This window comes from Sphingomonas sp. P2_B6, from assembly GCF_056404755.1.
This window is the reverse complement of record NZ_JBFUDK010000003.1, coordinates 318,916-375,459: the sequence shown is the minus strand read 5'-3', so window position 1 is coordinate 375,459 and position 56,544 is coordinate 318,916. Positions and strand designations below refer to the sequence as shown.

Here is a 56,544-nt window from a genome sequence, read left to right as displayed (position 1 = left end):
GGCTGGCCGAGGCGATCGGCCCGGCGGCCGGGCGGCTGCACACCGCCCGATCGCGCAACGATCAGGTCGCGACGGATTTCCGGCTCTGGGTTCGCGACGCGATCGACTCGGTCGATGCAGGCCTCGCGCATTTCCAGCAGGCACTGCTGACCCGTGCCGAGGAACATGCCGACAGTGTGATGCCCGGCTTCACCCATCTGCAAAGCGCCCAGCCGGTGACGCTCGGCCATCATCTGATGGCGTATCACGAGATGGTCGCGCGCGACCGCGGCCGCTTCGCCGATGCACGCGCGCGGATGAACCGGTCGCCGCTCGGCTCGGCGGCGCTCGCCGGCACCGGTTTCCCGATCGACCGGGAAATGACGGCGGCGGCGCTCGGTTTCGACGGGCCGATGCGCAACTCGCTCGACGGCGTGTCCGACCGCGACTTCGCGATCGAATATCTGACTGCGGCGGCTCAGTGCGCGCTGCACCTGTCGCGCCTGGCCGAGGAGTTCATCCTCTGGGCATCGCAGCCCTTCGGCTTCGTCTCGCTGTCGGACCAATGGTCGACCGGATCGTCGATCATGCCGCAGAAGCGCAACCCCGACGCGGCCGAGCTGGTGCGCGGCCATTCGGGGCGGATCATCGGCTGCCTGACCGCGCTGATGATCACGATGAAGGGCCTGCCGCTCGCTTATTCGAAGGACATGCAGGACGATAAGCCGCCCGTGTTCGAGGCGCACGACCTGCTCGGCCTGTCCGTCGCCGCGATGACCGGCATGGTGGAAAGCGCGACCTTCCGCACCGGGCGGATGCGCGGCCTGGCCGAAGCCGGCTTCTCCACCGCGACGGACCTGGCCGACTGGCTGGTGCGCGAAGCAGGCGTGCCGTTCCGCGAGGCGCATCACATCACCGGCCGCGCGGTGAAGCGGGCGGAAGAGCTGGGCATCGCGCTCGACGCGATTCCCCTGGCCGACCTGCAGGCAATCGATGCGCGGATCGACCAACGCGTCTATGACGTGCTCGGTGTCGATGCGTCGGTGGCCAGCCGGACCAGTTTCGGCGGTACCGCGCCGGCGCGGGTAAGGGCCGCGATCGCGGCGGCGAGGAAGGAAAGCGGATCATGAAACGCGCCATGCTATTGAGGGCGACCCTGGCCGCGATCACCCTGTCCGGCTGCGGCGTGCGGCAGGATCTGAAGCCGCAGAAAGGCGACGCACTGCCGGTGGCACCCTATGGTGCCGCTAAAGCGCCGACTCCCCAGGAATTGCTCAAACCGAGCAACCAGGCACGCCCCGCCCGCAGCGACGAGCTCCTCCGCAATTCCGAGGACCGCCGCAGCGACGATTACGACCTCCCACCGAATTGAGCAGATGGACCATTTCAGTCTTGTCGACGGCGCGATGCACGCCGAGGGCGTTCCGTTGGAGCGCATCGCCGATGCGGTCGGCACCCCCGTCTATGTCTATTCGCGCGCCACGCTGACGCGGCATGCACGCGTGTTCCGCGAGGGACTCGCTGGTGTCGAGCGCGCCCATTTCGCTTATGCGATCAAGGCCAATCCCAATCTCGCGGTGCTCAAGGTGCTGGCGGATGAAGGCTATGGCGCCGATGTCGTGTCGGGCGGCGAGCTCGCCCGCGCCCTGGCCGCCGGCATGAAGGCCGAAGACGTGGTGTTTTCTGGGGTCGGCAAGACCCGGGTGGAATTGCTGCGTGCGCTCGATGCCGGCCTCGGCCAGTTCAACCTCGAGCTCGAGGAGGAAGGCGAGGCGCTGTCCGGCCTTGCCGCCGGGATGGGCATCCGCGCCAATGCGACGCTTCGGGTCAACCCCAATGTCGATGCCGGCACGCATGCCAAGATCTCGACGGGCAAGAGCGAGAACAAGTTCGGCGTGCCGATCGATCAGGCGCCGGCGATCTTCGGCCGGCTCGCCGCGCTGCCCGGCCTCGCGATGCGCGGCGTCGCCATCCATATCGGCAGCCAGCTGTTCGATCTCGCGCCGCTCGAGGCGGCGTACACCCGTGTCGGCGAACTGGTCGCGCAGCTCCGCGCGGCCGGCCATCCGATCGAGCGGGTCGATCTCGGCGGCGGCCTGGGCGTGCCGTACAAGGCCGGCGACAATCCGCCGAGCCCGGCCGATTATGGCGCGATGGTGGCGCGGGTGACCAAGGGCTGGAACGTCACGCTGATGTTCGAGCCGGGGCGCGTCATCGCGGGCAATGCCGGCATATTGCTGACCAGGGTGATCTGGGTGAAGCCCGGCGTGACCAACCCCTATGTGATCGTCGATGCGGCGATGAACGATCTCGCCCGTCCCGCCCTGTACGATGCGTGGCACGACTTCGCGGCGGTCCGCCCGACCGGCGAGCGGATGATCGCCAATATCGCGGGGCCCGTCTGCGAGAGCGGCGATACCTTCGCGATGGGGCGCGAGATCGACGCCGTGAAATCGGGCGACCTCGCGATCTTCCGTACCGCCGGCGCTTATGGCGCGACCATGGCCAGCACCTATAACAGCCGGGCGCTGGTGCCCGAGGTGATGGTCGATGGCGACAGATTCGCGGTGGTCGCCGACCGGATCGATCCCGAGACGATCATCGCCGCCGAACGGTTGCCGGAGTGGCTGACCGCGTGACCCTGCACAGCCTGCCGCTGTTCGTGCGGCTGGCGGGCCGGCAGGTCATCCTGCTGGGGGAGGGCGAAGCGGCCGATGCCAAGCGGCGTCTGCTCGGGCGCGCCGGCGCGGTGATCGGCGGCGAGGACGCCGACGCGGCGCTGGCGATCGTGGCGATCGCCGACGAGGCACTCGCCGCGGCAGCAGTGGCGCGGTTGAGGGCGCGGGGTATCCTGATCAACGCGGTCGACCGGTCCGAATGGTGCGATTTCACCCTGCCGGCGATCATCGACCGGGATCCGGTGCTGATCGCGATCGGCACCGGCGGCGCATCGGCCGGGCTCGCCGCAGCGCTGCGCCAGCGGATCGAGACGATCCTGCCCGCAAGTCTGGGCGGCCTGGCGACCGCGCTCCACCATGCGCGCGCCGCGCTCCGGCGGAAACTGCCGGCGATCGACGACCGCAGGCGCGCGCTCGGCGCGGCGCTTGCGCCGGGCGGCGCGCTCGATCCGCTGGCCGCCACGGCGGACATGGTGCCGGAATGGCTGGCTGGAGGCGGTTTGGCGCCCGGTGATCGCCTGGTGTCGATCCGCCTGCGCTCGACCGACCCCGACGATCTCACCATCGGCGAGGCGCGCCTGCTTGGCCTGGCCGATCGCATCTACCATCGCGCCGACATTCCGGCGGCGATTCTCGATCGGGCACGGGCCGATGCGGTCCGGACCCTTTGCACCACATCGCCGGTTGAGCCCGGTCCGGGACTCGTGATCTATATGGAGCTGGCATGAGCGGATTTGCGTATCGCGTGCGGAGCGGAAAGGCCGAGCGGATCGAGATCAAACAGGCCCTGGCCAGTGAGGCCGACCTGATCTGGGTCCATCTGACCACCAACAACGAGCATGCCCAGACATGGCTGGTCGAGGAAGCCAAGGCGCCCGACTATATCGTCGACGCGCTGACCGCGACCGAGACGCGTCCGCGCTGCGATGCGCTGGGCAATGGCGCCTTTCTCAACCTGCGCGGCCGATCGAGCGAGGAGACGCTGTCGTCGGAACCGCTCGCCTCGGTGCGAATCTGGGCGACGAAGGGCCGCGTGATCTCGGTGACGCGGCGGGCCCTGATCGCGGTCGACGATGTGGTGGAGACGATCGAGAGCGGCCAGATCCGCGACCCGGGCGACCTGATCGCCGAATTCGCCTCGGCGATCACCCGCAATCTCGACCCCGAAGTCGCCGATCTGGGCGATACGCTGGACGATTGCGAAGCCGATCTCGACGCCGACAAGGTGTTCGAGCTGCGCCGCCACGTCACCAAGGTGCGCGTCGCCGCGATCGGCTATCGCCGCTTCCTCGCGCCGCAGCGCGCAGCGATCGAGAAGCTGGCGGCGCTGCCCTGCGACTGGCTGCAGGATGACGACCGGCTGCACCTCAACGCCGCGGCCGACCGTGCCGCCCGCATGGCGGAAGAGCTCGAGAGCATTCGCGAGCGCGCCGCGCTGATGCACGAGGCGCTGACCGATCTTCGCGCCGAGCAGATCGACAGCCGGGCGCTGATCATCTCGATCGCGGCGATGATCTTCCTGCCGCTGACCTTCATCACCGGCCTGTACGGAATGAACGTCAAGGGGCTGCCCTATGCCGAGGAGCCCTGGGCCTTCGATGCGATCATGGCGGGGTGCACCATCGTCTCGGTCGCCATCGTCATCTATTTCATGCGCCGGCACTGGTTCGGGCGTGGGTGACCGCGACGGTTGGAAAGCGCCGCCGCCACGCCTAGTTAGGGCGGGTGAGCAAGTCCGCCGTTACCGCCCGAATCGCCAACGGCGTCTCCTCGATCCGGGCTGAGGACTGGAATGCGTGTTCCGGCACGGCCAATCCCTTCGTCACCCACGACTTCCTCTCGATCCTCGAGGAATCCGACAGCGCGGTCGCCGAGACCGGCTGGCAACCCATCCCGATCGTCATCGACGGCGCCGACGGAAAGCCTGCTGCGATCGCCCCGGCGTACGGCAAGAGCCATAGCCAGGGCGAATATGTCTTCGACCATGGCTGGGCCGATGCCTGGGAGCGGGCCGGCGGGCGCTATTACCCCAAACTCCAGGTCGCCGTGCCCTTCACTCCGGCGCCGGGCCCGCGCCTGCTGTTGCGCGACCAGGGGCTGGCGCCCGCCCTCATCGCCTCGATCGAGGCAGTGACGGATCAGCACGATCTTTCCTCCGCGCACGCGACCTTCGTCGCGTCCGACCAGCTGCCCTTGTTCGAGGCGGCCGGTTGGCTCATTCGGGCGGGCACCCAGTTCCACTGGCACAATCAGGGCTTTGCCGGGTTCGACGATTTCCTCGGCGAACTGGCCAGCCGCAAGCGCAAGGCGATCCGCAAGGAGCGCAGCAATGCGGTCGACGGCCTGACCATCCGGCACGTCACCGGCGCCGATATCGCCGAGGCCGACTGGGACGCCTTCTGGATCTTCTACCAGGACACCGGCTCGCGCAAATGGGGCCGGCCCTATCTGACCCGCGCCTTCTTCTCCCTGCTCGGCCAGCGCATGGCCGACAGGGTGCTGCTGATCCTGGCCGAGCGGAACGGCAGCCCGATCGCCGGCGCGCTCAACCTGATCGGCGCCGACACGTTGTATGGCCGCTATTGGGGCTGCACCGAGGAAGTGCCCTTCCTCCATTTCGAGCTCTGCTATTACCAGGCGATCGACGCGGCCATCGCGCTCGGGCTGAAGACGGTGGAGGCCGGCGCGCAGGGCGAGCACAAGCTGGCGCGCGGCTATGTGCCCGAGCCGACCTGGTCGGCCCATTACATCCCCGATCCCGGTTTCAGGAAGGCGGTCGCGCACTTCCTTGAGCAGGAGCGGCAGGCAGTGGCGTCGGACCGGGAGTGGCTGGGGGAGGCGACGCCGTTCCGCCGAGGGCCCTGAGCCGCTCGAGCGCTTGCCGCCGCGCGCGGATCTCCAGCGCGCGTACTTCCTCCGGGAACAGCGGCACCGGCTCCAGCATCGCCTGGTGGTCGACGCGGAACAGCGCGCTGTTGCCGTCGCGCCAGATCTCGACCAGACCGGCATTGTATTTCGCATCATAGGGCGGCGGCTGGATCAGCCAGACATAGTCGAAGGCATCGCGCGGAAAGCGCGCCAGCGACAGCGAGATGGTCCGCCACCATTCGCCCCGGCAATATTTCTCCGTGACGATCTGCGACGCGTCATGCGCGAAGTTGCGCGCCGGCGCATAGCGCGTGGTCAACAGCTGCGCGCCCGCCATCGACCATTGGTCATTGGTATAGGCGAGCTTCCGCACCAGCCCCATCGCCGGCAGATGCTCCAGCCGGGTCATGAACCAGGACGGTCGGCATTCGGTGCCGACGAAGCTGATCACCTTGGCGCCTACCGGGATATGGTCCAGCGCCTTGAGCTCGCGGTCATAGGTCCGGTCGAACATCCAGAAGCTCGCCGTCGTCGCGCCGATGCGGACGAGAAAGAAGCCGAGACCGAGCAATGCGACCAGTGCCGCATGCCGGATCGGCACGCCCGGCCGCGGCCGCAACGCGATGACCGCGATACCGATCATGAACGGTGCGAGCCGCATATCGGCATAGGCGGACCCGAAGACGATGCGCGGCAGCAGGATGAACACCGCCAGCAGGAACAGTGCCGACAGGCCCAGATTGCGCGAATATTCGATCGTCGGATCGCGGAAACCCTTGAACAGGATCAGGTAGAGGATCGCGGCCGAAGCGATGTCGAACAGCTGCCAGCGATCCTTCAGGACCATCGTCAGCCACATGATCTTGGCGCGCCAGTTGAACCAGTCGCCGGTCTCGCCGCCGACATGATGGCCGCTGCGCCACATCACCATCAACACCATCGGCAATGCGAGCGGCAAACAGCTGAGGCCAGCGCGAATCCAGGCGTTGAGCCAGCGATGGCCCTTGTCGTGCTGCCGCACCATCTCCGCCGAAAAGGCGAGCACGCCGAGCACGCCCCAGCCGAAGGTGTGGCAGACCCAGAGCGCGCAGGACAGCGGTACGAAGATCGCCGCGCGAAGCCCGAACCTGCCTTGCCGGGCCAGCCGCAGCCACAGAGCGAACATGTTGAGCGCCAGCGCCATCGCCAGCGCGAAGTTCACGAAGCCGAAATGGAAGGGATAGCTGTAGGCGATCGGCAGCGCGAACAGAGCGGTCGCCGGGATACGCCCGTGCACCTCGCGGGCGATCCACAGGAAACCGGTCACCGTCAGCGCCGGGATGGTGATGACGATCAGCTTCACCGCCAGCTCCAGCCCGACCAGCTTGGCGAGCGGGATGATCAATATGTCGATCCCGAGATTGCCGATCAGCTGCCAGCTGAAATTATACCATTCACCCAGCCAGGGCGCCTGGTGCATGTCGAGCTGGACCCGGTAGCGCCCGAGATGCCCGGGCAGGTCGACCAGGGGCGGAATATCGGGCTTGAGCAGCGGAATGATCGCGACGAACGCCGCCAGTGCCACGAACCAGCGCGTCTGCCACCAATGTAGCTTGTCGACATCCCCCTGCATGGGTGGGCCTTACCGCGATGCGGGCTGCGTAAACAAGCCGCGTTCGACGCGGTACAGCGCAAGCCCGGCGGGGGGGACCGCGACGGGATGGAGCCAGGCGGGGTGCCGCCCTGAGTGCAGCTGATTCACCAGCTGCACGCCCCCGCTCGCGTCGTCGCCCAGCTCGGCGAAGCTGTCGGGGCAGAGCGCGACATAGTCGATCCGCCATTCCTGGCCGATGACGGCGGCATCCTCGGGCGTGCCGAGAAAGAAGCGATAGACCGCGAGATTGCCGGCATTGTTGCGGTGATAGGGTGCCCCGACCACCTCCAGCGGGGTCGCGGCCAGCGCATAGGCGCCCAGATCGAGCGGTGCGAGCAGCCGGCCCCGCGGCAGCCGCGCGAGCGTCGCCAGTGCCTCTGGCGAGGTGCAGCTTCCCGCCGGACGATCGCCGGCAGGCATCGGCTGGTGCGGGGTCAGCGCATCGGCCGCCAGCGGATAGAGCATGCCGGCCGAAGCAAGCCAGGCCCCGGCGAGCCAGGCTGCTCCCCGCCGCCTTGCGGCGGCGATGACGGCGGCAAGCGCCGGGGCGGCCAGGATGGCGCCGGCATAGGCGCCGCGAAGCTGGAAACAGGTCAGGCCCAGGGCGGCGAACTGGATGACGAGCAACGCCGCCCAGCGGGTATCGCGCGTCGCGTACAGCCGCCACAAGCCGGCGGCGATGCCGGCGATCATCACGCCGGCATAGCCGATCGCGACGCCGGTCGGGGCATCGAACAGGGGCTGCGCCTCGCCGACCTTGCCCAGCCATAGCCGCGCCAGCAGCGGATCGACCATGGCATAGGGCCGCAGGCATTGCGGCGTCAGCGCAATCACGCTGCCGCCGATCGAGCCCACGACCAGCAGGGCGAGCAGCGCGCGCGTCGCCGGCCTGGTGATGTCGCGTGCCGCCAGCGCCATCAGCATCGGCGCGAAGGCGGCGATGATGGCACCGCGCCAGGCGGTGGCGGTAAAGCCGTCACAGCCGGGATAGCCCCATTGGCTGGTCTTGAAGACGATCGTCGCGCCAAGCAGCCCGGCCCCAAGCGCGATGCCGAAGCCCATCATCCGGTCGTCCGCGGCGTGCCGGGCGAACAGCCATTCGACCGCCATGACGAGGCCGGCGGCGGCAAGCAGGGGCGCCGTCTCCATGCCGATCACCAGGCTGGCCGCCGCGGCCAGCCCCGCGGTGAGGCCGTGCCCGAGCGTGGGCGGACTGACCAGCGTCCGCATGACGAGCAGCAACAGCACGATCTGCGCGCCGTGATGATCGATTCGTCCGGGCAGGAAGATCGTCGTGACGGGAAAGGCGATCGCGGCGACCACGACGGCGGTGCGCGCCACGTCCGGACCGCCGATCGCGCGCGCGATGCGGCCGACGAGGAACAGCGCCGCGGCGAACAACAGCGTTGGCCAGGTGACGACCGCGACGATTTCGGCCTGGTGCGCGCCGATCCACGGCGTCAGTACCGCGATGATCGCGCCGGGTGCCAGATCGGGCAGGCGCGACCAGTGCATCGCAAGGCCCGGCGCCGCGCCCAGGCGGTGCTGCGAAAGATCGTTGAAGGGCTGCCCCGCCAGCCAGTCGCGAATCTGCTGCAGGCGCACGGCATCGTCGGTGTCGGGCAGGCGAAGCGCCGACAGCTGGTGCCAGTCGCGAAAGGCCCAGACCGTCGCGAGCAGGCAGGCGAGCAGAATCGCCACGAGCGCATCGCCATAGACCTGCCGTCGTTCGGTGCCCGTCCCCATGAGACGGGCCTAGCGCGGTCAGGTTAAGGCGGAGTTAGGGGCGATGACGCTGGGCCGATCGTCGCCCGGCGCCCGGATCACTCCCGGTCGCGGCGCCCGAGCAGGCGCAGGCGCAGCGCGTTGAGCTTGATGAAGCCCGCCGCGTCGCGCTGGTCATAGGCGCCCTGATCGTCCTCGAAGGTCACGACCTTCTCCGAATAGAGCGAATTGGGCGACTTGCGGCCGACTACATAGACCCCGCCCTTGTAGAGCTTGAGCCGGACGGTGCCCGCCACCTTCTCCTGGCTATGATCGATCGCCGCCTGGAGCATCTCGCGCTCGGGCGAGAACCAGAAGCCGTTATAGATCAGCTCGGCATAACGCGGTGCCAACTCGTCCTTCAGATGCGCCGCGCCGCGATCGAGCGTGAGCTGCTCGATGCCGCGATGCGCGAGATAATAGATGGTGCCGCCCGGCGTCTCGTACATGCCGCGCGACTTCATGCCGACGAAGCGATTCTCGACCAGGTCGAGCCGGCCGATGCCGTGCTTGCGCCCGAGATCGTTGAGCTTCGCCAGCAAGGTGGCGGGCGACATCGCCTCGCCGTTCACCGCGACGCCGTCGCCGCGCTCGAAATCGATCGTGATGAATTCCGGCTGGTCGGGCGCATCCTCGGGATTGACGGTGCGCGAATAGACGTAATCCGGCACCTCCTCCCACGGATCCTCGAGCACCTTGCCCTCGGACGAAGTGTGCAGGATGTTCGCGTCGGTCGAGAAGGGCGCTTCGCCGCGCTTGTCCTTCGATACCTGGATCTGGTGCTGCTCGGCGAATTCGATCAGCCGGGTGCGGCTGGTGAGATCCCATTCGCGCCACGGCGCGATCACCTTGATGTCGGGCGCGAGGGCATAATAGCCGAGCTCGAAACGGACCTGGTCGTTGCCCTTGCCGGTCGCGCCGTGGCTGACCGCGTCGGCGCCGACCAGCTTCGCGATCTCGATCTGGCGCTTGGCGATCAGCGGCCGGGCGATCGAGGTGCCGAGCAGGTACAGGCCCTCGTACAGCGCGTTGGCGCGCATCATCGGGAAGACGTAATTGCCGACGAACTCCTCACGCAGATCGTCGATGAAGATATGCTCGGGCTTCACGCCGGCGGCCTCGGCCTTGCGCCGCGCGGGTTCGAGTTCCTCGCCCTGGCCGAGATCGGCGGTGAAGGTCACCACCTCGCATTGATAGGTCTGCTGGAGCCATTTCAGGATCACGCTGGTGTCCAGCCCGCCCGAATAGGCGAGGACGACCCTGTTGATACCGGCTTCGCCGGCGGGGCGATTGATCTTGTCGATCATGAAAGGGCTCCGAAGATGCTGGAAAGAGTGTTGGGAAATCGGCCCGCGCTCTAAGGGGCGGGCGCCGGTTCCGCAACCTCGATGGTCCGGATCAGCCCGGGCAGATAGGCCCCGAGCGACGCCGCGCGGTAGAAATAGCTCGCCATGAACGCCCACCAGATGCCGCTCTCGCCGAACGGCCGGAGGAGCAGGTCGGTCGCGACATAGAGCGTCGTCGCCAGAATCGCGGCGTTGCGCAGCGCCTTGCCGCGGGTGGCGCCGATGAAGATGCCGTCGAGCAGCCAGGCGGGCACGCCGATCGCCGGGACGATCGCGGCAAAAGGCAGCAGGGCCATGGCCTGCGCCCGCACGTCCGCATTGGTCGCGAAAAACGCGATCAGCGCCGGGCCGGCCGCGAAGAAGATCAGCGCGAAGCCGATTCCCGCCAGCAGCGAGAATTCGCCGGTCAGCCGGATTGCCCGGACCATCGCCGGTCGAGACCGTGCGCCGATCGCCTGCCCGACGCGCGACTCGGCGGTGAAGGCGAAGCCGTCGAGCACGAAGGCGGCGACGCTGACGAACTGCAACAGCACATAATTGGCCGCGAGCGCGGTCTCGCCCAGCCGCGCGCCGGCATTGGTGAACCACAGGAACAGCGACAGCAAAGCGATGGTGCGGATCATGATGTCGGCATTGACCGCGAACAGCCGCCTGAGCGCCCCGCCGCCGAACAGCGCCGGCGAGAGCATGCGCCGCCAGTCGATGCTGCGCCCGGCGATGACCAGCCCGACCGCGAGTGAGATCCATTCGGCGCTGGCCGTGCCGAGCCCGACACCGCGGGCGCCCAGATGGAAATGCCACACGAACAACAGATCGAGCGCGATGTTCACCAGGTTCATCACGATCTGCAGCACCAGCGCCGCGCGCGTCCGGCCCAGCCCGAACAGCCAGCCATTGATCGCGAACACCGCCAGGCTCGCGGGCGCCCCCAGAAAGCGCGCGCTGACATAGCCATGCGCCGCCGCGTCGAGCGCCCCGCCGCCCGCCATCGTCTCCAGCGCAAGCGGGATCAGCACGATCTGGAGCGCGAACAGCGCGACACCCAGCAGGAACCCCGCCGCCACCCCGCGCAGCAGCATGGCCTCGACCTCCGGCGCGTCCCCCGCGCCTTCGGCCTGCGCGGTCATCCCGGTCATGCCCATGCGCAGGAAGCCGAAGGTCCAGAAGATCATGTTGATCACGACCGTGCCGAGCGCGACCCCGGCGAGCGCGGCGGCGTCGCCGGTCCGCCCGATCACCGCGGTATCGACCAGCCCGACCAGCGGCACGGTCGTCTGGCCGAGCATGATCGGCCAGGCCTGGGCGAAGATCGCGCGACGGGTCAGCATTGTGGCCATGCGCGCTTCGGATAGGCACCGCGGGACCATCACGCTAGCCTTGCGTCCGCACGACTCGGATGAGGTGACCCATGGCCGAGAACAAGACTCAGGCGACCGACGCGAGCGTCGACGCCTTTCTGGCAAAAGTCGAACCCGAACAACGCCGGGCCGACGGACGCGTGCTGCTCGACATGATGGCGCGCCTCACCGGCGAACCGCCGATATTATGGGGACCGTCGATCATCGGCTTCGGCAGCGTGCATTACCGTTACGAGAGCGGGCGCGAAGGCCATATCTGCCGGATCGGCTTCTCGCCGCGCAAGGCGCAGCTCGTGCTCTATCTCGCCGCCGGCCTGCCCGGCCGCGATGCGCTCCTGGCCAAGCTCGGCAAGCATTCGCTCGGCAAGGGCTGCCTCTACATCAGGACGCTGGCCGATGTGGACGGGACGGTGCTGGAGGAGCTGATCGCCCGGTCCTGGGCCTTCAAATCGGCGGCCTAAGAGGGACCTCCCTTCGCCTCCGGACTTGTGTGGCGAAGATAATGACCCTTCGGCTCAATCCAGGTCCGGCCCCAGTGCCGGATCCAGGTCGCGCGGCCGCACGAACAGCGCCAGCGACGCACCGCCGGCTGCGACATCTCGCCACGACTCCACCTCGAAACATAATTGCGCGGTGCTCGCGGTCGGGAACTTCGTCTCGACATCGTCGCGCAGCGGCTGCTCGTCCGAATCGGGCACCAGCAGCAGCACCAGGTCCTCCAATCCCGGATTATGGCCGATCAGCAGCGCATCGTCGGCGCCTTCGGGCAGCTCATGCACCACGTCGAGCAAGGTTGTCGCGGAGGCGAGATAAATACGCCGGTCCCAGGCGGGGGCCAGCGCCGCGCCGTAACCGGTCGCGACCTGCTCGATCGTTTCCATCACCCGCACGGCGGGGGAGGCGACGACCTGGTCGAAACGCAGCCCCAGGGTCCGCCAGTTGCGCCCGACCAATTGGGCGGCACGCTTGCCCTTGCCGTTGAGCGGCCGATCGAAATCGCGCAGCACCGGATCGTCCCAGCCCGATTTGGCATGGCGAAGGAGCGTCAGCGTCTTCATCCCGGCAAGCGTCTCCGTCAGGCTTCCTCGCGCGCCTCATGCCCTAGCTGCGTGAAGGAAGGAAGACGGCCCGCACGCACCACCGCTTCATCGAGGGTGACGCGAGACACCGATACGCCGGGCGGAAAGGCGGTCAGCAGCCGCGACGGCATCGCCGCGGAGAGCAGGACGAACATGCCATGGTCGTCGGCGCGCCGGATCAGCCGGCCGAACGCCTGGGCCAGCCGGGCGCGCACGATCCGGTCGTCATAGGCGCTGCCGCCCCCGGCGAGGCGTCGCGCGGCATGCAGCACGGTCGGTTTGGGCCAGGGCACGCCCTCCATCACCACGAGCCGCAGCGACCGGCCCGGCACATCGACGCCGTCGCGCAGCGCATCGGTGCCGAGCAGCGAGGCCGACGCATCGTCGCGGAAGATATCGACCAGGGTGCCGGTATCGATCGGGTCGACATGCTGGGCATAGAGCGGCAGCCCGTCACGGGCGAGCCGGTCGGCGATCCGCGCATGCACCCCGCGCAGCCGGCGAATCGCGGTGAACAGCCCCAGCATGCCGCCGCCCGAGGCGACACCGAGCCGCGCATAGGCATTGGCCAGCGCCCCCATGTCGCCGCGCTTCACATCGGTGACGATCAGCACTTCGGCCTGGGACGCATAGTCGAACGGGCTGACTGCCTCGAACCGGCTCGCCCCGCGAATCAGGTGCTGCGCCCCGGTGCGCGCCTCGGCCACTTCCCAGTCGCCGCCGCCGCGCAACGTCGCCGAGGTGACCAGCGCGCCATGCGCCTGTTTCAGCACCGTCTCGGCAAAGGGCTTGCTCGGGTCGAGCCAATGGCGGTGCAGCCCGATATCATATTCGCGCCCCTCGATCCGGTCGACCGCCAGCCAGTCGACATAATCAGGCGTCGCCGGCCCGCCGATCCGCGCGAGCAGGGACAGCCAGGCTGCCACCGTCTCGGCGCGCCAGCCGATCGAAGCGATCGCGCCTTCGATCCGTGCCCGGGCTGGCCCGTCCATCCAGTCGGGCGCTTCCGCCAGCACGGCTTCGAGCCGCCGGCCCAGCGTGACGAGTGGCCGCACCAGCGCATCGAGCGCATGTGCGGCGGGTGCTGCGGCCTCGATCAGCGCTGGATCGGGCTCGGCCAGCTCGGTCTCCAGCCCGTATCCCGCATCGCCCTGCGCTTCGGCACGGGCATAAGCGAGGCCGCGCACCGCCGCGAGCAGGGTCTCGATCGGCCCGAACGGCACGCCTTCGCTCAACCGCTGCAGCCAACCGTCCGCGGCGAGCGCGCCCGCGGCCTTGATCGCCTCGGCGATGGCGATGCCGCCACCTTCATCATAGCTCGCTACGTCGGAGAGGCGCRCTGCCAGCCCGCGCCGCCGCCCGCGTCCACCCGATTCGGGGCCGAGGATCCAGCGCCTGAGCTCGATCGTCTCCTGCCCGGTCAGCGCGGTCGAGAACATCGAATCCGCTGCGTCGAAGATGTGGTGGCCCTCGTCGAACACATAGCGCGTCGGCCTGGTCGCCAGTTCGCGTCCCCGCGCGGCGTTGACCATCACCAGCGCGTGGTTGGCGATGACGATATCGGCCTCGGCGCTCGCCCGGGCGGCGCGCTCGATGAAGCATTTCCGGTAATGCGGGCAGCCGGCATAGACGCATTCGCCGCGCCGGTCGGTCAGCGCGGTCGATCCGTTGCGGCGGAACAAGGTAGGCAGCCAGCCGGGCAGATCGCCCCCGACCATGTCGCCATCGGCACTATACGCCGCCCAGCGCGCGACCAGCTGCGCCAGGATCGCGGCGCGCCCGGCGAAGCCGCCCTGCAGCGCGTCCTCCAGGTTGAGCAGGCAGAGATAATTCTCCCGCCCCTTGCGCGTGACGACCTTGACCGTGCGGATCTCGGCATCGGGGAACAGCCGCGCGCTCTCATGCCCCAATTGGCGTTGCAGCGCCTTGGTGAAGGTCGACACCCACACCGCGCCACCCGCCTTTTCCGACCAGAGCGAAGCGGGGGCGAGATAGCCGAGCGTCTTGCCGATCCCCGTGCCTGCTTCCGCAAGCACCATGTTCGGCGCGTCGCGCACCATGCGCGGACCGAATGCCTCCATCGCCGCCTGGGCGAAGGCGCGCTGGCCGGGGCGCTGCTCGGCGCCATTGCCGGTCAGATGCGCGAGCCGGGCCTGAGTCTCCTCCGGATTGAGCGTGATCGTGCGCGGCGCCGGGCGCGGCGCGACTTCGGACCATTCGGGCAGCTTCGAGAATAGCCAGCGCTCGGCGGTTGCGGGTTTCGCCAGCCGGTCGGCAACGACCGGCGCCCAGGTCCAGCGCAGCCGGAACAGCGATTGTGCCGCCGTCCAGGCCCCTTCGCGCTCCGGCCAGTCGCCCTTGGGCATGTCGAGTAATGTCTCGGCGGCACGACGCAGGAAAGCGGCGACCTCTGCGTCGGTCGCGGGCGCCTCAAGCCCGGTCTCCCGCGCCAGCCCGCGCGGCGTCGGCACCATGAAGCGCGCCGGGCAAAGGAAGGCGAACAGCTCGAGCACATCGAGCCCCGACAGATCGGCATAGCCCAGCCGCTGCGCGATCAGCGGCGCATTGAGCACGATCACTGGCGTGTCGGCCGCGATCCGGATCGCCTCGCCCCGCCCGATCGGCCGCGTGCCCTCGGCATCGGCGATCCAGATGCCGCTATGGCTCGCATGCAGCGCGGGATGGGGGAGGGAGACCACGCCATCCCATCGCGCGAATGGAACGAAATGGCAACGGCGACCCGTCGCATTGGGTGGCCCCGCAACCCCTTTGCCTTCCCCGGCGGAGGCCGGGGTCCAGTTGGGAAGGCCGTAGTTCGAAGCGCAACGCCCATCGTTGACGTCCCCCAACTGGACCCCGGCCTTCGCCGGGGAAGCGCTGGCGTCAGATGTTACAGGATTCCGTTCGTCTCGATTGAGAGGTCAGGCAGCGTCACGCTCCGCAACGGCTCGCCCACCGCGACGGACCGGCTGTTCCGGAATCCGCTTTCCGCAGGTTGCCAGAGCTGATGAATCTGCGCCGCGGGCAGATCGACGACCCAATATTCCGGGATTCCATGTGCGGCATAGACCATCGCCTTGGTGCCGAGATCGTAGCTGATCGTGCTGTCGGACACCTCGATCAGCAGCGCGACCGACTCAACCGGAACATAGCCATCGCCTTGCGGGGCGCTGGTGAGCACGACGTCGGGCTCGGGGGCGCCATAGGGCGGCAGCGCCACCGTCGTTTCGCTCTGCGCCGAATAGGGCGAGCCCAGCGCTTCCAGCGCGCGGCGCAGGCGATAGGTAAGCTCGTTCTTCGCGAAGGAGTGGCGCCGGTACTGCGCGTTCATCTCGACGATCACCCCCTCGATAAGCTCGGTCTTCGCAAGATGGGAAAAGGTGCCGGCGCGCAGCAACAGCTCATAATCCTCGATCCGGAGTTTGACCGGCCGCGGCACGTTGAGGGGAGCGATCAGCGTCACTCGGTGAGTATAGCATTTGCGGCGCGGCTGCCAAATCGGCAAAGAGCGCGCATGACTGCACCCGAACTCCTCCCCGCCGACCTCAGGTCTGCCGCCCTTGAGTCCAAAGCCTGGCCCTATGAAGAGGCGCGCAAGCTGCTCAAGCGCTATCCGGATGGCAAACAGGGTGCGCCCGTGTTGTTCGAGACCGGCTACGGCCCCTCGGGCCTGCCGCATATCGGCACGTTCAACGAAGTGCTGCGCACGACGATGGTGCGCAACGCCTTTCACGCGCTCAGCGACACGCCGACCCGCCTCGTCGCCTTTTCGGACGACATGGACGGGCTTCGGAAAGTGCCGGACAATGTTCCGAACAAGGCGATGCTGACCGAATATCTCGGCAAGCCGCTGACCAGGGTGCCCGATCCGTTCGAGAAGTTCGAAAGCTTCGCGCACCACAACAACGCGATGCTGCGCGATTTCCTCGATCGTTACGGCTTCGACTACGAATTCCTGTCCTCGACCGTGGAATATGCCTCGGGCCGGTTCGATCCGACCCTGAAGCTGATCCTGCAGCGCTACCAGGCGATCATGGACGTGATGCTGCCGACGCTCCGCGCCGAGCGCGCCGCGACCTATTCGCCGATCCTGCCGATCAGCCCGAAATCGGGCATAGTGCTTCAGGTGCCGGTCGAAGTGGTCGACGCCGAGGCGGGGATCATCGCCTTCATCGATGAGGGCGACCGGATCGAGCAGTCGGCGCTCGGCGGCATGGCCAAGCTGCAATGGAAGGTCGACTGGGCGATGCGCTGGACCGCGCTTCAGGTCGATTACGAGATGTCGGGCAAGGACCTGATCGACAGCGTCACCCAGGCGTCGAAGATCACGCGCGTGCTCGGCGCCCGCCCGCCCGAGGGCCTCACCTATGAGATGTTCCTCGACGAAAAGGGCGAGAAGATCTCCAAGTCCAAGGGCAACGGCCTCAGCCTCGACGACTGGCTGACCTATGGCCCGGAGGAAAGCCTCGCCTTTTACATCTACCGCGAGCCGCGCAAGGCCAAGTCGCTGCACATGGGCGTCATCCCGCGCGCCGTGGACGAATATTGGCAGTTCCGCGGCAATTATGCCGGGCAGGAGCTGAAGGAGAAGCTCGGCAACCCGGTCCATCATATCCATGACGGCAAGATGCCGACCGGCGAATTGCCGGTGACCTTCGGCCTGCTGCTCAACCTGGTCGGCGTGATGGGCGATGCGACCAAGGAGCAGGTCTGGAGCTATCTCTCCAACTACGTGCCTGATGCCACGCCCGAGGCCTATCCCGAGCTCGACCGGCTGATCGGCCATGCGCTGGCTTATGGCCGCGATTTCGTCGCCCCGACGCTCCAGCGCCGCGCGCCCGAGGGCGTGGAAGTGGCGGCGCTGCAGCAGCTCGACGCCGATCTCGCCGCGCTCCCGCCCGAGGCGAGCGCCGAGGAGATCCAGAACCTGGTCTATGAGATCGGCAAGACCGGCGGTTTCGAAAATCTGCGCGACTGGTTCAAGGCACTGTACGAGACCCTGCTCGGCTCCTCGCAGGGCCCGCGCATGGGCAGCTTCATCGCGCTTTACGGCATCGAGAACAGCCGCAAGCTGATCGCCGAGGCGCTGGCGCGCTGACGACAGGCTCATGCTGATCCGGCCGGCCCGAGCGGAGGACGCAGCGGCGATCTGGTCGATCATCGGCCCGGTCATCCGTGCCGGCGAAACCCATGCGCTGGACCGCCTCATGCCAGAGGCCGACGCGCTCGCTTATTGGGTGGGCGCCGACAAGCAGACGTTCGTCGCCGAGGACAGCGGCCGGGTGCTCGGCACCTATTATCTCCGGGCGAACCAGGCCGGGGGCGGCGGGCATGTCGCCAATTGCGGCTATATGACTCACGCCGATGCGCAGGGCCGCGGGCTCGCGCGGTCCATGGCTGAGCATTCCCTCACTCACGCACGGTCGCGCGGCTTTCGCGCGATGCAGTTCAACTTCGTGGTGAGCAGCAACACACGGGCGGTGCGGCTCTGGCTGTCGCTCGGCTTCGACATCGTCGGAACGCTGCCATTGGCCTTCGAGCATCCGACAGACGGGTTCGTCGACGCCTTCGTGATGTTCCGGCAGCTTTGATGCCATCTCTCCCTCTCCGCTTGTGGGAAGGGTGAGGGGGAGTGAGGCTCGGAACACGAGCCAGTGCCCTCTCACCCTTCTCTCTCCCACAGGGCGAGAGGGAGATTGCCGCCGCTTCCGCTTGCGAGCGGGACCCAGAAACCGCCATAACCTTCCCCGAAAGGAATGCGCAGATGGCCGGAAAGCGACGATCCCCCGCCTCGGTCCTGCGCGATTTCCTCGCCGATGAGGCAGCGGGCGGCATCCTGCTGATCGCGGCGGCGGCGCTGGCGATGATCGCCGCCAATTCGCCGCTCGCTCATGACTATTTCCACCTGCTGCATGTCGAGACCGGGCCCGTGCTCGCGCCGGCGATCGGGCCGATGACGGTCCATCTCTGGATCAACGATGCGCTGATGGCGCTGTTCTTCCTGCTCGTCGGGCTCGAGATCAAGCGTGAGCTGGTTGACGGCCAGCTCGCCAGCGCGGAGCGACGCCGCCTCCCGATCATCGCTGCTGCGGCGGGCATGATCTGCCCGGCGATGCTCTATCTCGCCATCACCGGCGGCGCGGCCGATCTGCGCGCCGGCTGGGCTATCCCCGCGGCGACCGACATCGCCTTCGCGATCGGGGTGCTGGCGCTGCTCGGACCGCGCGTGCCCGCTTCGCTCAAGCTGTTCCTGACCACTGTCGCGATCGTCGACGATATGGGCGCGGTCGCGATCATCGCGGTCTTCTACAGCCACGGCCTGGCGCTGCTGGCGCTGGCCGGCGCGGCGATCGTCGCGGGCGGCATGGGCGGAATGAACCGTTTCGGCGTGGTGCGGCTCTGGCCTTATCTGATCGGTTTCGCCCTGCTCTGGCTGCTGGTGCTGATGTCGGGCGTGCATGCCACCATCGCCGGCGTCGTCGCGGCGATGACGATTCCGATCCGCCGCTCGCCCGGCGCGCCCGATCATCACAATTCCCCGCTCCACCGGCTCGAACATGCCCTCAATCCCTGGGTCGCATACGGGGTGGTGCCGCTGTTCGGCTTCGCCAATGCCGGTGTGTCGCTGGCCGGGCTCGGCCCGTCGATCCTGGTCGAGCCGCTCGTGCTGGGCATCGCGCTGGCGCTGTTCTTCGGCAAGCAGATCGGCATCTTCGGCAGCATCTGGCTCGCGGTTCGCATGGGGCTGGCCAGGCCGCTCGGCGGAGCGAGCTGGGTGCAGGTCTACGGCGTCGCGCTGCTCGCCGGGATCGGCTTCACCATGAGCCTGTTCATCGGCGGCCTCGCCTTTCCCGGCAATGCCGCGATCATGGATGAAGTGAAGATCGGCGTGCTGGCGGGCTCGATCCTGTCGGCGGTGGGGGGATTCCTGCTCCTGCGCTTCGCGCCGCCTGCAAGGGGAAAATAATGCGCCGTTTCTTCGATCCTCGCCAGCTCGCTCATGCGCCGCTCAAGGAGCTGCACAATGGCGGCTTCACCGACTATGCCGAACGGCCCATCCGCGCCGAAGCGATCGCGCAGACGCTCGGCGCGCTGGAGGCACCCGTCGATCACGGCGATGCCGCGATCCGTGCGGTGCACGACGCGGGCTATCTCGATTTCCTCAAAGAGGGGCCGGCGCGCTGGGCCGCGGCGGGGCGGCCGGGCGACGTGATCGGTTATATCTGGCCGATCGTTGCCAGGCGGGCGCTCAAGCTCGACCGGATCGACGCGCTTGCCGGCCGCTACAGCCTCGACGCCTCCACGCCGCTGACGGCGGAAACCTGGGACGCGGCCTATTGGAGCGTTCAGTCGGTCCTCTCCGCGCTCGACGCCGTGCGCGGCGGGGACCGCGCCGCCTTTGCCTTGTGCCGGCCGCCCGGCCATCATGCCGGCGCCGACTATCTCGGCGGCTATTGCTACCTCAACACTGCCGCTATCGCCGCCCAGGCGGCGCGCGATGCGGGGGCCGAGCGGGTCGCGATCCTCGATATCGACTATCACCACGGCAACGGCACGCAGGACATTTTCTGGACGCGCGGCGACGTCTTCTACGCCTCGATCCATGCCGATCCAGCGACTGACTATCCCTTTTTCTGGGGCCATGCCGACGAGATCGGGGAGGGAGAGGGGGATGGCGCGACGCTCAACCTGCCGCTCCCGCAAGGCTCGGGACTCGAGACCTTCCGGGCGGCGCAAAGCGCGGCGCTCGATGCCATCGCGCGCTTCGCGCCGGACCTGCTGATCGTCAGCTTCGGCGCCGATACCTGGGAGGGCGATCCGATCTCCTTCTTCCGGCTGGCGACCGCCGATTATGCCCTGCTCGGCCGGGATATCGCCGCGCGCGGCTGGCCGACCGTGATCGCGATGGAGGGCGGCTATGCCGTCGATGCGCTCGGCGGCAACGTCGCCAGCCTGCTTTCCGGCTTTTCCGCCTGATCAGCCCTGCTGCGCTTCCGCGTCGGGGACCGTGATCACTGAGAGGAACAGCCCGAGCTGGCGGATTGCCTGGGCGAAGTTTTCGTAATTGACCGGCTTGGTGATGTAGACGTTCGCGCCGAGATCATAGCAGCGGTCGGTCTCGGCCTTGTCGTCGGTGGTGGTGAGCACGACGACGGGGGTGCGCCGCAGCGCCGGCGCGCCCTTGATCTGTGCCAGGACGTCGGTGCCGTTCATGTCCGGCAGGTTGAGATCCAGCAGGATCAGCGCCCGGCCACCCAGTGACGGGCCGTTCTCATGGTGGAGCAGATAGTCGAGCGCGCTTGCGCCGTCCGTGAAATGGACGATGTCGTTGAGAATGCCGGCACGACGGATATTCTTCTCGATCAGCCGGGCATGTCCTTCGTCGTCTTCGATCATCACGATGCTGACGGAGTGATGATCTTTCATCTATTGCCCCTGTGTTTCGGCGAGCGCCGCGGGAAGCGACAGTCGAAAGGTCGCGCCCGTGCCCGGCTCCGATCGTACATCGATAACGCCGCCGAGGCGGTAGGCCAAGGTACGCACATGTGCCAGGCCGATGCCCTCGCCCGGTTGGTCTTGATTTCCGGATCGGCGGAACAGATCGAAGACCCTGTTATGGTCTGAGGGTGCGATGCCGCGGCCATTGTCGCTGACCTCGAGCGTCACGCGCGCGCCATGCCGCGCGCCGCGCACCTCGATCAGGCCGGGCTGGCCGGGGCGAAGATATTTCACGGCATTTTCGATCAGGTTCGCGAAGATCTGCTCGAGCGCCAGCCGATCGCTGACGATGTCGGGCAGCGTGCCATCGATCACCAGCCGGGCCCTCTGATCATCGAGCAGATGCTGCAGGCTCGCACCGACCGAGGCGATCAGGACATTCATGTCGATCCGTTCGGGGGCGATCACGCGGCGCCCCTCGCGCGATAGTTTGAGGATGGCGTTGATCAGCCGCTCCATCTTCTCGCTCGAGGTGCGGATGAAGCGGATCGCCTCGGGCAGGTCCAGCCGCGCGGCGACGCGGGCCTCTTCGGTGACGACGGCCGGTGCATCCGTCTCGGCGCGATCGATCATCGCGACGATCGCGGCGGCGGCGGCATCCAGTTCGGCGGTGAAGCCCATGATGTTGACCAGAGGCGCGCGCAGATCGTGGCTGACGATATAGGCGAAACGCTGGATCTCCTCGTTCGCGCGAGTCAGGTCGGCGGTGCGCTCGGCGACCAGCTCCTCGAGCGATTCGGCGAAGTCGCGCAACGTATCGCGCGAGGTGGCGAGATCGCGGGTATAGCGCAGCACCGTCAGCAGCGATGCCATGGCAACGAACAACAGCAGCGCGCCCGCGATGCCGATCGTCACGTAAAAGGTCCGCACGCTCGCCTGTTGATCGGCATCGCGGTCCGCGAGCAGCCGTTGTTCCTCGCTCTCCATCGCCTTGCCGAGATCGCGGATGCTGCGCATCCGGCGCGCGGTGGTCTCGTCGGTGAAGGCGCGGATCGCTTCCTCGACCCGTCCGGTCTCGACCAGGGCGTTGGTGACGTCGCGGCGTCGCTCGATCGCGGCGACCAGTCTGCGCAAACGCGAGAGATTGGCGTTTTCCCGCGGGTTGTCGGCGGTCAGCGCATCGATCCGGCGCAGTGCATCGGGAATCTGCGCGGCGATCGTCTTGTAGCTCGCCAGATATTCCGCCTGGTTCGCGATGATATAGCCGCGCCGCACCGATTCCGCCTGCTCGACCAGAATGTTGGCGCGAGCGATCGCCAGCTGGACCTCATAAGTGTGGTTGACCGCGCGGATATGCTCCTGGTTGCGGCCGGTCGACCAGATGGCGGCAATGCCGGCGGCGCTCAGGCTGGCGAAGCCGATCACCATGCACCCGATCAGGAACCGGCCCATCGACTGGTTCGCCCACCCCAAGCGGCGGGCAATCCCTTCTAGCATCGGCTTTTCCACCATGGATGTTTTCTAGAGTCGACGATCCCGGAACACCAGAACCAGCGGCACTACATTAATCAAGGTCATTTCGGTTCTAGAACAAGGCGCCCTGCAGCGTCGTCCGCCCGACCGCGCCGCCACCGCGGCGCCGCGCCAGTTCCGTCTCCGCGGTGAAGCGCACGTCGATGTCGCGGTCGCCGAGAAAGCGCGCGAGCGATTCATCCTCGATCTCGCGCCAGTCCTTACCGCGATCGGGGCCCTGGCGCACGCGGGGCAGCAGGCCGGGCTGGTTGGACCATTCGATCAGCTGCGGCAGCCCGACCTGGTTGAGCATGTCGCGCAAATGGAAGGCGGTGACATAGGCGTCGGGAAAGGCGCGGTGCGCGGGCAGGCCGCGCTCATGCTCGATCCCCTCGGGCTTGCGCCAGTAACGCAGCACCTGGTTGGAGAAGCTCGGGCAATCGGGCCAGAGCCTCATCGCGCATTTCCAAGTGCACACCCAATCCGCGTTTCGTGTCAAAGCGGGCGTGCAGAATTCAAGCTCAGCGGTGGAGCGGTGCGCGGCCAGCGCCAGACGGCGCGGCCAGGGATCGAGCACGGCACGCGCCACGTCGTGCCAGTAGGGCGCATCGGCGACCTGCTCGTCGAGGATATGGTGGATCGCCTGCGTGATCGGCGGGATTTGCCGGCCCGGATTGACCAGCCGGCTACCGCCCTCGCCGTGCAATTCCCAGCGCCCATCGGCACCGAGCGCGACATCCTGCCATCCGATCTCGCACACGCCGTGCGCCGGCGGGGCCGGACCGGTGGTCTCGAGATCGACGACACGGATAAGCTGGGGCGGCGGGGGAGGCATCGCCCTTACGTGGCGGTTTGGGCCGCGGAATGCGAGTCCCTAAAGCCCCTCCCCGTGAGGGGAGGGGCCCGGAAAAGGCTCAATGTCCCGCCTGTTCCCCGCGCACGATCCCGCTCGCGGCAAGCTGCGCGTCGATCATCGCCATCAGCCGGTCGAGCCCGGCCTGGTCCTTCGCCTCGGCCCGCGCGACCAGCACGTCCTGGGTGTTGGAGGCACGCAACAGCCACCAGCCGTCCGGCGTGTTGACCCGCGCGCCGTCAGTGCGATTGACCTCGGCGCCCTCGGCCTCGAGCCGGTGGAGCACTTCGTCGACCACCGCGAACTTGCGGCTCTCATCGACCTGGAACCGCATTTCGGGCGTGTTGACCATCGCCGGCATCGCGCCGCGGATCTCGGTCATCGACTTGCCGATCATGTGCACGGCGCGGATCAGTCGGACTGCGGCATATTGCGCATCGTCGAACCCGTAATAGTCATGCGCGAAGAAGATATGCCCGCTCATCTCGCCGGCCAGCGGGGAGTCGGTCTCCTTCATCTTCATCTTGATCAGGCTGTGGCCGGTCTTCCACATCAACGGTTCGCCGCCGAGTTCCGCGATCCGGTCGTAGAGCGCCTGGCTCGCCTTCACATCGGCGATGATCGTCGATCCGGGCAATTCCTTCAGCACCGGCTCGGCAAGGATCGACAGGAGCTGGTCGCCCCAGATCACCCGGCCCTCGCCGTCGATCGCGCCGATCCGGTCGCCATCGCCATCGAAGGCGAGCCCGAAATCGAGCTGCTTCTCGGCAACGAGACGCTTCAGGTCGGCGAGGTTCTTTTCCTCGGTGGGATCCGGATGGTGGTTGGGGAAATTGCCGTCCACCTCGGTGAACAGCAGGTGATGCTCGCCCGGCAGCAGCTTGGTCAGCTTCTCGATCACCGGGCCGGCGGCGCCGTTGCCCGCGTCCCAGCCGATCCGGTAGGCGCCGCCGGCATAGCCCGCCATCAGGCGCCCGACATAATCGTCTTCGATGTCGAAGTCGGAAACGGTGCCTTCGCCCTCTTCCCAATCGCCCTCTTCGGCCAGCTTGCCCAGATCCTGGATGTCGGCGCCGAAAAACGGCGCATGCTGCAGCACCATCTTGAAGCCGTTGTAATTGCCCGGATTATGGCTGCCGGTGATCTGGACACCGCCATCAACCTCCAGGATCGCCTCGGCATAATAGAGCATCGGGGTCGGCCCCATGCCGACGCGCACGACATCGACGCCGCTCGCCGTCAGGCCGGCGATCAGCGCTGCCTCGAGTTCGGGCGAGGAGATGCGGCCGTCATAGCCGACCGCGACGCGGGTGCCGCCGGCGCGCCGCACCCGCGTGGCGAAACCGCGGCCGATCGCATCGGCATCGGCCGGGCCGAGCGTTTTTCCGACAATGCCGCGAATGTCATATTCGCGCAGGGACGTGGGGTCGAAGCGGTGCGTCATCGGTCCTCCTGTTCATCATGTCCTGCGCCCAATAGCGAAGCGCCGGAAAAGGTCATTGCAAGAAAAGGGTTCAGCCGCGCTTTTTGAGCAGCACGTCGCGCGCCGCATTGATCCGCCGCGCCAGCTCGACCGATCCCCCGCGATCGGGGTGGACGGCGGCGACCAGCCGGCGATGGGCGGCGCGGATCGCGTCGGCGTCGGCGGTGCGGTCGACGCCAAGGATGGCGCGCGCCTCCTTCTCGTCGACCGTCGGCGCCGGCTGAGTCTTGCGCAACAACAGCCACAGGCCGAACAGCACCGCGCCGATAAAGAGGATCTTCGCCATCAGGCGAACAACGGCATCGCGGGCTCGGGCAGGCCGAGCGCCGCCATCATCTCGCGCAGCTCCTGCCGCGCGGCGACATGGGCCAGGCCCATTTCGCCGAATTCCCGCGCGTCGAGCATGGTCAGGCCCTTGGGGAACAGCTCACGGTAGATCACGCGCTCGCCCAGTCCGGGGATGATGCGGAAACCGACCCGCTTGGCCAGCTGGTCGAGCGCCTCGGATACGCGGCGCATGTTGCGCGCCTCGATATGCTGGAGGCGGTTGCGCAGCACGACCCAGTCGATCGTCGATCCGTCGGCCTTGGCCCTTGCCTTGCGCGCGTCCCAGATGAGTTCGGCATAGAAGCTCGGGCGCGTGACCTTGTAGGTGACCGGGTCGACCTGGCCGATCAGGTCGAAATCGACGAAGCTGTCGTTCATCGGCGTGACCAGCGTGTCGGCCTTCTGCGCCGCCATCCGCGCGAACCGGTCGTCGCGGCCGGGCGTGTCGATCACCAGGAAGTCGGTGCCGCTGGAAAGCGCATCCAGCGTCTCGGTGAAGCGCGCCAGGCTTTCCCCGTCATGCGTCGCGTGGCGGGGGACGTTCAGCTCGCGCCCGGTGCGCTTGGCGGTCGCCTCGCGGTTGTCGAGATAGCGGCCCATGGTCCGCTGCCGATGATCGAGATCGAACGCCGAAACCCGCGCGCCGCGGGCCTCCAGCGCGATCGCGACATGGACGGCGGTCGTCGATTTGCCGGTCCCGCCCTTCTCGTTGGCGAACACGATGATATGTGGCTTCTGTGCAACCGTCGACAAGTCGCTCGTGTCCCTGATGAATGGCCGTATTGATCGGTCGCGCCACCCCCCATAGAAGGCCCGGCCCGTCACCCCGTCCTTATCGAAGGCCCTTCACGCGTGCAAACCATCCGTCACCTCGATCTGCTCCGTGCCGAGATTGCGGCGTTCCGCGGCGAAGGGGCGGTGATCGCGCTGGTCCCGACCATGGGCGCGCTGCATGCCGGCCACATGTCGCTGATCGAAGCGGCCAGGCGGCCCGGCACGCGCGTCGTCGCCTCGATCTTCGTCAATCCGAAGCAGTTCGGGCCCAATGAGGACCTGTCGCGCTACCCCCGCAAGGAGACCGCCGACACGCGCATGTTGAAGGAGGCCGGCTGCGACCTGCTGTGGATGCCCCCGGTCGAGGCGATGTACCCGGAAGGCTTCGCCACCAACGTCTCGGTCGCCGGCGTCAGCGAAGGGCTCGATGGCGCGGCCCGGCCCGGTCATTTCGATGGGGTCGCGACGGTCGTGGCTAAGCTGTTCAATCAGGTCCGGCCCGACATCGCCTGGTTCGGCGAGAAGGATTATCAGCAGCTCGCGGTGATTCGCCGCATGGTCGCCGATCTGGATTTCGGGATCGACATCATGGGCGTGCCCACCCAGCGCGAGGATGACGGCCTCGCGCTCTCGTCGCGCAACGTCTATCTCGACGACGAGCAGCGCAGCCGCGCGGTGGCGTTGCCGCGCGCGCTCGGCGTCGCGGCGAAGGGCATCGACAAGGGCGACGACGTCGCGGCCGTGCTGGCCACCGCGCGCGACTCGCTGAGCGCCGCCGGGTTCGAGGTCGATTATGTCACGCTGGTCGATGCCGAGACGCTGAGGGAAGCGCCCGGTCCGGATCGCCCGCGCCGCCTGCTGGCCGCGGCGAGGATGGGCACGACGCGTCTGATCGACAATATCGCGGTGTGATCGACGTTCGGCCGGAAACGGCATAGCATCGCCTCCGCAACGATGACGGAGGGGACGATGCAACTCACGATCACTGCGCTCACCGCGGCCGCGCTCGCGCTGCTGCTGGTCTTTCTGTCGGTCACGACGATCCGCATGCGCATGAAGCACAGCGCCTCTTATGGCGATGCCGGCCAGCACGACCTGAATTGCGCCATCCGCGCGCATGGCAATCTCACAGAATATGCGCCGGTGGGGATACTTCTGATCGGCCTGCTCGAGATCGGCGGGGCCAATGCCACCGCGCTGTCGATCGCCGCCGCCGCCTTTGTCGGCGCGCGCCTGCTCAACGCCATCGGCCTGTTCAACCCGCCCGGGCCGCCCAGGCCGGCGCGCTCGATCGGCATCGTCGTCACCTTGCTGATCCTGCTCGGCCTGGCGATCTGGCTCGCCTTGCGGGTGCTGTTGCCCGACATGGGCTGACCCAGATCCAACGTCACCCCGGACTTGTTCCGGGGTCCATCGGCCCGCAACCGCACCATCGGTTGCGTTCGTGGCACGATGGATGCCGGAACGAGTCCGGCATGACGATTATTTGGCGGCAACCTTCTTGGCGGGCGTCTTCTTCGCCGCTGCTTTGGGCGCCGCCTTCTTGGCGGGGGCCTTTTTCGCCGCCGGCTTCTTCTTGCCCTTCTTGGCCGGCGCCGCCGCGGCGCGCGCGTCGATCAGCTGGGCCGCTTCCTCGAGCGTCAGCTGGTCCTGCGGGATCGACTTGGGCAGGGTCGCGTTGGTTTCGCCGTCCGTGACATAGGGGCCGAACCGCCCTTCCATCAGCTTGATCTCGGCGTCGGAGCGCGGATGCTTGCCCAGGATCTTCAATGGCTCGCGGCTGCCGCGCTGCGGGCGTCCGCCGCCGGCGGCTGCCTCGGCCAGCTTGACCACGGCGGCGTTCATGCCGGTTTCGAACACGTCGGCGGTCGAGGTCAGCCGGGCATATTTGCCGTCATGCGCCAGATAGGGGCCATAACGCCCGATCGACGCCGTAATCGGGTTGCCGCTTTCCGGGTGCGTGCCCACGGTGCGCGGCAGGCTGAGCAGCTTCAGCGCCCATTCCAGCCCGAAATCCTCGGCCGGCACGTCCTTGGGGATCGAGGCGCGCTTGGCGTCCTTGCCCTCGCCCAGCTGGACATAGGGGCCGAAGCGCCCGCTGCGCCTGGTCACCTCGGTGCCGGTCTCCGGATCCTGGCCCATCACCTCGGGCCCGGTATCGCCGGTATCGCCCTCGCTGCCGGGCTGGCCGAAGCGGCGGGTATATTTGCAGTCGGGATAGTTGGAGCAGGCGACGAACGCGCCGAACTTGCCGCCGCGCAGCGCCAGATGGCCCTGGCCGCAATTGGGGCAGAGCCGCGGGTCGCCGCCATCCGCCTTGGCCGGAAAGAGATAGGGTTCGAGGAACTTGTCGAGCGCCGCGGTCACTTCGGACGGCTTCTGCTCCATCACCTCGGTGGTGCGCGGCTTGAAATCCTTCCAGAAGGATTCGAGTACGGCCTGCCACTGCGCCCGGCCGCCCGAGACTTCGTCGAGCTCGTCCTCGAGCCCGGCGGTGAAATCATAGCCGACATATTTCTCGAAGAAGCGCTCGAGGAACGCCGTCACCAGCCGCCCGCTCTCCTCGGCGAAGAAGCGGTTCTTCTCGACGCGCACATAAGCGCGGTCCTTCAGCGTCTTGATGATCGAGGCATAGGTCGAGGGGCGCCCGATGCCGAGCTCCTCCAGCCTTTTGACCAGCGACGCTTCGGAGAAGCGCGGCGGCGGCTGCGTGAAATGCTGCTCGGCATTGACCGCCTTCTTGGCCGGCGCATCGCCTTCGCGCAGGCGCGGCAGGCGGCGGCTGTCCTCGTCGGCGCTGTCGTCGGTGCCTTCCTCGTACAGCGCCAGATAGCCGGGGAAGAGCACGACCTGGCCGGTCGCGCGCAGGCCGGTCTGACCGCTGCCGTCGGTCAGCTCGACCGTGGTGCGCTCCATCCTCGCCGACGCCATCTGGCTGGCGAGCGCGCGCTTGAAGATCAGGTCGTAGAGCCGGGCATGGTCGCCGCCGCCCAGCTTGTCCTTGCCGAAATCGGTCGGGCGGATCGCCTCATGCGCTTCCTGCGCATTCTTGGCCTTGGTCTGGTACAGGCGCGGCTTGTCCGGGACATAGCCGGCGTCATAGCGGTCGGCGATCGCCTTGCGCGCCGCCGAGATGGCCGATCCGTCCATCTGCACACCGTCGGTCCGCATATAGGTGATCGCGCCGTCCTCATAGAGGCCCTGGGCGATGCGCATCGTGTGGTCGGCCGAGAAGCCGAGCTTGCGCGCGGCTTCCTGCTGCAGCGTCGAGGTGGTGAAGGGCGGCGGCGGGTTGCGCGTGGCCGGCTTGACCTCGACCGTCTGGACGCTGAAGCGGCCTTCCTCGACCGCGGCCTTGGCGCGCAGCGCCGTGCCTTCCTCGCCGATCGACAACCGGTCGAGCTTCTTGCCCTCGAAGGTGACGAGCCGCGCCGTGAAGGGCGTGCCGTCCTGCTCCATATCGGCCGTCACCGACCAATATTCCTGGGCGCGGAACGCCTCGATCTCGCGCTCGCGGTCGACGATGATGCGCAGCGCGACCGACTGGACGCGTCCAGCCGACTTCGCACCGGGCAGCTTGCGCCACAGCACCGGGGACAGAGTGAAGCCGACCAGATAGTCGAGCGCGCGGCGGGCGCGATAAGCGTCGATCAGGTCGGTATCCAGCTCGCGCGGATGCTTCATCGCCTCGGTCACCGTCGCCTTGGTGATGGCGTTGAAGGTGACGCGCTCGACTTCCCTGGGCAGCGCCTTGCGGCCGCGCAGCACTTCCTGGACATGCCAGCTGATCGCTTCGCCCTCGCGGTCAGGATCAGTCGCGAGGATCAGCCGATCGGCCTTCTTGGCCTCGTCGGTGATCGCCTTGAGCTGCTTCGCCTTGTCGGCGTAATTTTCCCATTCCATCTCGAACCCATGGTCCGGATCGACCGATCCGTCCTTGGCCGGCAGGTCGCGGACATGGCCGTAGCTCGCGAGAACGCGATAGTCGGAGCCCAGATATTTCTCGATGGTCTTCGCCTTGGCCGGCGATTCGACGATGACAAGCTGCATGGGTTTTTGATGCGTCCTTACGTGTACGCGCGAGGATGGAGAGGTGTTCGGGGCGGCGTCAAGCGGTGGAAGGGCGATGCCGGGATAGCGACTCTTTCCGCGAGTTGAATCGATGTCATGGAATCAGGTTGGCGAATCTGGTTGGCCGTCGCGCTCAAATCAAGCTCACCCTCGCGCCGGCATGACGCTCCAGCCGCCCGGCGAGTTCCAGTTCGAGCAGCACGGTCTGCACGATCGCCGGCGCCAGGCCCGATTGCCGGATGATTTCGTCGATCGCCACCGGCACGGGACCGAGCAGCCCGATGACCTCGCGCCGCTCGGCATCGCTGGCATCGTCGAGTGGCGGCCCGTCGAAGCGCGATCCGGGCGCGCGCACCATGCGCGGGTCGATCGGCCGGATCAGCTCCAGGATATCGGCGGCCGACTGGATCAGCGTCGCACCGTCGCGGATCAGCCCGTTGCAGCCCTGCGCGCGCGGGTCGAGCGGCGATCCGGGCACCGCCATCACCTCCCGGCCCATCTCTCCGGCCAGCCGCGCGGTGATCAGCGATCCCGATTTCGGGGCTGCCTCGACCACCACCGTGCCCTGCGCCAGCCCGGCGATGATGCGGTTGCGATAGGGGAAGTGGCGCGCGCGGGGCTCGGTGCCGGGCGGCTGCTCGGCGATCAACAGCCCGCGCGCGGCGATCGCTTCCTGCAGCGCAGCGTTCTCGGGCGGATAAGCGATATCGATGCCGCCGGCGATCACGGCGATGGTGCCACTGTCGATCGACCCGACATGCGCGGCGGTGTCGACGCCGCGCGCGAGCCCCGACACGATTGTGACGTCCTCGCGCCCCAGCTCGACCGCGAGCTGCCGCGCGAACCGGCACGCGGCGGCGGACGCATTGCGCGCGCCCACCATCGCGACGGTCGGGCGCCGCGCCAGGCCGATATCGCCGCGCACCATCATCGCGGGCGGCGCGTCGTCCAGCTCGGCCAGCAGCGCCGGATAATCGGCGTCGTCGACGAACACGTGGCGCGCGCCGAGCTTCGCCGCCATCGCCAGCTCGCGTTCGGCCATCGCCACGGGGGCAATGACGGGTCCCTTGCCCCCGCCCCGCGCCGCGAGCTCGGGCAGCGCGTCGATGGCGGCGGCCGCGTCGCCGAAGCGCTCGACCAGCTGGCGATAGGTGACGGGCCCGATCTGCGGCGTGCGGATCAGGCGCAGGCGCGCGACCGCGGCCGCCGGGTCGTTCGGCGGATCGTCACGCACTCCGGGCGCCGACCTTCGGCTCGGTGCCGTTCAGCAGCCGCTCGATATTTTCGCGATGCTTCCACAGCACGAGCAGCGCCAGCGCGAGCAGCGGCAGCACGATGTCGAACTCGGAAAAGAAGGCGGCGCTGAGCGGCGCGCTGAACGCCGCCGTCATGCCCGCCACCGAGGAGAAGCGCAGCAGCGCGAGCAGGCCGAGCCAGACGACCGCGAACACCAGCCCGCAGGGCCAGTGCAGCGCGAGCACGATGCCCATCATCGTCGCCACGCCCTTGCCGCCGCGGAATTTGAGCCAGACCGGATAGACATGGCCGAGAAATGCCGCCGCCGCAGCGAGCACGCCATTGCCGGGCCACAGCGCCTCGACGATCGCGACCGCCGCGAAACCCTTGGCCGCGTCGAGCAGCAGGGTCGCTGCCGCCAGGCCCTTGCGGCCGGTGCGCAGCACATTGGTTGCGCCGATATTGCCCGATCCGATCTTGCGCAGGTCGCCGGCGCCAAAGGCCCGGGTGAGAATCAGCCCGAACGGAATCGATCCGAGCAGATAGCCGAGCACCAATGCGCCAGCCGGCGCCATCCAGACAATTTCGGTCGGCAAAACGGATCAGCCCCCATGTACATGGCACCATAGCCCAGTCCGGGTAGGCCGCCAACAATCTCTGTTAGGTCGTTCCGGCGGGTCGCGGTTCAAGTGCCGGCGACATTGTCAAACCCCGCGTCCGCGCTACATCGCGAGTGTGACGGACACGCGACCCATCCTGTTTTTCGATTCCGGGGTGGGCGGGCTTTCGGTGCTCGGGCCAACCCGCGCCCTGCTGCCCCGGGCGCCCTTCGTCTATGTCGCCGATTCGGCCGGCTTTCCCTATGGCACCAAGAGCGAGGCGGAGATCGCCGCGCGCGTGCCGGCGCTGCTGGGGCGGCTGGCCGAGCGCTATCGTCCGCGGCTGATCGTCATCGCCTGCAACACTGCCTCGACCATCGCGCTCGCGGCGGTGCGCGCGGCGCTCGACCTGCCGATCGTCGGCACCGTGCCCGCGATCAAGCCTGCCGCGGCCTTGAGCAGGACCCGCGCGATCGGCGTGCTCGGCACTGACGCGACGGTGCGCCAGCCCTATGTCGATGATCTCGCCGCGCGTTTCGCCGGCGATTGTCTCGTGCTGCGCCATGGTTCGGCCGAACTGGTCCAGCTCGCCGAGGCGAAGCTGCGCGGAGAGGATACGCCGCCCGGCCGCTATCGCGCGATCCTCGCCGGCCTGTTCGATCACCCGGGGGGCGACCGCATCGACGTGATCGTCAATGCCTGCACGCATTTCCCGCTGGTGGTCGAGGAGCTCGCCGCCGCCGCCCCGCACAAGGTCGATTTCGTCGACGGGTCGGAAGGCATTGCGCGCCGAGTCGCTTTTCTTACCCAGGGCCAGTCATGGCCGGACAGCCCGGGTGACGGAGTCGCGGTGTTCACGGGCCATGCCGATCACGGCCCGCTTGCCCCCGCGCTCGCGCGGTACGGCCTCAGCCGGATCGAGTCGCTCTAGGCGCCTCGGCCGGCATCTCCACCGACTCGGCGGCCAGCACGGCATAACGACTCGCCAGCTCGGCATGGACTCGCCGTGCCGAACGATCCCCGCTCCGCCCGGCAAGCTCGCGTTCCTGCGCTGCCCGGCGCGCGAAATAGTCCTGTTTTCCGTCACTTGAAATGGTATCGGCCATGATCGAAGCTCCATGCGTCAAAGCGGGAGCGCATCGCGTCTCTCGGTCGCGGGCATGCTTCGAGCAGAAGCCCGGCGATGCCGCCTTATAGCACGCAACGCGCCGGCGGCGCATGATCGAGGACAAGAATCTCGCCGGCGATGGGACGATATCCGGATATATCCCTAGAGCAAAACGCTGGAAATCCTTGGCGCCGCGCGCTAGGGCGGCCCGCATGGAAGCGGACGGAACGGCGCTGCGGGGAGTGGACTACTCGCGCATCTTCACCCAGGCGATCGATCGCCTGCATGTCGAAGGGCGCTACCGCGTCTTCATCGATATCCTGCGCAACAAGGGCGCGTTTCCGAACGCGCGCTGCTTTGCCGGGCATAACGGGCCGAAGCCGATCACCGTGTGGTGCTCGAACGATTATCTCGCCATGGGCCAGCATCCGGCGGTGATCGCCGCGATGGAAGAGGCGCTGCACGATGTCGGCGCCGGCTCGGGCGGCACGCGCAACATCGGCGGCAACACCCATTACCATGTCGATCTGGAGGGCGAGCTCGCCGATCTCCACGGCAAGCAGGGCGCGCTGCTGTTCACCTCGGGCTATGTCTCGAACGAGGCGACGCTCGCCACCCTCGCCAAGATCCTGCCGGGCTGCATCATCTTCTCGGACGAGATGAACCATGCCTCGATGATCGCGGGCATCCGTAATTCGGGCTGCGAGAAGCATGTCTTCCGTCACAATGATCTCGATCATCTCGAGGAGCTGCTCGCCGCGGTCGACCCGGCCGCGCCGAAACTGATCGCGTTCGAGAGCGTCTATTCGATGGAGGGCGATATCGCCCCGATCGCCGCGATCTGCGATCTCGCCGACAAGTACAGCGCGCTGACCTATCTCGACGAAGTCCATGCGGTCGGCATGTACGGCGCGCGGGGCGGCGGCATCTCGGAACGCGACGGCGTCGCCGACCGGCTGACCATCATCGAGGGGACGCTGGGCAAGGCGTTCGGGGTGATGGGCGGTTACATCACCGCCGATCAGACGATCATCGACGTGATCCGCTCCTACGCGCCGGGCTTCATCTTCACCACGTCGCTGTCGCCCGTGCTGGTCGCCGGCGCCCTGGCCAGCGTGCGCCACCTCAAGGCCTCCGGTGTCGAGCGCGAGGGGCAGCAGGCCGCCGCGACCCTGCTCAAGACGATGATGGCCGAGGCCGGGCTGCCGGTGATGAACTCGACCACGCATATCGTGCCGCTGATGGTCGGCGATCCGGTCAAGGCCAAGAAGATCAGCGACATCCTGCTCGCCGAATATGGCGTGTACGTCCAGCCGATCAATTACCCGACGGTGCCGCGCGGCACCGAGCGGTTGCGCTTCACCCCGGGCCCCGCCCATGACGAGGCGATGATGCGCGAGCTGACCGGGGCGCTGGTCGAGATCTGGAGCCGGCTCGACCTGCGCATGGCCGCCTGAGGCCTGCCGCCCGGCAGGAGCTGCGTCGATTCAACATTGGTGAAGCCGCGCTATCGTGGCGCGCGATCGGAATGGCGCGCCATTCCGGACGCGCTCTTTCTTTTGTCATTGAAAACGGTCATCGAAAGACGGGGCTCTGTTCGGCCATCCGGGCTTCCCTGTTATCGCAGCGATTTTCCCTGTTCCGCCATTAACACGGTAATCGCCCAATAAGCCTTTGCCTAACCGATCGAATTTTGCAGCGGATTCCCAACATAACAGGGAAATTCGCGCCAAAAAAATGATTGGGCCATTATCAGGGTGGAACAGGGTCGGCGCGGCACGCGCGGGAGAGGTCTTCAGCCAATCCCACCCATGCCGCGACGTCCGTCAGGCCCTCACGTCACCCCGTGCATCCACTTCTTCAGCGGCCAGGACAGCAGCAACAGCAGCAGCCCCAGCCCGATCGCGATGTAGGAGATCGTCGTGAACACGCCGGTATAGGTCTCCAGGCTGACCTTCAGATTGGTCACCTGCCCGCCGACCGTCTCGACGCTCGCCACCTGCGCCACCGCGCCCGCGACATATTGCGCGACCGAGATCGAGAGGAACCACACGCCCATCATCATGCCGACGATGCGCGCGATCGACAATTTGGTGATCATCGACAGGCCGACCGGCGAGATGCAGAGCTCGGCGATCGAATGGATCAGATAGAGCCCGGCGAGCCAGGCCATGCCGACCTTGAAGTCGGTCCCCACGAACTGCGTGCCCCAGACCAGGAACAGGAAGCCCGCGCCGACGCCCATCAGCGCGATGGCGAACTTGATCGGGATCGACGGCTCCAGCCCGCGCCGCGCCAGCGCATTCCACAACACGCTGAAGATCGGCGCGAAGATGACGATGAACAGCGCGTTGAAGATCTGGGTCTGTCCGGCCGGCATGACATAGACCGGCTCGCTGCCGAAACCATGCGTGCGCGCGACATGCATGCCGATCAGGCCGGCCACCGCGACCACGGCGAAGCCGATCGCCATGATGCGCCGCGTCTCCGGCAGTTCGCCCGAGGCGAAGAACCAGAAGGCCAGCCAGGAGACGCCGCCGATCACCGCGGCGAAGAACAGATAATAGCTGATCGGGGTCGCCTGGAACATCGCGAACAAGGGCGCGGTCCAGCGGATCTCCAGCACGGTGTTGCGCGCCGCGAACAGGGTCAGCGAGGATCCGGCCTGCTCGAACAGGGTCCAGAACACCACGTTGAAGATGATCAGCACCATCGCCGCCATCATCATCTGGAACTCGGCCTTGCTGCCCTTGAGATAGGACCATACCAGGATGGCGGGCACGCCGATCAGGAAGGTGCCGAACAGCGCCTTGCCCATGATCGGCAGGTTGAGCACATAGCCGATCACGCCCGACCCTTCCGGCGGCGCGACATAGTTCATCAGGTTCCAGAACAGGAAGATGACGAGCGGCACGGTGACGATCGCGCCGCCATAGATCCACCAGTCGCGGTCCTTCGGCGCATCGGCCGGGCGTTCGCCATAGCCGGTCAGCCGGCCGCCATCGAACTGGAACAGCAGCCAGGAACAGGTCATGCCGATCGCGGCGAGGCCGAAGCCGGCCCACCAGCCCACGCCCTCGGCGAGGATCGGGCAGAAGAATTGCGAGATCAGCGAGCCAAGATTGATGCCCATATAGAACATCGTGAACCCGGCATCGCGCCGCCGGTCGCCGCCCGCATAGAGCTCGCCGACCATGGTCGAGATGTTGGGCTTGAAGAAGCCGTTGCCGACGGTGACGAGCGACAGGCCGAGCAGCATGATGAACACGAAGAAGGGTGAGCGCTGGCCGTCCGACTTGAAGCCTTCCGGTGCGATCTTGCGGATTTCCTGGCCATCGCTGCCGAGCAGCGAAACGCTCTTGTCGTCGTTGCCGCGAATCTGCAGTCGCTGGTCCTTGTCGATCAGGAATTGCCTGCCGGCATCGCCCTTGCCTTCGACCACCACCTCGTACCGCTGGCCGTCGATCGTCGCGAAGGGCGTGGCGCCGCTGCCGCCGAAGCAGAGCGTGAAATAACCGGCCGCCATCATGATCGCACCGAACTTCACGGTGCGTTTGGAACCGAGATACTGGTCGGCGATCAGGCCGCCGACCAGCGGCGTCAGATAGACCAGGGCGGTGAACCCGCCATAGATGCCGGTCGAGGTCTGGTCGTTGAACAGGAAATGGTTGGCGAGATAGAGCGTCAGGATCGCCCGCATGCCGTAATAGCCGAAGCGTTCCCACATCTCGGTGGTGAACAGCCGCTTGAGCTGTGGCGGATGGCCGAACCAGACGGCGTCGCTGACCGGGTTTACATGGGTGATATCCGGTTCTCGCGGGCTGTCCGCGGTCGGGGTGTCCACCATTTTTGTTCGCTCCCTCAATAACTTCCCGCCGTCGATTGCAGCGGTGCTGATGGCGTGAACCTAGCGGCATCCGCCGGGGTGTAAATATACCCGGCAAGCCCCTAGATGGCGGCCATGTTCAACGACACCAGCAGCCCGCTCGCGCTCCTCGCCACCCGCCGCTCGGGCAAGCCCCGCGATCTCGTCGCGCCCGGGCCCAACCAGGCCCAGCTCGACCATATCCTGGAGATCGCGGCGCGCACGCCCGATCACGGCAAGCTCGCGCCGTGGCGCTTCGTGGTGGTGCCGTCCGATCGGCGCGATGCGCTGAGCGACCTCATCGTCACTGCCTATCGCGCCGAGCGCCCCCAGGCCTCGCGGCTCGAGATCGAGGCGATGGATCAGTTCGCGCGCCAGGCGCCGGGCCTCGTGGTGGTGCTGTCGTCGCCCAGACCCGAAAGCCATATTCCCTTGTGGGAGCAGGAGCTGTCGGCGGGCGCTGCCTGCATGAACCTGCTCCACGCCGTGCATGCCAGCGGATTCGCCGGCGGATGGCTCACCGGATGGGCCGCCTATAACGATTCAGTGCGCGACGCTTTTGGCGCAGCGCCGGATAAAATCGCGGGATTCGTGTTCATTGGAACGCCGTCCAGGCCGCTCGACGAACGGCCGCGTCCGGAATCGGACAAAATCGTCCGATATTGGACATAGCATTGGACTCAGGGGGTAATTGGTGTATTATTGCACCATGACAGCCCTGAACAGCGACGACAGCCCCGTTTACATCAAGCTGCGCGGCACGATTTCAGCCGCGATCCTGCGTGGGGACTATCGCGCCGGGGACCAGCTTCCCTCGGTTCGCGCGCTCGCGGCCGAGCACGGCGCCAATCCGCTGACGGTGGCCAAGGCCTATCAGAGCTTTCAGGACGACGGCTATGTCGAGGTCCGTCGCGGCGTCGGCATGTTCGTGCTGCCGGGGGCCGCCGAACGACTCCGCCTCGCCGAGCGCGATCATTTCATCCGCGAAAGCTGGCCGCGCATCCGGGCGCACATCACCTTGCTCGGTCTGAATACCGATGAATTGCTGGAGCGCGAAGAGGCGTAAGCCGAATCGTCACCCCGGACTTGTTCCGGGGGCCATCGAGCCGCAAACGCAGCGCTTCGTTGACGACCGCGTCGCGTGCGGCACCATGGATGCCGGAACAAGTCCGGCATGACGTTGGTGGTCAGGACGAGAACGCTTCCGCCGGCACCGAATACAGCAGTTCCGCTTTGGCCATGGCAGCCGCCCTGAGGCCGATCGCCTCGGGCACGATCTGCTCGATATAGAAGCGCGCTGCCGCTGCCTTCATCGCCAGAAAGGCCGGATCGCCGCTCGCCTCCGCCGCCGCGCGGCCCTGCCGCTCCATCAGCCAGCCGCACACCGCGGTCGAGAGCATGGTGAGGAACGGATAGCTCGCCGCCAGCCGGTCATCGGCGTCGCGGCTCATCAGGTCGCGGCCGATCGCGTCGCAGGCGTCTATCAGCCCGACCAGCCCGGTATCCTTCGCTTCGGCGCGCATGTCGGCGATCAGCCGCGCGAACACGCCTCCATTGTCCAGCCCCAGCTTGCGCCCGACCAGATCGGCCGCCTGGATGCCGTTGGTGCCTTCATAGATCGGCGTGATCCGCGCATCGCGGAAGAACTGGGCGGCGCCCGTCTCCTCGATATAGCCCATGCCGCCATGCACCTGGATTCCGATCGACGACACTTCGCAGCCGATATCGGTGCCATGCGCCTTGGCGAGCGGGGTCAGCAGGTCGAGCCGTTCCTGTGCGCCCGCCTCGCCGATCGCGGCGCGGTCGACATGGCTCGCGGCATAATAGACCAACGCGCGCGCCGCCTGGGTCTGCGCCTTCATCCGCAGCAGCATGCGGCGGACATCGGGATGCTCGATGATCGCGACGCTCTCCTTGCTGGCCGAGCCGGCGCGCGGCGACTGGATGCGCTCGCGGGCATAGGCCACCGCTGCCTGAGTCGCGCGCTCGGCGACCTGCGCGCCCTGCAGGCCCACGTTCAGCCGCGCATTGTTCATCATCGTGAACATCGCGCGGATGCCGCCAAACTCGCCGCCGATCAGCTCGCCGACACAATCGTCATGGTCGCCGAAGCTCAGCACGCAGGTGGGCGAGGCATGCAGCCCCATCTTGTGCTCGATCGAGACGACGCGGACGTCGTTCAATTCGCCCGGATTGCCCTCGGCATCGAGCCGGTATTTGGGCACGAGGAACAGCGAGATGCCCTTGGTCCCGGCCGGCGCATCGGGGGTGCGGGCGAGAACGAGATGGACGATGTTGGGCGCCATGTCATGGTCGCCGAACGAGATGAAGATCTTGGTGCCCTTGATGCTCCAGGTCCCGTCGCCGCGCGGCCTGGCCTGGGTGCGCAGCGCGCCGACGTCGGATCCGGCCTGGGGTTCGGTCAGGTTCATCGTGCCGGTCCAGGCGCCGGTCGCGAGATGCGGCAGATAGAGCGCCTGCTGCTCGGGCGATCCGTGATGGATCAGCGCCTCGATGGCGCCGACCGTCAGGGTGGGGGCGAGCGCGAGGCCCATATTCGCCGCGCCGAGCGTATCGAGCACCGCCGTCTGGATCGCGAAGGGCAGGCCCTGGCCGCCAAAGGTCTCGGGCACGCCGATCGTGCCCCAGCCGCCCTCGACATAGTCGCGATACGCCTTGCCGAAGCCTTCGGGCATGACGACGCCGTCGGGCGTCCATGTCGCGCCGACCGTGTCGCCCTCGCGCAGTAGCGGCGCCCATTCGCCGGCCGCGAAATCGCCGATCCCCTCCAGCACCGCCTCGACGACATCCTCGGTCGCGGCGGCGAAACGCTCTGAATCGGCGAGCGCGGCGATGCCGACCACATGGTCGAGCACGAAGCGCTGGTCGGCGGTAGGGGCGGTGAAACTCATGATATTTTTCTTCCTGCGGTCGCCCGCGCTATAGCCGCGCCTGATGACCGTGCAAAACCCGCCCATAGTCACGCGTACCTTACCCTACGGCGAGGCCGCGATCGCCGAGGCGGCCGCGGTCGTCGCGGCGGGCCAGCCGGTCGCGATCCCGACCGAGACGGTCTATGGCCTCGCCGCCGACGCGACCGATTCGCGCGCAGTCGCTGGCATCTATGCCGCCAAGGGCCGGCCGAGTTTCAACCCGCTGATCGTCCATGTGCTCGACCGCACGGCGGCGGAGAAGATCGCCACCTTCGATGACGCCGCGAGTGCGCTGGCCGATGCCTTCTGGCCCGGGCCGCTGACCCTGGTGCTGCCGCTCCGCCCGGATGCGGGGATCGCGGCGCTGGTGACGGCCGGGCTCGATACCATCGCGATCCGCGTCCCGGCGCACCGCGCGATGCGGGCGCTGTTGCAGGCGACGGACAAGCCGCTCGCCGCGCCCTCCGCCAATGCCAGCGGCGCGATCAGCCCCACGCGAGCGGAGCATGTGCTGGCAAGCCTGGGCGGGCGGATACCCTTGATCGTCGATGATGGCGCGACCGAAGCGGGGCTGGAATCGACCATCGTGGTGACAGCCGGAGGAGTGCGCGTATTGCGCCCCGGTCCCATCACGGCGGAAGCGATCTACAACCTGCTCCCCGGCGAAGGCCGGGGCCCAGCATCGGAGGATGTCGTAACTGGACTCCGGTCTTCGCCGGGGAAAGGAGTAGTAACGGCGCCCGGCCAGCTCGAGAGCCACTACGCCCCCTCTAAACCCCTCCGCATCAACGCCAGCTCACCCACTCCCGACGAATGGTCGATCGGATTCGGTTCCATCTCCGGCGACGACACCTTGTCCGCCACCGGCGACCTGACCGAAGCCGCCGCCGCCCTGTTTTCCGCCCTGCACCGCGCCGACGCCTCGGCGAAACCGCGCATCGCGGTCGCGCCCGTCCCCCAGACCGGGCTCGGCGCCGCGATCAATGACCGGCTGCGCCGCGCCGCGCACCGCGACTGACGTCTTTACGGCACCGTAACGGCCGCTACCCTCCTCCTCGGGTACGACTCGCACAGGAGAGGAAGACCATGGTGACGAACACGCAGCGGGGGCTCGCGGAGTTCCTCGGTACCTTCTGGCTCGTCTTCGGCGGCTGCGGCAGCGCGGTACTGGCGGCGGGCTTTCCGGACGTCGGCATCGGCTTTGTCGGCGTCTCGCTCGCCTTCGGCCTGACCGTGCTGACCATGGCCTATTCGATCGGCCATATCTCGGGCTGCCACCTCAACCCGGCGGTCACGCTCGGCCTGTGGGCCGGCGGGCGCTTCTCGGGCAAGGACATCCCGCTCTATGTGATCGCCCAGGTGCTCGGCGCGACCGTCGCGGCCTATGTCCTGTACTTTATCGCCAGCGGCGCGCCGGGCTTCACCCTGCCGGCCAACGGCCTCGCGGTGAACGGGCTCGAATCGCTCTCGCCCGGCCATTATTCGCTGGTCGCGGGGCTCGCCATCGAGGTCGTGCTGACCTTCTTCTTCCTGCTGGTGATCATGGGATCGACCGACACCCGCGCGCCCGCCGGCTTCGCGCCGATCGCGATCGGCCTCGCACTCACCCTGATCCACCTGATCAGCATCCCGGTCACCAACACCTCGGTGAACCCGGCGCGCAGCACCGGCCCGGCGCTGGTGGTCGGCGGGCTGGCGTTGCAGCAGCTCTGGTGGTTCTGGCTCGCGCCGATCGTCGGCGGCGTGCTCGGCGGCCTGGCGTACAAGACGCTCGGCGCGGATGCATCGAAGAAGCCACCGATCGAAGGCGAAGCGCTCTGATCCAGCGGCCCCCTCGCCGTCAGGCGAGGGGGTTGCGAAGTCAGAGGCTGAACTTCAGCGTCGCGCGGATGTCGCGGCCGGCGAGCGGCGCGAAATCCTTGAGGAAGCTCGCCGATCGCCGCGCATCGACATCGAAGATGTTGTTGGCGCTGATCGTCAGCATGGTCTTGTTGCCGGGGCCGAACGGCTTGATCCCGACCGAGGCGTTGACCATCGTATAGCCGTCGGTCGGCGTCTCGAACGCGGCGATCCGGTTCTGGTCGAACGCATGCTCGAGCTCGAGGCGGCCGTTGAGCGTCTCGCCCTGCGCCTCGATCCCGCCGAGCACGCGCGCCGGCGGGATGCGCGGCAGCGGGCCCTGGTCGACGATCGAGGCATGGACATAGTCGCCCAGCGCATCGACGTTGATCTTGTAGCCGCCGATCTGGGCGAGCAGCACCGATGCCTCGGCTTCGACGCCATAATAGGTCGCGTCGGTCTGCACTGACTGGAAACAGGGGAAGTCGACGGTGCGTCCGCTCGGTGCGGCAGCCGCTTCGCACACCGCCTGCGCGACCTGGATCTCGGCGATATAGTTGCTGAAGCGGTTATAATAGGCCGACGCATCGAAGCTGAAGCCATTGCCATGCGCGTGCAGCGTGCCTTCGATCCCCCAGCTCTTCTCCAGCTTGAAGTCGGGATTGCCCAGCTCATAGGCCTGGGTGCCGGCATGGGCGCCATTGGCGAACAGCTCCTCGGCGGACGGCGCACGCTCGGTCCGCGACAGGTTCAGGCCGAACCGCACCGCATCGCTGATCCCGTAGGACGCGCCGAGCGAGCCCGACAGCGCCTCATAATGCCGCTGCCCGGCAAAGAAGCGATCGTCGCCCAGCGGCGTGCGCGCCGCGACGTCGGTCAGCTCGTAGCGCAGGCCCGCCTCGGCCTTGAACTTGCCCAGGTCGAGCTGCTGCAAGGTGAACAGGCCAGTCTGGTTGGTCTCGTTCTTGGGCAGGAAGGCCTCGTCGCCGACCACGTTGAACACGCGGTTGAAATATTGCACGCCCGACGCGCCCAGCCAGGCGCCCTTCTTGGCCTGGACCAGCTCGAGCCGCGCCTCGGTGCCGTTATTGTAGAAGGCGGTGCCGACCGATCCGTCCGGCGCCAGCTCGAAGTGGCGATAGGTCGCATGGCCCGCGCGGATGCGGATCTTGTCGAGGAAGCCCCCGCCGGTATCGACTTCGCCGCGCAGGTCGAACCGGTTCTGCACGATGTCGAGACGCGGCGCTTCCTGGCCCTGGTCGGGCAGGGTCGCATAGCGGATCGGCACGCCGTACAGGCTGTCATAATGGCTGTAGGAGATGCCGAGATTGCCGGTGTCGGTGATGATCGAGGCGCCGACGCCCGCGGTCCAGGTCTCCGCCGCCGAATTGGGCAGCGTGCCGCGGATCGCGGCGTTGGCGGCATAGTCGATCGGGTCCTCGCCGGGCACGGGCGCCGCCGGCGGCAGCTGGCTGGTGGCGATCGCTTCCTGCCGGCGCTGCGCGGTCAGCGCATAGCCGCCGATATGGAGGTCGTCGCTCTTCGAATAGGATCCGTCGGCATGCAGCACGAGATGCTCGCCGACCGCCACGTCGCCGGCCAGGCCGCCCGACCGCTCGTTCGCGGCCGAGCCATAGGTGGCGATCCCGTCGAGCCGATAGCCCTTGGCCGGGATCGCGCGGGGAATGCGCGTGTCGATCACATTGACCACGCCGCCAACCGCCGACGAGCCGAACAGCAAGGCGGAAGGACCGCGCAGCACCTCGATGCGCTCGGCCAGCAGCGGATCGATGATCACCGCATGGTCGACCGAGGTGTTGGAGACGTCGATCGATCCGATGCCGTCGGTCAGCACCCGGACCCGCTCGCCCTGGAAGCCGCGCAGGATCGGGCGCGACGCGCTCGGGCCGAACGAGGTGGCGGACACGCCCGGCTGCTTCGCCAGCGTCTCGCCGATGGTCGGCTTCAGGTCGCGGGTCAGCTCCTCGCCGCTCACCACCGAGGTGCCCGACAGCACGTCGGTCTCGCTTTGCCGGAACGGTGCGGTGACGATCACGTCATGCCCCTGATCGGCCGGCGCGATGTTGTCGGTGGTCGGCGCCGAAGGCGCGTCCTGCGCATAGGCCGGCCCGGCGAACATCAGGGCGGTACCGGCGAGCAGGGCGATCTTCAGCGTCATGGCATACTCCAACTGGGCGTTGTGCAGCGCAGTATATACGATGTTATAAAGTATCAAGGCGGTTCGTCGCCGCGACCGCACGCTTCGCCGATGAGATGCGTGTTACAGCGTCGCGACCCGCATGTTACGGCGCGTAGACGACCGACGCGCCGGCGCGCTTGAGTCGCAACCAGGCGCCGAGTGCCCACCACGCCAGCGCCCAGAGCGTTCCGAAGCTCCACCCGGCGATCACGTCGCTCGGCCAATGGACGCCGAGATAGACCCGGCTGAACCCGATCGCGATCACCAGCAGGCCGGCGACAATCAGGATATAGCGACGTGCGCGTTGCTCCTCGACGATCTGGACGGTCAGCAGGGCAATGGTGAGATAGATGATCGCGCTGTTCGCCGCATGGCCGCTGGGGAAGCTTGCGGAGCTCACCTCGACGAGATGATCGGTCAGCGCCGGGCGGGCGCGGCCGATCAGCGCCTTGGCGATGGCGACCGCGATCGATCCGCTGATCGTCCCGCCCAGCACCAGCCAGAAGGTCAGCCACTGGCGCTGGACCGCCAGGAACCCGGCGACGATCGTCACCAGGATCACGAGCGCGGTCTCACCGCCCAGCGCGGTTACGTCGATCATTGCCTGTTTCAGCCAGAACGGACCGATCGGCGTGCCGTGCATCGTGCCGCCGCGCATCGCGAGCAGGATGCGGCTGTCGAAACCGAACTGCCAGCCGCGATCGATCAGGGTGCCGACCAGGCCCAGGATCAGCACCGAAGCGGCAACCGCGCCGGCGCCGAGCCTCAGCCATGGGGGATGCCGGATATCGTCGGGGATGCGTCCGCCCGTATCGGCGCCCTCGGCGTGGAGCGGATCGTCGGAATGGGGGGCATCTGGCGTCACCCGCCTATCACTGGACGGGTTCGGTCAGCCGATCAACCTGCGCGCGTACCACGGCGCCCGCCTTCTTCACGGAAAGCCCCTGTTCCATGCGCAGCCTTTGCCATGTCTCGAAGCTCAGCATCAGGTCGATCGCCTCGAAGGTCAGTGCATCGGACGCGATCTCCTCGGGCAGGATCGACTTCAGCTTGGCGCGCATGAAGGCGAGGGCACGGGCATGCTCCGTCTGGATCGCCGCGGATTCGTGCCGGTGCGCATCGCCGGCGCGCTTGAACGGCATCAGCTTCTCATAGGTGGTCAGCCGCCGGTCGGTCGTCTCGCTCAGCTGCCCGCGCCAGTCAGTCGCGGTATAAGGGACCAGCCACATCTCATACTGGCGGGCAAGGCGGGCGGTGATCGCGGCATAGAGGCTCTCCATGTCCTTGAAGTGCCGGAACACGCTGCGCAGCCCGACAGACGCACGGCCGGCGACCTGTTCGGCGCTCGGGGTGATCTGTCCCTCGGCGACAAGGGCCAGCATCGCCTCGACGATCTTGTCGCGGCTCGATTCCGACCGTCTCCTGCGCCCGTCGGCCGAGCGCCCCTTTTGCTGATCCATCAATTCGCCCAATAGATATAAGTCTCGCCCGGTTTGGGTCTGGTGCCCAATGGCCGGTCGATCGCGATCGGCGATCGGATCAGCGATGGCCAGGCCGGCTTGACGCTGCTCCTATCATGATCCGCGAGCAATGCCTTTAATCGCGCGACGAGGGCGGGTTGCTGCGCGGCAAGGTCATGCTGCTCGGTCGGGTCGTTCCGCAGATCGAACAGCAAGGCCTTGTGCGGCAGGTCGAGCATCTGCAGCTTCCAGTCGCCGTCCCGCACCGTGCGATAGGCACCGTCGCGCCAGAACAGGATCTGGTGCGGGTTCCCCGCCTGCCTGCCCTCGACGAACGGCAGCAAGTCGACGCCGTCCACCGCGCGGTCGCCCGGCATGGCGATTCCGGCGGCCTTGCCGGCCGTCGCGAAGATGTCGAAATGGCTGACCGGTCCGTCGATGCGCGTGCCCGGCCTGATCTGCGCCGGCCAGCGCATGAAGAACGGCACTTTCACGCCGCCTTCGAAAAAGGTCGCTTTCCAGCCGCGATAAGGCCGGTTGATGTCGGGCAGGCCGATATAATGCGCGCCGCCATTGTCGCTGGTAAAGATGACGAGCGTGTTTCGGTCGAGCCCCTGCGCCTTGAGTTCGGCCGTCACTCGCCCGACGCCGCGGTCGAGCGCGCGGATCATCGCGGCATAGACCCGGGTGCGATGGTCGGCGATCTGCGGCAGCGCGTCGTAATCCGCCTTCAGCGCCTGGAGCGGCGTGTGCGGGGCGTTATAGGCGAGGTAGAGGAAAAAGGGCCGGTTGCGATTGGCCTTGATCGTGTCGACGGCCTGGTCGGTCAGATAATCGGTCATGTAGCGGTTCGGCCGGAACGGTACGCTGCCGTTATACTGGACGCTGAACGGCAGGTTCGCCCATAGATATTTGTCGATCGGGTCGAAATCCTGTTTCGAATTGACGACGTTCGGGTCGTTCTCCGGCAGGAACATCTGCGCGCCGATGATGAAGCCCAGGCTCTCGTCGAACCCCTGGTCCTCGGGCCGCATGCCCCTGGCGCCGCCGAGATGCCATTTGCCGAGATGCAGCGTGTGATAGCCCTTGCCGCGCATCAGCTCGGCGATGGTCAGCTCCGATCCCGGCACGCCCTTGTCGTCGGCCGGCGGATCGGTCCGCGCCGCCTCCTCGTCGAAGATCGTGCGCTTGTCCCAGCTGGTCGGGAAGCCGGCGATGGTGCGCGCGAAGCGCGTGTCGGTCGGCGTGAACTCGAAGCCGAACCGCGTCGGATAGCGCCCGGTCATCAGCGCCGCGCGCGACGGCGCGCAGGTCGCGTTGCCGGCATAGCCGTCGGCGAAACTGACGCCGTCGCGGCCCAGCGCATCGATATGGGGGGTCTTGAGCAACCCGCCCGCCACGCCGCCGCCATTGAAGCTGATATCATTATAGCCGAGGTCGTCGGCGACGATCAGGATCACATTGGGCGGGCGCTTGTCGGCCGGCAGCTGCGCCACGTCCGGCCCGCTCTGCCAGGCGACCGGGTGGTTGGGATAGACATGCGGCGCCATCCATCCCGCCAGATGCAGCAGAACATAGTCCCTGGCGAGATAGCCGCCGACCAGCAGCAGCGCGACCGTTCCGAGCAGGATTTTCAGCCATGTCTTCACGGGGTCGGCCCTCAGTGCGGGGTGGACAGGATGTGGCGCCCCGCGAGCAGGATCGCGATCATCGCCGCTTCGGCGACCACCGGCTCATGCGCGGTCGGCGACGCCCCGTCGATGGCGATGCCGATACAGCGCCCGATCAGCGCGAGGGCGAGCAGCAGCAGCGGCGTGCTCAGAGGCTCGGCCCGACCGTGCCATGCGCCGTACAGCGCGAAGGCGCCGCCGGTCATGAAAAAGGCCGTGAAATCGGCGCGCATCGTCGCCAGTCCCTGGATGCTGGCAGGCAACAGGAAGAAATTGGCGCCGAGCCGCGCGGGGTCGATCAGAAAGCCAAGCCCGATTGCCAGGTTGAACAGCCCGACCAACGCGATCGCGGCGCGAATTGCCTTTCGTATGACGGCCTCCCCTTTGATTCGCGGCATCGTATCAGCCGCGCGGGTCTTTGCAACATTTCGGCATTGATAATGCCATTATCCGGGCGCATCCTAGGGCAAGGGGGAAGATGTCGATGCGCAGGCCCTGGAAATCAGTGTTCGCGAGTCTCGCCCTGCTCGCGACGTTCACACTCGCTTCCGGCACATCGGCGGCGGAGCGGAAGCGGCCCAATATCGTCGTCCTGCTCGCCGACGATTGGGGCTTCAGCGATGTCGGTAGTTTCGGCAGCGAGATCCGCACCCCCAATATCGATGCGCTGGCCGCCGCAGGGGTGCGCTTCTCCAACTTCCATGTCGCCGGCACCTGCTCGCCGACGCGCGCGATGCTCCAGACCGGGGTCAGCAATCACCGCGCCGGCCTGGGCAATATGCCCGAGACGATCCCGCCCGACCATGTCGGCAAGCCGGGCTACGACACCGTGCTCAACGACCGGGTGGTGACGCTGGCCAGCCTGTTCCGCGACGGCGGCTACCGCACCTATCTCACCGGCAAATGGCATCTCGGCCGCACCCCGGACAAGCTGCCCACCGCGCGCGGCTATGATCACGCCTTCTCGCTGGCCGACGCGGGTGCCGACAATTTCGAACAGCGCCCGATCGAGGGCCTCTACGAGACCGCCGACTGGACCGAGGACGGCAAGCCCGCGACCCTGCCCGGGGATTATTATTCCTCGCGCTTCGTGGTCGACCGGATGATCGACTATATCGATCGCGGGCGATCCGGCGGAAAACCCTTTTTCGCCTCGGTGAACTTCCTCGCCAACCATATCCCGGTCCAGGCACCCGACGCCTATATCGTGCGCTATCGCACGGCCTATCGGAGCGGCTGGACCGCACTGCGCACCGCGCGGCGCGACCGCGCGGCGGCGCTCGGCATCATTCCCGCCGGCGCGCCGATGGTCGCCATGTCCACGACCCGCGACTGGAACGCCCTCCCGCTTGGGGAACGTGCCGCGCAGGCCCGCGCCATGGCGGCCTATGGCGGCATGGCCGAGGCGGCGGATGTCGAGATCGGCCGGCTGGTCGCGCATCTCAAGGCAACCGGCGACTATGCGAATACCGTGTTCGTCTTCCTGTCGGATAACGGCGCCGAGCCGACCGATCCGATGGCGACCTGGCTCAGCGCGCTCAACAGCCGGGTGCATTATGATCTCGCACCGGACTCGCAGGGCCGGCGCGGCTCCTTTACCGCGATCGGCCCCGGCTGGGCCAGCGCCGCCGTCGCTCCCTTGCGCGGCTATAAATTCTCCGCGACCGAGGGTGGCCTGCGCGTGCCGCTGATCATCGCCTGGCCGGGCAATCCGGCGATGAGGGCGGGCATGATCGCCGGCCGCTTCGCCTATGTGACGGACATCGCCCCGACCCTTCTCGCGCTCGCCCGGGTCCCCGGCCATGGCGGCACGTATCGCGGCAAGCCGGTCGAGCCGATGACCGGCGCGAATCTCTGGCCGGTGCTGAGCGGGGCGACCGACAGCGTGCATCCCGCCGACCAGGCGATCGGCTATGAACTTTCGGGCAACGCCGCGGTGTTCCGCGGCGACTATAAGCTGGTCAAGAATCTGCCGCCGACCGGCACCGGCGAATGGCACCTTTACGATATCGCCCGCGATCCCGGCGAGACGCGCGATCTGGCGGGCACGATGCCGACCTTGTTCAAGGCGCTCCAGGCCGATTACGCCGCCTTCGCCCGGCGCGATCAGGTGCTGCCGATGCCCGCCGGCTATACCGCCGCGGCGCAGATCAACCGCAACGGCTTCAACCGGAGCGTGCGGCCGAAGCTGCTTCGGTTGCTGGCGGGGCTTTTGGCGTTGGGAGCGCTCGTGACGGGCGTGCTGTGGTGGCGGAGGAGGCGGGCGTGATCCTCCCCGTGCCGGATCGGGAGGATTCAGCGCTTCGCCAGCCCGCTTTGCGCCATCCGCCATTTGAGCTGGTCGAACCGGTCCTGCCCGAAGAACGGTTCGCCCTCGAACACCATCAGCGGCACGCCGTAATGCCCCCCGGCGCGCTGCGCTTCCTGATTGGCCTCGACCACCGCCGCATAATGGTCCGGATCCGCCGCGACCGCCGCATCCATCTCCGCCAGGTCGAGCCCGGCGCGTTCCGCCGCCCGGGCGAGATGATCGCCGAGATGCCAGTCGGTCACCGCCCCGCCCCAGATCAGCCGGCTCACCTCGTCCAGAAACGCCAGCCCCCGGCCGCGCTCCGCCGCCGCCACGCCGAGATGCGTCAGCCGGTGGATATAAGGCTGCTCCTTCGGATAGGTCCGCGTCGCCATGTCCATCGTCACCGGGTCGGGCGACGCCCAGCGGAACGGCAGCCCGACGAAGTCGGCGCTCCGCCCGATGTCGCGCAGGAAATAACTTAGCCAGAGCGGATCGTTGTTGGCGAAGAAATCGGGTTGCCGCACCGCGATCGGATAGACCGGGCGCACGCGCGCCATGACGTCATGGTCGCGTTCGAGCTCGACCAGCCGGGGCGTCACCAGATAGGAATAGGGTGAGCGGAATGACCAGTAGAGATCGTAGCTCAGGGTCACCCGCCCAGCGCCTTGGTGCGGATGTTGAGCTGCCCGGCAAGCCCGGCGATCCGGTGCTTCTCGATCGCCTGATACTCGGGCGACGCCACCATCGCCATCATCGCCGCGCGCGAGGGGTATTCGGCCAGCGCCACCATGTCCCACAGCTCGTCCGCCTCGCCGAGCATCAGCTCGGTGACGTCCCCCGCATAGACCGACCTTGCGCCGACCGAGGCCAGGCAGGCGAGCACCGCCTTGCCATAACGGCGATAGGCCTCGCGTCCGCTCAGCTCCGGCTCGGAGCCATCGGCATAATCGGCGCGCTCCCTGAACTTCAGCAAATTGACCATCACGAACGGCCCGTCCTCGACCCCGCCGAAAAACGCCGCGGCCTGTTCGGCGCCCGGGAAGACGGTGTTGGTGACCTTCATGCGACGCCTCCAGCCGTGATATTGGCACAATACGTGTCATATCATGGCAGGCGGGTCAATGACGCGGCGGCACCGGCCGGTCGGCGACCAGACGCACCCCGATATGATCGGTACCGAGCCCGCGTTCCTGGAACTGGCGCGCGGCAGGGCGGTAGCGCGCGCAATAATTGCCCGCGCAGAGATAGGATCCGCCCTTGATGACATGCATGTCGCCCTGCGGCCCGCCGGGGTCGCTGGTCCATTCCCACACATTGCCGATCATGTCGTACAGGCCGAAGGCGTTGGGCTTGAAGCACCCCACCGGCGCGCGGCCCTTATAGCCGTCGAGCGCGAGATCGCGCTGCGGGAAGACGCCCTGATAATAATTGGCCTGGGGACGGCCCTCGCCATCCACCGGCTCGGGCAACGCCTTCTGCCCGGCGCGCGCGGCATATTCCCATTCGGCCTCGGTCGGCAGGCGCTTGCCTGCCCAGCGCGCGTAGGCCTGGGCATCCTCGAACGCGATCTGCACCACCGGCTCCCGGTCGCGTCCGACGATCGATTCCGCCGGCCCCGACGGATGCCGCCACTGCGCCCCGACCGACCAGCGCCACCAGCGCGGATCGTCCTGGCTCGGCACGCTGAACACGGCGGACCCCGGCACCAGCATCTCGGGCGGCGCGCCGGGCAATGTCGGCGGATCGCGCTCCGCCATGGTCGTGTAGCCGGTCGCCTTCACGAAGGCGGCGAACTCGGCATTGGTCAGCTCGTGCGTATCGATCCAGAAGGGTTTGACCGACACCCTGCGCGGTGGCCCCTCCTCGGGGTAGAGCGGGTCGTCGCCCATGGTGAAACTGCCGCCGGGGATGGCGACCATCGGGGCCTTCGACAGGTCGGTGCAGACGGATGCCGGCTGTTTCGATGTGCAGGCGGTGGCCAGCAACGGGAGCGCAACGGTGGAGAAGAGCAACCGTGCCCAGGTACATTTCACCTTCCCCGGCGAAGAGTTCCGGGTCGGATCGTCCCCCGGACGATCCTTGAACATACGGGGTATGTTCAACCCGGAACTGGGTCCAGTTGGGGGAGCTGTGAAATGGCCGCCCCGCCCGTTTCCTTCTGCCTCCCTACTGGGCCCCGGCCTCCGCCGGGGAAGAAGAAAAACGCGCCTCATCATCCCGCCCCAAGCTCGCACGCCTCACCGATCGCGGCATAGATCAGGTCCAGATCCCCATCGTCGATACAATAAGGCGGCATGACATAGACGGTGTTGCCGAGCGGCCGAAGCAGCAGATCCCTGCCCCGGAAAGAAGCGAGCAGGCGCGGGCCGATCGACGACAGATAATCGCCCTGTTCGTCGGCGATCTCGATCGCCGTGATCGTGCCGATCTGCCGCGCGTTGCGCACCGTCGGCAGTGCGGCGACCTTCGCCAGCCGCGCCTGCTGGCGCCGGGCCAGATCGGCGATCCGCTCCAGCACCGGCTCCTCGCGCCAGATGGCGAGATTGGCGTTGGCCGCGGCGCAGGCGATCGGGTTGGCGGTGTAGCTCGACGAATGGAAAAACATCGTCGCCCGGTCCTGCGACCAATGCGCGTCGTAGATCGCCTCGCTCGCCATGGTCACCGCCAGCGGCACCGCCCCGCCGGTCAGCCCCTTCGACAGGCACAGGATGTCGGGCACGATCCCGGCCTGTTCGCACGCCAGCAAACTGCCCGTCCGCCCCCAGCCCGTCATCACTTCGTCGGCGATGAACACCACGCCGTGCCGCGCGCAGATCGCACGCATCTCGGCCAGCACCCGGGCCGGATAGATCAGCATGCCGCCTGCGCCGAGGATCAGCGGTTCGACGATCAGCGCGGCGGGCCTGGCGTGGCAGGCGGCTTCCAGCTCGTCGAGCGTGTCCTGCTCGCGCCCCGCGGCGGGGAATGGCAGGGTGCCGACATCGAACAGCAACGGCGCATAGGCCCGGTTGAACACCCCGCGCGCGCCGACCGACATCGCGCCGATCGTATCGCCGTGATAGCTGTGCTGCATCACCAGCACGCGGTGCCGCGGCTCGCCGCGATGGGCCCAGAAGCCGAGCGCCATCTTCAGCGCGACCTCGACGCTGGTCGATCCCGAATCGGAGAAGAACACCCGGCTCAGCGCGGCCGGCGTCATCTCGATCAGCCCGCGCGCGAGCGTCTCGGCCGGCTCATGCGTCCAGCCGGCAAAGATGATCTGGTCGAGCTTGCCCGCCTGCTCGGCGATGGCGGCCATGATGCGCGGGTTGCAATGCCCATGCGTCGTCACCCACCAGGAGGAGATCGCATCGACGATCCGCCGCCCGTCTTCGGTGAACAGCGCCGCGCCCTCGGCATGCGTGACGAGCGGGATCGGCTCGCCCAGCCCATGCTGGGTAAAGGGGTGCCAGATCGGCGATCCCTTCATCGGAAATCCGCCACATCGAACTGCGCGGCAAAGGCGGCGGCGAGCGTGCCCGCATCGAGCGGCGCCAGATGCGGCAATCGGCCGAGCCTTTTCACCCCGCCGATCCGCGCGATGGTTGCCTCGCTATGCTCGACCGCCTCGCCGGTGAACGCCACGCCCAGGATCGGCACGCCGCGCGACCGCAAGGCCTCGATCGACAACAGGCTGTGGTTGATCGTGCCGAGCGTCGTCCGCGCGACCAGCACCACCGGCAGCGCCCAGCGCGCGAACAGATCGGCAAAGACCAGCTCGCCCGTTACCGGCACCAGCACCCCGCCCGCGCCCTCGATCACCAGCGGACCGTCGAGCACCGGCGGCACCAGCCGCGCCGGATCGATCGTTACCCCGTCGATGGCCGCCGAACGATCGGGCGAACAGGGCGTGGTCAGCCGATACGCCTCGGCCAGGATATGCTCCGGCGCCAGCCCGCTCAGCCGCGCGACGGTCGCGGCATCGCCGCCTTCTTCCAGCCCGGCCTGGACCGGTTTCCAATAGGAAGCGCCCAGCGCCCCGGCGAGCGCGGCGGCGAATACCGTCTTCCCGACATCGGTGTCGGTCCCGGTGATGACGATCCGCACGGTCATGCGAGCGCCCCCGCAATCGCGTCCGCCAGCGCATCCACATCCGCCACCGTCAGGTTGAGCGTCAGCGAGATGCGCAGCCGCGAACTGCCCTGCGGCACCGTCGGTGGCCTGATGCCGCGCACGTCGAACCCGGCCGCCTGCACCGCGGCGGCGACGCGCATCGTCCGCGCATCGTCGCCCAGCACCAGCGGCAGGATCTGCGATCCGGTCGGCGCCACGCTGCAGCGGTCGAGCGCCTTTTCGGCCGCGCCGACCAGATCCCACAAGCCGGCGCGCCGTTCCGGCTCATCGGCCAGGATGCGCACACTCTCGCGCACGGCGCTCGCCATCAGCGGGGACGGCGCCGTCGAGAAGACGAAGCCGCGCCCGCGATTGACCAGGAAATTGCGCACCACCTGCGGGCCGCAAACCAGCGCGCCTTCGCACCCCATCGCCTTGCCGCAGGTGTGGAGCGTGACGACATTCTCGCGCCCGTGGAGCGCCGCGGCGAGACCGCGCCCCTGCGCGCCGAACACGCCGGTGGCATGCGCTTCGTCGATCAGCAGCATCGCCTCATGACGCCCGGCCACCGCCGCCAGCGCGTCGAGCGGCGCCCGGTCGCCGTCCATGCTGTACAGGCTCTCCACCGCGATCCACGGTCGCCCGGTGCCGCCGGCGCGGCGCCATCCGGCAATGGCGGTCTCGAACGCCTCGGGGTCGTTATGCGTCGCGGCGACGGCATCGGCCCGGCTCAGCCTCATGCCCTCATGCGCGCTGGCATGGATCAGCGCATCATGCACGATCAGGTCGCCCCGCTGCGGCAGGGTCGCGAACAGCGTGGCGTTGCCGGTATAGCCGCTCGAGAAGAACAAAGCCGCCTCGCTCCCGAAAAACGCCGCCGCTTCCGCCTCCAGCGCTTCATGCTCCTCGTGATTGCCGCGCAACAGCCGCGATCCGCCCGATCCGACCGGCACCCCGCGCTCGACCGCTTCCGCTACTGCCCGGGCGAGCCGCGGCGAGGTAGCGAGCGCCAGATAGTCATTGGAGGAAACATCCACCCCGCGCCGCGGCACCAGCGTGCGCAACCGGTCCTGCGCGGCAAGCCGGGTCAGATCGTCTGCAAGGGCCTTGAGCGCCGACATGGGCGGCGCTCTAGCGGCATCGCGCGGCGATGACGATAGAGCGCGGCTTGCGCCGCGTGCCCGCCGGGCGCAGGAGCGCGGGCAATGACTCAGCCTTTCCCCGACCGCCACTTCGCCGCTTTCCTGTTCGACATGGACGGCACGATCCTCACCTCGATCGTCGCCGCCGAGCGGGTCTGGGCTGGCTGGGCACGCCGTCACGGCCTCGACGTCGAGGCCTTTCTGCCGACGATCCACGGCGTGCGCAGCGTCGAGACGGTGCGCCGTCTCGCGCTGCCCGGCGTCGATCCGGAGGCCGAGGCCGCCGAGATCACCCGGCTGGAGATCGAGGATGTCGACGGCGTCGAGGCCATCGCCGGTGCCGATGCCTTCCTCGCCGCGCTGCCGGCGGATCGCTGGGCGATCGTCACCTCCGCCCCGCGCGCGCTGGCGACGCGGCGGCTCGAAGCGGCCGGCCTGCCCATACCGCCGGTGATGATCACCGCCGAGGATGTCGACCGCGGCAAGCCCGCGCCCGATTGTTTCCTGCTCGCCGCCGACCGCCTCGGCGTCCCCGCCGATCACTGCCTGGTGTTCGAGGATACCCCCGCCGGCATCGCCGCCGCCGAGGCCGCCGGCGCGGTGGTGATGGTGATTACCGTCACTCACGCCCATCCGCTGGAGACACCGCATCCCGGGGTGCCGGATTATGCTGCGTTGGGGGCGCGGGTTGGCCCGGAGGGATTGGAGATCATTGGTCGGTAGAGCGTTGTTCGGGTCGACGTACCTTCCCTCCGTTCGACCTGAGCTTGTCGAAGGGCTGTTCTTTCTGCCGTGGAAGAGAAGAGCAGGGCTTCGACGAGCTCAGCCCGAAACGGGGTAGAGGGAAGGTCCTTGGCAAAAAGCCCGGGCGGTCGGGGGCGGACCGCCCGGGCTGGCTGGCACGGCCGGGGGTCAGGCGGCCAGCGCTTCCCTGATCGGTACAACTTCCGATTCGCGCGCACTCAAGAGTGCCCAATCGAGCGCATAATCGGCCACGTTTTCCCAGCCCGCATCGATCCCGGTCCAGTGCGAGCGCCCTTCGAAGATGCGCAGCTCGGTCTTCGACGGCGCAAGGCTCTGCTTGCGATAGATCGCCCGGGTCATGCTCGCATCGGCGATCAGGTCGAGCGATCCGCCGATCAGCAGCAACGGCGCGCGCTTGGGATTGTCCCAGCGGATCCTGCCGGCGCGCAGGAAGATGCCGTCCCAATAGACCTTGCCCGGCGTCGGCACGATATAACGATCGTACAGCGCATCGGCCTGGTCCTTCGGCGCGGTCTGCGCGAAACGCGTCCGGAAGAATGTCCGCGACATCACCTTGGCCTTGCGCCAGCTGAACAGGTCGCCGAGCACCGGCAGCGCCGACCAGATCGCCTGTGGCCCGAGCGGCACGCCCGGGGTCGGCGCCGGATCGATCGCCACCCCCACCGCGCCCAGCCCGCGATCGAGCAGATGCTGGACGATCACCCCGCCGAAGCTATGACCGATCAGGATCGGCGCCTCGGCAAGCCCGCGGATCAGCGCGTCGTAATGATCGATGATCTGCAGCTGCCCCAGATGCTTCAGCTCCTCGCGCGGGGTGTCGCGCAGCTCGGCCGGCGCGCGGTCGTCATAGGGCCAGTTGGGCGCCAGCACGGTATAGCCTCGCGCTTCGTACCGTGCCTTGAAACCTTCCCAGGCCAGCGCATTCAGCCAGGCGCCGTGGATGAGCATGATGGTGTTCGACATGTCCGATCTCCCGCTTCGATGCGGACGGCCGCGGCAGCGTCGTCCCTGTCCGAAACATGCCGGGTAGGACGCGCGGGCGACATTCTACGCGGGTGTGCCGGGATACGACCTTGGTATTAGGGTTGAACCGGAGCGAGCTCGCCCATGTCTCAATCAAGCCCCTCCCCTTCAGGGGAGGGGGCAGGGGTGGGGCAGCGTGGGGGGGGGGGGGGGGG

52 protein-coding genes (1 of these 52 only partly in view) are annotated in these 56,544 nt (G+C 67.5%); 21 read left to right on the top strand and 31 right to left on the bottom strand.

Translation table 11 applies throughout. The features are described 5' to 3' along the window. The 6 genes in view from argH to AC1DX5_RS06395 are tightly spaced (at most 44 nt apart) and all read left to right on the top strand, a layout consistent with a single transcriptional unit that may run on beyond the window. A protein-coding gene (argH, locus tag AC1DX5_RS06420) for an argininosuccinate lyase (protein ID WP_478014624.1) crosses the window boundary here: on the top strand, positions 1-1,109 show its 3' portion. 262 nt of this gene lie to the left of the window's left edge; 1,109 of the gene's 1,371 nt are visible here — the last part of the coding sequence; the start codon falls outside the window, past its left edge; it ends in the stop codon at positions 1,107-1,109. Beyond that, on the top strand, positions 1,106-1,351 hold the full coding sequence (locus AC1DX5_RS06415; RefSeq protein ID WP_478014598.1) for a hypothetical protein: 246 nt from the start codon (positions 1,106-1,108) through the stop codon (positions 1,349-1,351). The genes argH and AC1DX5_RS06415 overlap by 4 nt, the downstream gene beginning before the upstream one ends. A gap of 4 nt (positions 1,352-1,355) precedes the next feature. Continuing rightward, positions 1,356-2,618, top strand: coding sequence for a diaminopimelate decarboxylase (lysA, locus tag AC1DX5_RS06410; protein WP_465171083.1), 1,263 nt, complete (start codon positions 1,356-1,358; stop codon positions 2,616-2,618). Beyond that, positions 2,615-3,385 carry an NAD(P)-dependent oxidoreductase gene (locus AC1DX5_RS06405; RefSeq protein WP_478014623.1) on the top strand — a complete coding sequence of 257 codons (771 nt, stop codon included), beginning with the start codon at positions 2,615-2,617 and terminating at the stop codon, positions 3,383-3,385. The genes lysA and AC1DX5_RS06405 overlap by 4 nt, the downstream gene beginning before the upstream one ends. After that, on the top strand, positions 3,382-4,338 hold the full coding sequence (locus AC1DX5_RS06400) for a zinc transporter ZntB (RefSeq protein ID WP_465171082.1): 957 nt from the start codon (positions 3,382-3,384) through the stop codon (positions 4,336-4,338). Before AC1DX5_RS06405 ends, AC1DX5_RS06400 begins: the two co-directional genes overlap by 4 nt. Before the next feature lie 44 nt (positions 4,339-4,382). Beyond that, the gene (locus AC1DX5_RS06395; RefSeq protein WP_478014597.1) at positions 4,383-5,522 is read left to right on the top strand and encodes a GNAT family N-acetyltransferase; all 1,140 of its coding nucleotides are present in this window, start codon (positions 4,383-4,385) and stop codon (positions 5,520-5,522) included. Here AC1DX5_RS06395 and AC1DX5_RS06390 read toward each other — a convergent pair. The 4 genes from AC1DX5_RS06390 to AC1DX5_RS06375 form a co-directional block, all read right to left on the bottom strand. Further along, positions 5,422-7,137 carry a hypothetical protein gene (locus AC1DX5_RS06390; RefSeq protein ID WP_465175187.1) on the bottom strand — a complete coding sequence of 572 codons (1,716 nt, stop codon included), beginning with the start codon at positions 7,135-7,137 and terminating at the stop codon, positions 5,422-5,424. The two genes, AC1DX5_RS06395 and AC1DX5_RS06390, sit on opposite strands and share 101 nt — an antisense overlap. A gap of 9 nt (positions 7,138-7,146) precedes the next feature. Then, the gene (locus AC1DX5_RS06385; protein ID WP_478014596.1) at positions 7,147-8,904 is read right to left on the bottom strand and encodes a hypothetical protein; all 1,758 of its coding nucleotides are present in this window, start codon (positions 8,902-8,904) and stop codon (positions 7,147-7,149) included. A 77-nt stretch (positions 8,905-8,981) separates the two neighbouring features. After that, on the bottom strand, positions 8,982-10,229 hold the full coding sequence (locus AC1DX5_RS06380; protein WP_478014595.1) for an argininosuccinate synthase: 1,248 nt from the start codon (positions 10,227-10,229) through the stop codon (positions 8,982-8,984). Between the two features lie 50 nt (positions 10,230-10,279). After that, complete coding sequence (locus AC1DX5_RS06375) at positions 10,280-11,605, bottom strand: MATE family efflux transporter (protein WP_478014594.1); 1,326 nt, start codon at positions 11,603-11,605, stop codon at positions 10,280-10,282. 71 nt (positions 11,606-11,676) lie between these two features. Here AC1DX5_RS06375 and AC1DX5_RS06370 point away from each other — a divergent pair, with 71 nt between their 5' ends. Beyond that, on the top strand, positions 11,677-12,087 hold the full coding sequence (locus AC1DX5_RS06370) for a DUF1801 domain-containing protein (protein WP_478014593.1): 411 nt from the start codon (positions 11,677-11,679) through the stop codon (positions 12,085-12,087). A 54-nt stretch (positions 12,088-12,141) separates the two neighbouring features. Here the strand turns inward: AC1DX5_RS06370 and AC1DX5_RS06365 are convergent, their stop codons facing one another. From AC1DX5_RS06365 to AC1DX5_RS06355, 3 genes are all read right to left on the bottom strand, one after another. Then, positions 12,142-12,684 (bottom strand): SixA phosphatase family protein, encoded by a 543-nt coding sequence (locus tag AC1DX5_RS06365; RefSeq protein ID WP_478014592.1) that lies wholly within the window; start codon positions 12,682-12,684, stop codon positions 12,142-12,144. Positions 12,685-12,701: 17 nt separating this feature from the next. Beyond that, positions 12,702-15,404, bottom strand: a complete 2,703-nt coding sequence (locus AC1DX5_RS06360; protein ID WP_478014591.1) for an ATP-dependent DNA helicase — start codon at positions 15,402-15,404, stop codon at positions 12,702-12,704. Between the two features lie 191 nt (positions 15,405-15,595). After that, on the bottom strand, positions 15,596-16,168 hold the full coding sequence (locus AC1DX5_RS06355) for a Uma2 family endonuclease (protein ID WP_478014590.1): 573 nt from the start codon (positions 16,166-16,168) through the stop codon (positions 15,596-15,598). A gap of 51 nt (positions 16,169-16,219) precedes the next feature. On the opposite strand from AC1DX5_RS06355, the gene AC1DX5_RS06350 reads away from it, so the two are divergent. The 4 genes from AC1DX5_RS06350 to AC1DX5_RS06335 all read left to right on the top strand — a co-directional run bounded on the left by AC1DX5_RS06350 (position 16,220) and on the right by AC1DX5_RS06335 (position 20,682). Further along, complete coding sequence (locus AC1DX5_RS06350) at positions 16,220-17,803, top strand: lysine--tRNA ligase (RefSeq protein WP_478014589.1); 1,584 nt, start codon at positions 16,220-16,222, stop codon at positions 17,801-17,803. 10 nt (positions 17,804-17,813) lie between these two features. After that, complete coding sequence (locus AC1DX5_RS06345; RefSeq protein WP_478014588.1) at positions 17,814-18,296, top strand: N-acetyltransferase family protein; 483 nt, start codon at positions 17,814-17,816, stop codon at positions 18,294-18,296. Between the two features lie 173 nt (positions 18,297-18,469). Then, positions 18,470-19,672: a Na+/H+ antiporter NhaA gene (gene nhaA / locus AC1DX5_RS06340; protein ID WP_478014587.1), complete on the top strand. Its 1,203-nt coding sequence runs from the start codon at positions 18,470-18,472 to the stop codon at positions 19,670-19,672. Beyond that, entirely contained in the window at positions 19,672-20,682 is a 1,011-nt protein-coding gene (locus AC1DX5_RS06335) for a histone deacetylase family protein (RefSeq protein ID WP_465171067.1), read from the top strand. Before nhaA ends, AC1DX5_RS06335 begins: the two co-directional genes overlap by 1 nt. Here the strand turns inward: AC1DX5_RS06335 and AC1DX5_RS06330 are convergent, their stop codons facing one another. The 6 genes from AC1DX5_RS06330 to AC1DX5_RS06305 form a co-directional block, all read right to left on the bottom strand. Continuing rightward, positions 20,683-21,132: a response regulator gene (locus AC1DX5_RS06330; protein WP_465171066.1), complete on the bottom strand. Its 450-nt coding sequence runs from the start codon at positions 21,130-21,132 to the stop codon at positions 20,683-20,685. It lies immediately after the preceding gene. Further along, on the bottom strand, positions 21,133-22,641 hold the full coding sequence (locus AC1DX5_RS06325) for a sensor histidine kinase (protein WP_465171065.1): 1,509 nt from the start codon (positions 22,639-22,641) through the stop codon (positions 21,133-21,135). It abuts the gene before it with no gap. Positions 22,642-22,729: 88 nt separating this feature from the next. Next, positions 22,730-23,491 carry a 3'-5' exonuclease gene (locus AC1DX5_RS06320; protein WP_465171064.1) on the bottom strand — a complete coding sequence of 254 codons (762 nt, stop codon included), beginning with the start codon at positions 23,489-23,491 and terminating at the stop codon, positions 22,730-22,732. 79 nt (positions 23,492-23,570) lie between these two features. Further along, positions 23,571-24,953, bottom strand: coding sequence for a phosphoglucomutase/phosphomannomutase PgmG (gene pgmG, locus AC1DX5_RS06315; RefSeq protein WP_478014586.1), 1,383 nt, complete (start codon positions 24,951-24,953; stop codon positions 23,571-23,573). Positions 24,954-25,023: 70 nt separating this feature from the next. Further along, positions 25,024-25,278 (bottom strand): J domain-containing protein, encoded by a 255-nt coding sequence (locus tag AC1DX5_RS06310; protein WP_465171062.1) that lies wholly within the window; start codon positions 25,276-25,278, stop codon positions 25,024-25,026. After that, a complete protein-coding gene (locus AC1DX5_RS06305) occupies positions 25,278-26,072 on the bottom strand; it encodes a division plane positioning ATPase MipZ (protein ID WP_465171061.1) in 795 nt (264 codons plus the stop codon). The genes AC1DX5_RS06310 and AC1DX5_RS06305 overlap by 1 nt, the downstream gene beginning before the upstream one ends. A gap of 99 nt (positions 26,073-26,171) precedes the next feature. Here AC1DX5_RS06305 and panC point away from each other — a divergent pair, with 99 nt between their 5' ends. Continuing rightward, on the top strand, positions 26,172-27,005 hold the full coding sequence (gene panC / locus AC1DX5_RS06300) for a pantoate--beta-alanine ligase (protein WP_465171060.1): 834 nt from the start codon (positions 26,172-26,174) through the stop codon (positions 27,003-27,005). A gap of 57 nt (positions 27,006-27,062) precedes the next feature. Further along, positions 27,063-27,467 (top strand): MAPEG family protein, encoded by a 405-nt coding sequence (locus tag AC1DX5_RS06295; RefSeq protein ID WP_478014585.1) that lies wholly within the window; start codon positions 27,063-27,065, stop codon positions 27,465-27,467. 108 nt (positions 27,468-27,575) lie between these two features. On the opposite strand, the gene topA is transcribed toward AC1DX5_RS06295, so the two are convergent. From topA to plsY, 3 genes are all read right to left on the bottom strand, one after another. Beyond that, complete coding sequence (gene topA, locus AC1DX5_RS06290) at positions 27,576-30,143, bottom strand: type I DNA topoisomerase (RefSeq protein ID WP_465175176.1); 2,568 nt, start codon at positions 30,141-30,143, stop codon at positions 27,576-27,578. Positions 30,144-30,297: 154 nt separating this feature from the next. Further along, positions 30,298-31,398: a DNA-processing protein DprA gene (gene dprA, locus AC1DX5_RS06285; RefSeq protein ID WP_478014584.1), complete on the bottom strand. Its 1,101-nt coding sequence runs from the start codon at positions 31,396-31,398 to the stop codon at positions 30,298-30,300. Then, the gene (gene plsY, locus AC1DX5_RS06280; protein WP_465171056.1) at positions 31,391-31,975 is read right to left on the bottom strand and encodes a glycerol-3-phosphate 1-O-acyltransferase PlsY; all 585 of its coding nucleotides are present in this window, start codon (positions 31,973-31,975) and stop codon (positions 31,391-31,393) included. The genes dprA and plsY overlap by 8 nt, the downstream gene beginning before the upstream one ends. A 160-nt stretch (positions 31,976-32,135) precedes the next feature. On the opposite strand from plsY, the gene murI reads away from it, so the two are divergent. Next, positions 32,136-32,930 carry a glutamate racemase gene (gene murI, locus AC1DX5_RS06275; protein WP_478014583.1) on the top strand — a complete coding sequence of 265 codons (795 nt, stop codon included), beginning with the start codon at positions 32,136-32,138 and terminating at the stop codon, positions 32,928-32,930. Here the strand turns inward: murI and AC1DX5_RS06270 are convergent. Further along, a complete protein-coding gene (locus AC1DX5_RS06270) occupies positions 32,908-33,105 on the bottom strand; it encodes a hypothetical protein (protein WP_465175172.1) in 198 nt (65 codons plus the stop codon). The genes murI and AC1DX5_RS06270 overlap by 23 nt on opposite strands. Before the next feature lie 214 nt (positions 33,106-33,319). On the opposite strand from AC1DX5_RS06270, the gene hemA reads away from it, so the two are divergent. Beyond that, positions 33,320-34,564 carry a 5-aminolevulinate synthase gene (gene hemA / locus AC1DX5_RS06265; protein ID WP_465175171.1) on the top strand — a complete coding sequence of 415 codons (1,245 nt, stop codon included), beginning with the start codon at positions 33,320-33,322 and terminating at the stop codon, positions 34,562-34,564. 377 nt (positions 34,565-34,941) lie between these two features. Here hemA and AC1DX5_RS06260 read toward each other — a convergent pair whose 3' ends face one another. Next, positions 34,942-36,954: a peptide MFS transporter gene (locus tag AC1DX5_RS06260; RefSeq protein WP_478014582.1), complete on the bottom strand. Its 2,013-nt coding sequence runs from the start codon at positions 36,952-36,954 to the stop codon at positions 34,942-34,944. A gap of 114 nt (positions 36,955-37,068) precedes the next feature. On the opposite strand from AC1DX5_RS06260, the gene AC1DX5_RS06255 reads away from it, so the two are divergent. Both AC1DX5_RS06255 and AC1DX5_RS06250 read left to right on the top strand, forming a co-directional pair. Next, a complete protein-coding gene (locus tag AC1DX5_RS06255; RefSeq protein WP_478014581.1) occupies positions 37,069-37,644 on the top strand; it encodes a nitroreductase family protein in 576 nt (191 codons plus the stop codon). Positions 37,645-37,681: 37 nt separating this feature from the next. After that, the gene (locus AC1DX5_RS06250; RefSeq protein WP_465171051.1) at positions 37,682-38,038 is read left to right on the top strand and encodes a GntR family transcriptional regulator; all 357 of its coding nucleotides are present in this window, start codon (positions 37,682-37,684) and stop codon (positions 38,036-38,038) included. 121 nt (positions 38,039-38,159) lie between these two features. Here AC1DX5_RS06250 and AC1DX5_RS06245 read toward each other — a convergent pair whose 3' ends face one another. Further along, on the bottom strand, positions 38,160-39,884 hold the full coding sequence (locus AC1DX5_RS06245) for an acyl-CoA dehydrogenase (RefSeq protein WP_478014580.1): 1,725 nt from the start codon (positions 39,882-39,884) through the stop codon (positions 38,160-38,162). Between the two features lie 43 nt (positions 39,885-39,927). Here AC1DX5_RS06245 and AC1DX5_RS06240 point away from each other — a divergent pair, with 43 nt between their 5' ends. Both AC1DX5_RS06240 and aqpZ read left to right on the top strand, forming a co-directional pair. Continuing rightward, positions 39,928-40,923 (top strand): L-threonylcarbamoyladenylate synthase, encoded by a 996-nt coding sequence (locus AC1DX5_RS06240; RefSeq protein ID WP_478014579.1) that lies wholly within the window; start codon positions 39,928-39,930, stop codon positions 40,921-40,923. Between the two features lie 68 nt (positions 40,924-40,991). Then, positions 40,992-41,726, top strand: coding sequence for an aquaporin Z (gene aqpZ / locus AC1DX5_RS06235; RefSeq protein WP_465175168.1), 735 nt, complete (start codon positions 40,992-40,994; stop codon positions 41,724-41,726). Between the two features lie 40 nt (positions 41,727-41,766). Here aqpZ and AC1DX5_RS06230 read toward each other — a convergent pair whose 3' ends face one another. From AC1DX5_RS06230 to AC1DX5_RS06210, 5 genes are all read right to left on the bottom strand, one after another. Further along, positions 41,767-43,923: a TonB-dependent receptor gene (locus AC1DX5_RS06230; protein ID WP_465175167.1), complete on the bottom strand. Its 2,157-nt coding sequence runs from the start codon at positions 43,921-43,923 to the stop codon at positions 41,767-41,769. 124 nt (positions 43,924-44,047) lie between these two features. Then, complete coding sequence (locus AC1DX5_RS06225; protein ID WP_478014578.1) at positions 44,048-44,809, bottom strand: phosphatase PAP2 family protein; 762 nt, start codon at positions 44,807-44,809, stop codon at positions 44,048-44,050. A gap of 7 nt (positions 44,810-44,816) precedes the next feature. After that, on the bottom strand, positions 44,817-45,404 hold the full coding sequence (locus tag AC1DX5_RS06220; protein ID WP_478014577.1) for a TetR/AcrR family transcriptional regulator: 588 nt from the start codon (positions 45,402-45,404) through the stop codon (positions 44,817-44,819). Beyond that, positions 45,404-47,053 (bottom strand): sulfatase-like hydrolase/transferase, encoded by a 1,650-nt coding sequence (locus AC1DX5_RS06215; RefSeq protein ID WP_478014576.1) that lies wholly within the window; start codon positions 47,051-47,053, stop codon positions 45,404-45,406. Before AC1DX5_RS06215 ends, AC1DX5_RS06220 begins: the two co-directional genes overlap by 1 nt. 11 nt (positions 47,054-47,064) lie before the next feature. Continuing rightward, positions 47,065-47,472, bottom strand: coding sequence for a hypothetical protein (locus AC1DX5_RS06210; RefSeq protein WP_465171043.1), 408 nt, complete (start codon positions 47,470-47,472; stop codon positions 47,065-47,067). A gap of 86 nt (positions 47,473-47,558) precedes the next feature. On the opposite strand from AC1DX5_RS06210, the gene AC1DX5_RS06205 reads away from it, so the two are divergent. Then, positions 47,559-49,343, top strand: a complete 1,785-nt coding sequence (locus AC1DX5_RS06205) for an arylsulfatase (protein WP_478014575.1) — start codon at positions 47,559-47,561, stop codon at positions 49,341-49,343. Positions 49,344-49,369: 26 nt separating this feature from the next. On the opposite strand, the gene AC1DX5_RS06200 is transcribed toward AC1DX5_RS06205, so the two are convergent. The 6 genes from AC1DX5_RS06200 to AC1DX5_RS06175 form a co-directional block, all read right to left on the bottom strand. Further along, positions 49,370-50,020, bottom strand: a complete 651-nt coding sequence (locus AC1DX5_RS06200) for a DsbA family protein (protein ID WP_465171041.1) — start codon at positions 50,018-50,020, stop codon at positions 49,370-49,372. Then, positions 50,017-50,430, bottom strand: coding sequence for a DUF1330 domain-containing protein (locus tag AC1DX5_RS06195; RefSeq protein WP_465171040.1), 414 nt, complete (start codon positions 50,428-50,430; stop codon positions 50,017-50,019). Before AC1DX5_RS06195 ends, AC1DX5_RS06200 begins: the two co-directional genes overlap by 4 nt. A gap of 55 nt (positions 50,431-50,485) precedes the next feature. Continuing rightward, positions 50,486-51,286, bottom strand: a complete 801-nt coding sequence (locus AC1DX5_RS06190) for a formylglycine-generating enzyme family protein (protein ID WP_478014622.1) — start codon at positions 51,284-51,286, stop codon at positions 50,486-50,488. A gap of 293 nt (positions 51,287-51,579) precedes the next feature. Beyond that, positions 51,580-52,836, bottom strand: a complete 1,257-nt coding sequence (locus tag AC1DX5_RS06185; RefSeq protein WP_478014574.1) for an adenosylmethionine--8-amino-7-oxononanoate transaminase — start codon at positions 52,834-52,836, stop codon at positions 51,580-51,582. Further along, the gene (gene bioD / locus AC1DX5_RS06180; RefSeq protein ID WP_478014573.1) at positions 52,833-53,459 is read right to left on the bottom strand and encodes a dethiobiotin synthase; all 627 of its coding nucleotides are present in this window, start codon (positions 53,457-53,459) and stop codon (positions 52,833-52,835) included. The genes AC1DX5_RS06185 and bioD overlap by 4 nt, the downstream gene beginning before the upstream one ends. Beyond that, complete coding sequence (locus AC1DX5_RS06175; protein WP_478014572.1) at positions 53,456-54,580, bottom strand: 8-amino-7-oxononanoate synthase; 1,125 nt, start codon at positions 54,578-54,580, stop codon at positions 53,456-53,458. Before AC1DX5_RS06175 ends, bioD begins: the two co-directional genes overlap by 4 nt. Positions 54,581-54,664: 84 nt before the next feature. Here AC1DX5_RS06175 and AC1DX5_RS06170 point away from each other — a divergent pair, with 84 nt between their 5' ends. Continuing rightward, positions 54,665-55,324 carry an HAD-IA family hydrolase gene (locus AC1DX5_RS06170; RefSeq protein WP_478014571.1) on the top strand — a complete coding sequence of 220 codons (660 nt, stop codon included), beginning with the start codon at positions 54,665-54,667 and terminating at the stop codon, positions 55,322-55,324. A gap of 189 nt (positions 55,325-55,513) precedes the next feature. On the opposite strand, the gene AC1DX5_RS06165 is transcribed toward AC1DX5_RS06170, so the two are convergent. Then, the gene (locus tag AC1DX5_RS06165) at positions 55,514-56,329 is read right to left on the bottom strand and encodes an alpha/beta hydrolase (protein ID WP_478014570.1); all 816 of its coding nucleotides are present in this window, start codon (positions 56,327-56,329) and stop codon (positions 55,514-55,516) included. Positions 56,330-56,544 lie beyond the last annotated feature (215 nt).

Coding starts and splice junctions, on each gene's coding strand:
- AC1DX5_RS06245 (WP_478014580.1), bottom strand. CDS start 39,884: ATGAGTTTCACCGCCCCTACCGCCGACCAGCGCTTCGTGCTCGACCAT.
- AC1DX5_RS06170 (WP_478014571.1), top strand. CDS start 54,665: ATGACTCAGCCTTTCCCCGACCGCCACTTCGCCGCTTTCCTGTTCGAC.
- AC1DX5_RS06165 (WP_478014570.1), bottom strand. CDS start 56,329: ATGTCGAACACCATCATGCTCATCCACGGCGCCTGGCTGAATGCGCTG.
- bioD (WP_478014573.1), bottom strand. CDS start 53,459: ATGACCGTGCGGATCGTCATCACCGGGACCGACACCGATGTCGGGAAG.
- AC1DX5_RS06325 (WP_465171065.1), bottom strand. CDS start 22,641: ATGCTAGAAGGGATTGCCCGCCGCTTGGGGTGGGCGAACCAGTCGATG.
- AC1DX5_RS06390 (WP_465175187.1), bottom strand. CDS start 7,137: ATGCAGGGGGATGTCGACAAGCTACATTGGTGGCAGACGCGCTGGTTC.
- aqpZ (WP_465175168.1), top strand. CDS start 40,992: ATGGTGACGAACACGCAGCGGGGGCTCGCGGAGTTCCTCGGTACCTTC.
- AC1DX5_RS06250 (WP_465171051.1), top strand. CDS start 37,682: ATGACAGCCCTGAACAGCGACGACAGCCCCGTTTACATCAAGCTGCGC.
- AC1DX5_RS06375 (WP_478014594.1), bottom strand. CDS start 11,605: ATGGCCACAATGCTGACCCGTCGCGCGATCTTCGCCCAGGCCTGGCCG.
- AC1DX5_RS06205 (WP_478014575.1), top strand. CDS start 47,559: ATGCGCAGGCCCTGGAAATCAGTGTTCGCGAGTCTCGCCCTGCTCGCG.
- AC1DX5_RS06240 (WP_478014579.1), top strand. CDS start 39,928: ATGACCGTGCAAAACCCGCCCATAGTCACGCGTACCTTACCCTACGGC.
- AC1DX5_RS06320 (WP_465171064.1), bottom strand. CDS start 23,491: ATGCCTCCCCCGCCGCCCCAGCTTATCCGTGTCGTCGATCTCGAGACC.
- pgmG (WP_478014586.1), bottom strand. CDS start 24,953: ATGACGCACCGCTTCGACCCCACGTCCCTGCGCGAATATGACATTCGC.
- AC1DX5_RS06255 (WP_478014581.1), top strand. CDS start 37,069: ATGTTCAACGACACCAGCAGCCCGCTCGCGCTCCTCGCCACCCGCCGC.
- AC1DX5_RS06270 (WP_465175172.1), bottom strand. CDS start 33,105: ATGGCCGATACCATTTCAAGTGACGGAAAACAGGACTATTTCGCGCGC.
- plsY (WP_465171056.1), bottom strand. CDS start 31,975: ATGGCGCCGGCTGGCGCATTGGTGCTCGGCTATCTGCTCGGATCGATT.
- AC1DX5_RS06310 (WP_465171062.1), bottom strand. CDS start 25,278: ATGGCGAAGATCCTCTTTATCGGCGCGGTGCTGTTCGGCCTGTGGCTG.
- AC1DX5_RS06330 (WP_465171066.1), bottom strand. CDS start 21,132: ATGAAAGATCATCACTCCGTCAGCATCGTGATGATCGAAGACGACGAA.
- AC1DX5_RS06195 (WP_465171040.1), bottom strand. CDS start 50,430: ATGAAGGTCACCAACACCGTCTTCCCGGGCGCCGAACAGGCCGCGGCG.
- AC1DX5_RS06260 (WP_478014582.1), bottom strand. CDS start 36,954: ATGGTGGACACCCCGACCGCGGACAGCCCGCGAGAACCGGATATCACC.
- AC1DX5_RS06350 (WP_478014589.1), top strand. CDS start 16,220: ATGACTGCACCCGAACTCCTCCCCGCCGACCTCAGGTCTGCCGCCCTT.
- nhaA (WP_478014587.1), top strand. CDS start 18,470: ATGGCCGGAAAGCGACGATCCCCCGCCTCGGTCCTGCGCGATTTCCTC.
- lysA (WP_465171083.1), top strand. CDS start 1,356: ATGGACCATTTCAGTCTTGTCGACGGCGCGATGCACGCCGAGGGCGTT.
- AC1DX5_RS06385 (WP_478014596.1), bottom strand. CDS start 8,904: ATGGGGACGGGCACCGAACGACGGCAGGTCTATGGCGATGCGCTCGTG.
- AC1DX5_RS06175 (WP_478014572.1), bottom strand. CDS start 54,580: ATGTCGGCGCTCAAGGCCCTTGCAGACGATCTGACCCGGCTTGCCGCG.
- AC1DX5_RS06415 (WP_478014598.1), top strand. CDS start 1,106: ATGAAACGCGCCATGCTATTGAGGGCGACCCTGGCCGCGATCACCCTG.
- topA (WP_465175176.1), bottom strand. CDS start 30,143: ATGCAGCTTGTCATCGTCGAATCGCCGGCCAAGGCGAAGACCATCGAG.
- AC1DX5_RS06185 (WP_478014574.1), bottom strand. CDS start 52,836: ATGAAGGGATCGCCGATCTGGCACCCCTTTACCCAGCATGGGCTGGGC.
- AC1DX5_RS06210 (WP_465171043.1), bottom strand. CDS start 47,472: ATGCCGCGAATCAAAGGGGAGGCCGTCATACGAAAGGCAATTCGCGCC.
- AC1DX5_RS06220 (WP_478014577.1), bottom strand. CDS start 45,404: ATGGATCAGCAAAAGGGGCGCTCGGCCGACGGGCGCAGGAGACGGTCG.
- AC1DX5_RS06365 (WP_478014592.1), bottom strand. CDS start 12,684: ATGAAGACGCTGACGCTCCTTCGCCATGCCAAATCGGGCTGGGACGAT.
- AC1DX5_RS06370 (WP_478014593.1), top strand. CDS start 11,677: ATGGCCGAGAACAAGACTCAGGCGACCGACGCGAGCGTCGACGCCTTT.
- AC1DX5_RS06380 (WP_478014595.1), bottom strand. CDS start 10,229: ATGATCGACAAGATCAATCGCCCCGCCGGCGAAGCCGGTATCAACAGG.
- AC1DX5_RS06335 (WP_465171067.1), top strand. CDS start 19,672: ATGCGCCGTTTCTTCGATCCTCGCCAGCTCGCTCATGCGCCGCTCAAG.
- AC1DX5_RS06190 (WP_478014622.1), bottom strand. CDS start 51,286: ATGGTCGCCATCCCCGGCGGCAGTTTCACCATGGGCGACGACCCGCTC.
- hemA (WP_465175171.1), top strand. CDS start 33,320: ATGGAAGCGGACGGAACGGCGCTGCGGGGAGTGGACTACTCGCGCATC.
- AC1DX5_RS06345 (WP_478014588.1), top strand. CDS start 17,814: ATGCTGATCCGGCCGGCCCGAGCGGAGGACGCAGCGGCGATCTGGTCG.
- AC1DX5_RS06230 (WP_465175167.1), bottom strand. CDS start 43,923: ATGACGCTGAAGATCGCCCTGCTCGCCGGTACCGCCCTGATGTTCGCC.
- AC1DX5_RS06400 (WP_465171082.1), top strand. CDS start 3,382: ATGAGCGGATTTGCGTATCGCGTGCGGAGCGGAAAGGCCGAGCGGATC.
- AC1DX5_RS06295 (WP_478014585.1), top strand. CDS start 27,063: ATGCAACTCACGATCACTGCGCTCACCGCGGCCGCGCTCGCGCTGCTG.